The sequence below is a fragment of the Polaribacter sp. Asnod1-A03 genome (assembly GCF_045063585.1).
Classification (GTDB): domain Bacteria; phylum Bacteroidota; class Bacteroidia; order Flavobacteriales; family Flavobacteriaceae; genus Polaribacter.
Genome location: NZ_JBEFOE010000009.1, coordinates 3,102,129 through 3,159,799, shown reverse-complemented (window position 1 = coordinate 3,159,799; position 57,671 = coordinate 3,102,129). Strand labels below are relative to the sequence as shown.

Sequence of the window (57,671 nt, the reverse complement as noted above, 5' to 3'; positions counted from 1 at the left end):
TTGCTCAATGTGCAATGTGTAAGGCAGTTGTAGAAAATGGAGATGTTTCTATTGCAGAAGGTGTTAATAACGGAATTACTTATTTAATGGTTTTTCCTTATCTTTTAATAGGTGTTTTGTTTTATGTTATCTATCGATATAAAAAGAAAGCAAAAATTTAATTTTAATCAGTTTTATTTTGTAACATATTTTACTTTTAGTCGTCTTATTTGTGTTAATTAAAATTTTTGTATTTATTTCAACTTAAAAATAAACGCATAAACTAAAATAAAATACATTTTGAAAACTAAACTTATACTATTTGTAGCTTTTTTAACTTCTATAGCTACTTTTTCTCAAAAAAAATGGACACTTAAAGAATGTGTAGATCAAGCTTTAAATAAAAACATATCCATTCAACAAAATAAGCTAAGTTTAGAACTTGCTAAAAAAGATGTAGAAATAGCTAAAGGTAATTTTTTACCATATTTGGGCGCATCTTCTTCAGGTACTTTTAATTCTGGTCTTTCTCAAGATGAAAATGGTATCTTAAAAAATACAAACAACTTTTCTTCTAGCGTAAGTCTATCTGCAAGTGGTGTGATTTTTAATGGTTATGTAAATACAAACACTTACAAACAAGCTCAATTAGGAGTAGAGTCTGGTCTTTTAGATTTAAAGAAAATAGAAAATGATATTTCTTTATTTGTTGTAAATGGTTATTTAAATGTTTTGTTTGCTAAAGAAAACTTGAAAGCTGCACAAGTACAATTTGAGATAAGTAACAAACAAATTGATGCCGTAAAAACAAGATTCGAATCTGGTGTAATACCAAAAGGTGATTTATTAAATGCTCAATCAACTGCAGCAGCAGATCAGCAAGCAGTTATTACGCAAGAAAATGCTTTAGATTTGGCATTATTAAATTTAGCTCAGTTATTACAAGTTTCTGTCAATAATTTTGATGTAGCTTCTATAGATGTTGGTTCTCCATCATCAATGTTATTATATAAAAATTCTGATGATGTATTTGAGAAGTCTTTAGAAGTAATGCCAGAAATACAAAATGCTAAATTGGCAATAGAAAATGCAGATTTAAATATTGCTATTTCTAAAGGTTCTTTTTTACCAACGCTATCTTATTCTGTAAGTACTGGTAGTTCTTATTATCATCAATTTAATAATTTGGTATTTGATCAAACCAATGCTTCTTATTTTAGTCAATTTGAAGATAGACTACAATATGGAGCAGGTCTATCTTTAAGTATACCTATTTTTAATAGATTTCAAACTAAAAACAGTGTTGCTAAATCTAAAATTAATAAAGAAATTTCTGAAACTCAATTAGAAAGTGAAAAACTAAATTTAAAACAGACTATAGAACAAGCTTTTTTAGATGTTAAATCTGCTTTAAAAACATATGAAGCTTCTACAATTTCTTTAGAAGCGCAAGAAGAAGCTTTTAAAAATGCACAAGAGAGTTATAATTACGGGGCAATGACTTTATTTGATTTTGATCTTGTAAGAACTCGTTTAGTAAATGCTCAAGCATCTTTAATCAGTTCTAAATATGATTACGTTTTTAAAACAAAAGTTTTAGAGTTTTATTCTGGCGAATTAGTTTTAGATTAATAATACAACAATTTTAAATAGTTACTTAAACCTCGCATATTGGCGAGGTTTTTTTTGTTTATTAAAGGATAAAATTGATTATCTCTTATATTTGTATTAAAATTTAGAATTTGGCAATTATCCTTAATATTGAAACTGCAACAAAAAATTGTTCTGTAAGTATTGCAAATAACGGAGAGATTATTTCTATTAAAGAACTTAATAACGGTAATTATTCTCATGCAGAAGTTTTACATCCGTATATTTTAGATGTTTTAAAAGAAGCAGAAATTTCTACAGTAGAAATAGACGCTGTAGCTGTAAGTAAAGGCCCTGGGTCTTATACTGGTTTAAGAATTGGAGTTTCTGCTGCTAAAGGGCTTTGTTTTGCATTTGATAAGCCTTTAATCTCTATAGAAACATTAGAATCTTTAACTCATTCTATTTCTATAGAATCTGGTTTTATTGTTGCTATGTTAGATGCCAGAAGAATGGAAGTATATTCTACTATTTATAATGATAGTTATGAAAAGGTAAGAGAAATAAAAGCAGAAGTTATAGATGAAACCTCCTTTTCAGAATATTTAGAAAAAGGAAAAGTTTATTTTTTAGGTGATGGTGCTAATAAATGTAAAGGTATTATTAAACATATTAATGCCTTTTTTATTGATGATAAATTTCCTTCGGCTGAAGAAATGGCAAGTTTATCTTATAATAAGTACAAAAAAAACGACATCGAAGATGTCGCTTATTTTGAACCTTTTTATTTAAAAGACTTTGTTGTGATTCCAGAAAAGAAGAAAAAAACTATTTTTTAATTTCAACTTGGTGAGGATAAGGGATTTCTATACCAGCTTCATCTAGAGCCAACTTTATATTTTCTATAACTTCACAATGAACTGTCCAATAATCTGCTGTTATACACCATGGTCTAACTGCAAAATTAACAGAGCTATCAGCCAATTCTAATACAACAACGGTTGGTGCTGGTGTTTCTAAAACTTTAGGGTTGGCAGTTAAAACATTCATTAAAACTTCTTTTGTTTGTTTAATATCAGCATCATAAGAAACACCAATTGTAAAATCTACACGTCTTGTACCTAATGTAGTATAATTAACAATAGTTCCGTTAGATAAATTACCATTAGGTATAATAATTTCTTTGTTAGATAAACCTATAAGTTTAGTAGTGAAAATTGATATTTCTTTTACACCACCTATTTGTCCTTGTGCTTCAATTAAATCACCAAGTTTAAAAGGTTTAAATATCATTATTAAAACTCCACCAGCAAAGTTACCTAGAGATCCTTGTAATGCCAAACCAACAGCTAAACCAGCTGCTGCAATTATTGCTGCAAAAGAAGCTGTTTCTATTCCTAATTTAGCAATAACAGTAATAAAAAGTAATATTTTTAAAGCCCAACCTAATAAGTCTCCCAGAAATTTTTGTAAGGTTTCATCCAGACCAGCTTTTTTCATCATTTTTCTTGAAGTCCTTACCACAATTTTTATAACAAATAAACCAACTAATAAAATAGCTAATGCTATTAATATTTTAGGAGTATATTCAATAACTAAATTGGTTAAACGTTCAATGTATTCTTTCATATTTATTATTTTAATTTAAGAGTTTAAATGTAGAAAAAGTAATACTAAATCTTCCTCTTTTTTCCTGTTTAATTTTTTTGATTTTAAATACTTTTTTACTTCTTCTTGTTTATTACCAAAAAGGTCAAAAAAAGCTTTCTTATTACTTGGTATTTTTATTAGCTCATTATTATTAATAGAAATAAAGGTTTTATCTTTTTGTTTGAAGAACCTAGATTCTGTTTTAATTTCAAAATTATTTTTTGGAAGTCTCCCTTCCATAAATTCTACTTTAGGCTTAGTATAGATAGAGTAGTTGCCTTTAACTAATATTTGAAAATAACTTAGTTTCCCTTCATGTTTTAAAATGATAAACTTTTTATCAATTTTAAAGAAATTAATTATCTGGTCTTCTTTCTTATAGGTATAATATGTTTGATTGTTTTGTACAAACTCCATTTCATCTTTATATATATTATACCTAAGCTCATATTTGTTTTCAATATCATTATCAATACGTGCTTCTGCATAATTAGGTGTTAAGTATTTTACATGAGCTGTTTTTTGTAAAGCATCCCAATCTTGCGATAAAGCTTTATCTACATCTGGTGGTTTGACTTCTACCATTACACCGTTTATAAACATGGTTAAGTTATCTATTTGAGAGTAACCAAAAGTTGTGCTTAAAAATAATAGTAGAAAAATTGTTTTTTGAATTTTCATAAGACCTAATTTGCCTAAAAATAATAAAAACCTAACTATAATAATCATGTATTGTGTTAAAAATCTATTAGGTATGTAATAGTATCATTTTTCAATGTTAATTTAATGTTATCAAAATGTTGTCTAAATGTAATTAAATATTTATATTTGTAATTATAATGTTAAATTAAAATTAAAGAATCATGAAAAACATACTAGCACTTATTGCTATTTGTATAGCTACAATAGGATATTCACAAGATATAAAACCAACTTTTACAGTAGAAGGAGATTTAGTAAAAGCAATATATTATAATGAAGACGGATCAATTAATACACAGGGTTATTTTAAAAATAAAAAATTAACTGGAGAGTGGATTAAATTTGATAAAGAAGGAAACAAAACTCAAATAGCCAAATATGAAAATGGAAAAAAAGTTGGTAAATGGTTTTTTTGGGATAAAGAATCTTTAAAAGAAGTAAATTATGATAACAATGTAATTGTTAATGTAAGTTTATGGAAACAAGAATCTTATTATGCTGCTAATGAATAATAAATAAGAATTTTATTTAAAATTTAAAAACTCCAAGATAGATTCTTGGAGTTTTTTTATGTATAAGGTTTTTAAGAGTAAAGTTATGGGTTTACAATTTAAGGGTTCTACTTAAAAAAGATAAAGTAAATCTTATTTATAGTGTAAAAATGCTGTTATTTTCTTTTCTGAAATAACTTTTCTATATACTAGATAGACTATTTAGATATCTAATAGATAGGATAATAATTTGGAGTTATATAGATTATTGACCCGTTCTATTTAGTTAGAATAAAACATAAGTTATTGAATGCTTAATTCTAAATTGATGATCTATCAATCAATTATTACTTTTTTAGCTTTAAAATTTAAAGAAAATCTGATGTAGTTTATTGAGTAATAAATCTAATTAATAAATAAGTACATAAAAAAACCGTTTAGATTTTAATCTAAACGGTTTTTAAACTATAATAATATTTTAAATTCTTATTACTCCACAATTAAAGTAAAAGGGATACTATATTTTACACCTACTGGCTTACCTCTTTGCTTACCTGGTTTCATTGTAGGTAATTGTTTCATTACCTTAATAACCTCACTTTTAATTTTTGGGTGTGGAGCTCTTGCATTTACATCTACAATTTTACCACTTTTATCAATTTTAAAACCGATAAAAACTCTTTTTCTTCCAGAAGACAAACCTAACTCATTTGGTAAATCTGCATCAAACTTTCTAGAGAAGTGTTTTTGTACCATTTTACTAAAACAAGCTTTTAACTCATTTTTAGTTCCTTTACATCCAGGAAAAACTGGTACATCTTCAATAATCATAAAACTTACATCTTCTACAACTTCTTCAACTTCTTCAATCTCTACAATTTCTTCTACTTCAATAGCTTCAGTTTCATCTGTTTCAGTAGATTCAATTACAGTTTCTTCAACTTCTTTTTCATCTTCTACAATTTCTATTTTTTCTGGTGTTGGTGGTGGTGGAGTTTTTGGTTTTACTGGCTCTACTCTTTCAGTAATCACCGTTTCTTCTTCCATTTCAGCATTCATAGTTACTGTACCTAAGTCACTAATAACTTTATCGTAAGTTTTCTTTTCTATTGCTGCATAAGTAATAAAAAGAGCTAAAGCTAGTCCTATTTGCATAAAAATCTTACTATAATTTTCTAAGTTAGATTTTGGGTTTTTCTTAATTTCCATTGTAAAGAGTTTTTAATAGTTCGCTAATTTAATTAAATTATTGGTTTATATACAAGTCTTAGTGCTAATTAAGTTTAATTTTTTTAATAATTTGATTAAAAATTAATAAACCTAAGACAATTCCTAAAGTATTTGCAAGAATATCTTTATAATCTCCTGTTCTATACTCAGTTAGTTCACTTTGAAGCACCTCAATAATTATGCCATAAATTATACAAGAAATAATTATTTGTAATTTTATTGATTTTTTTTTGTAAAACGAGATAAGCCAACTAAACGATAAAGAAAAATAAGCAATTAAGTGATAAACTTTATCAGAATTATCACCAAAATCTATTACTTCTGTTTTGGGCATTCTTATTAAACTTAAATAGGCAATAGTAATTGTTATTAAAATTGCTATTATAAAAAGATTATCCGTTAATAAGCTCTTTATACGCGTCTGCATCTAATAAATCTGATATTTGAGAACTATCTGATATTTCAATTTTTATCATCCAACCTTTACCATAAGGATCAGAATTTACCAATTCTGGTTCATCTTCTAATTCTTCATTAAATTCTATTACTTCACCAGATAATGGCATAAATAAATCAGAAACTGTTTTTACAGCTTCTACAGATCCAAAAACTTCTCCTTCTTCTACAGTATCATCTAGAGTATCTACATCTACATAAACGATGTCACCTAATTCTCCTTGAGCAAAATCTGTAATACCTACTGTTGCAACAGATCCTTCAATTTTAATCCACTCGTGGTCTTTTGTGTATTTTAATTCTGATGGTAAATTCATTATTTTATTATTATTTTAAGTTTTTAATTTCCTCCTAAGTTATAGATAATATTAAATCCACCATTAATTGATTGTCTTGGGTATGTGGTAGAAATTGCATATCTAGATGTTTGATGGTTGTAATAGAATGATGCTGTTAAACTACTACTTAATCTATAATCTGCTGTAAATTTAATAGAAAAAAGTTTTTGACCACCACTTATTTGATTATTATCTTCATCAACAGACCTAATTTGTGTTAAATTATCTCTTAAAGATACATCTGCTCTTAAATTTACATCTCCTTTTAAGGTTTGTTTTTTACCTGTAAAACGAGTATCAAACTTAACATCTTTTATAATATAGCCTAAACCAAAAATATATTCTGTTCCTTTAATGTCTGTTAACGTACTATTATTAAAGTTCATGGTTAAAGTTCTATCACTTTTAATTTCACCTCTAAAAGAAAAAGAATTTCTCATTTTCATATCTACTTTAATTAATGGCGAAAATTCATCTACTAAAGTAACCGCAGAAACTAATAAATCTGCTTCGTAGTTATTTGCTGAATTAAGGTTTGCAAAAGGGTTCTCTTTATCATACTGTAAATTATTTGTAAAGCTTGATAGAGTATAAGAAGAATTATAACCATGTGTGACTACAAAATTGCTAAAATTTTTCTTAAAAAACTTAAGCTTCATTAAACCAGTATATCTTAATGCCCAATTAGGAATAGGAATATCTCTAAACAAACCTGTATTTATTTTATTAGGATCTTTACCAGAATAAGCAGCCATAAATGCTGGTAACAGTACTTGTTGACTATTTGTTCCGAATCCGCTACCTGGTACAGTATTTTCGCTGGCTAATCTATCTGAAATAATGGTTCTGTAATCTTTAAGTTTCTGAAACAAATCATCTCCATCAGAAAAAACTGTAGAAATCATAGAATAACTTGTACTAAAGTTACCTGTTTCATAAAGAGGAGTATCTTCAAACTGAGAACTTCCACCAATTAGGTCTAATTGTTGTGTAACATTTCTTGTTTGTATTTTGTTACCTCTAACATCAATATTTAAATCTGTTACAGGTTTAAGTGTAAATGTATAATCTAATTTATTGTAATGTGTTTTACTAAAAGATTTACTGTAATAATCATCACCTTGGTTTCTGGTTACAAACCAACCATTCTCTAATGCTTTGTTTCTAATGTCTACTTGACTACCAAAAGCAAAAGAAGTTGGTGCACCACCTAAAAAACCAATGTCTTCTGTATAACCTGGTAAATATTGTCCGTTATTTTCTGAATAACTAATTTTAGCTTGTTTTACAGAAGTAACAACATCATAAGTAGCTTTTAATATTTTTTTACCTAAAGATAGCTTTTTATTTTGTGGTGTTCTACTAGGTGTTCTTGGTAAACTTGGCCCTTGTAATCCTCCTTTTTTAGATTCTTTTTTTGATTCTCTTAAGTTTTTACGTTGGTTTTTAGTTAGTAATAATTTTTCAAAACCTAAACCCTTATAAAATTTCTCTAAGCTAAATGTTGTATTTAAATTGTGCGTATTAGAGTTTTGTATTACGTTACCAGTAATGTATAAAGAGGGTACTTCTACACCATCTATAGTTACCGTAGTTTGTGGTGCTGCTTGCCAATCAAAATCTGCAGTGTATGCGTAATCTGCTTTTACAAAATTTAAAAAAGGAATTTTATCAATCGGTAAATTATAGATTCCGTTTAATTTTTGATGATAATGATCTGCTCTACCTGTGTTAAAGAAGTCGTCAAAAACCTGAATTTCATCCTCACTATTAAAAGTATCGTAAATGTAACTGTTTGTTGCATTAAAATTTAACTGCAGAGACTTTGTTAAATCAAAACCGATTGTATAATCCCAATCAAATAAATAGTTTCGTTGTTTTAACTCTGGTTGTGGTGTTAATCCGTCTACTAAATTTCTAGATTGTTGTTCATTATAATATCTATTAAAACTAGAGTTTATTGCAAAAGTTTTTGGAATAGGATTAAAGTTAAAATCTTTAAGAAGTTTAAAGTATTTGCTCTCAAAAGCTTTTGAATCTTTAAAAGGTTCAAAAGGTTTAGAATCGAAACTAAAGTTATAAGAAGCAGAAGCTCTAACACTTTCGTTTATACGTTTTTCTATACTATAATTTCTTTGAAATTCTTTATTGTGCGCATAAGAAACGGATACATTTTCTATATCGTAAAATTTCGGTTTTTTTGTAGAATTTGGGTTTCTGTTCTTTTTAACATTTGTAAAGCTAATACTTGTTCTTTTAGTGTAATCTCTAGAAAACTCACTATTATCATTAAAGTCTAAAGCATCAGATAATTCTACATCTTGATATTCAGGATCGTATTTTGGGTCGATAATAATTTTACTAATACTGTAACTCATTGGTAATTGAATTCCCCATTTTTCTGGAGTTAAAACTTTACCTAAATTGATACTTGTTGCAATATCATATTGTTTTGTTTCTTCTAAACTACGTTGGCTTACTCTGTCTTCTACATTACCAAAACCAACGGTAGACATACTACCTGATAAAGATACGTTTGCAACATCTGCAAAATTAGCATCAGCATTTACAACTGCTGCCCAACCACCATCATTATCAAAATCTGCAGAACGTAACTCATTAAACCAAATTTCTCCACTTATTGGTGATGTTGTTGTGTTTTTTATCCCTAACATTATTGTACTCAATTCAGCTAAAGTTGGGTTTCCTTTTACAGAAAGTGTGTAAGGGATATCTTCATCTTGTTCTGTAGATGTGTATAACTCTGTTAATAATACACCGAGTTTATCTCTTTCTAATTTAACCAATCCAAAAGTTTCTAAAAATGCGTCTAAATTATTTTCTTCTGGCCAAATATCTAAAGCTGTAATTCCGCTAGTACTTACTTTTAAAGGCAATTCTATCTGATAATAATTATCATCTAAATCTGTACCTAATCTAATAATTGCAGAAAAATCATCATCATTAATACTTAAAGCATCTTCGTTTTTTTGAAGGTGCATAAACATTTTTAAGTTTTTATATCGCCTTAAATCGATGCTGATGTTTTTATAAATAGCTCTTGTACTATTTGCAGCTAAATTAGTAACCTTTAAAGTGGCAGCTTGTTCATTTTGTAATTGTACAGTAGTACTACCTTGTAAACTTTCTCTTTCTATGCCAGGTGGCTCTATATAACTACCTTCATTTTGCTCAATACTAACAACACCAACTTCAAAATCTTTAAGCTCATTATCGTCTAGATCTATTGGGTCACTTAAGGAGTCATCTAAAGTTTTTGTGTAACGTCTCCAATCTCCTCTAACTAAATCTAGTTCTCCAAAACGTAAAACAACCGGTATTTTAAAGTTTGTTAAAAACATTCTAATAAAACGAATGCTGTTAAAATCTGTAATACCATTAACGGCTTCTCCACTATTAATTGGTACTCTAAATTGATACCAAGTTGTTTGTCTTGAAGCTCCGTTTTCTAAAGTAACTTGAGTGGTTTTTTCATCAACAATAAAATTTTGCCCAACAACTAAATCATTCTTATTCATAGAAATTCTATACTCATAATAGCTTTCTACAGTATTCATTGTTTGATCTTTGTTGATGTCTTCTACGTCTGGATATGATGTAGATGATGTTGGATAAGATTCTGTAGATTGATTTAGAGTAGGTGAGTTTCCTTCTGTATTGTTATAGTTCTTATATCTAGTAATTATAGATGCATTGATATTATCTAACTCACTTCCTCTAAAATATTGAAAGTTATCTGAAGCAATATCATTTTGATCTAACTTAGTAAAATCTAAAGTAGGATAGTTTGTTTGATAATAACTTAATTCTTCATCATTTTTTAAACCATCAAAACCAACATCTTGGTTTGTTCTAGCATCATCTTCTTCGTTAAAAGCATAAATTATTGATGAGCTCGTTGGTATTTTACCCCAAATTGTTGGATCTGTAGTTAAATCGCCACCAGTTTCTGGTAGTCCATTTTCGTACATTTTTCTACTATCTCTTAAAATATCTTCAGAAACATTACCTAAGTTTATAAATAAATCTCCAACTTGATTCGCTACATTATCCGGATTTACACCTTGCGGTAAACCTTCTTCATTTGTAATGGAATAGTTTTCATAAGGGTCCATAACCCAAAATTGAATGTACTCTACATTTGCTTGATCAAAATTATTGGTGGTTAAAGATCTCATAACTCCACCCCATCTGTTTTCTGGATCAGAAAAAGTTCCGTCAAGATTTACAGTAGATCCGGTATCAAAGTTATAAGAACCTCTTTCTGATGGAAAAAAAGTTAAATCTAAAGTGTTTATTAAAGAAGTTTGCGTAATATCTAATTCTACATTAGGGAACAACTCATTATAACTAATCTGTCTTGTTTCTGCTCTAGAAAGCTCATCAGCATCTATGTTAGAAGGAGTGTCACCAACACCATAAAATATTTGATCAACACTATACCAAGCTAATTTTGCTCTTTTATAATTGTAAGAAATGTTTTCTTGTTCTCCATTAAAATTAGGAAAATATCTAGGTGTACTTGCTTCGTACCAATCTAAAGGAGATAATATACTAATTGGTATTTGCGAAGCTTCAAAATCATCTATATAAGTAGTTGCTGCTCCAGTAACATCAATACCACTTGGAGTACCAGGTACTAAGTAAGCCATATCTGCTCTAATAGATAAATTAGAGGGTACATCTGTATCTACAAAAGGTAACTTATTGGCTAATTTTGTAAAATAAGGCACTTCTGTAGAGTAATCTAAATTAAGACCAAACATAGTGTTGTTGATTGGATCTGAACCATAATTTACCTTTTCAGTAATCGGTCTTTCATTTACATTTAAAACAGTAGCACCAAGAATAAAGTTTTCAGAAAAAGTATGCTCTACGTCTACACCCATAAAAGTTTTACGTTGCTGATTAAATACAGCATTATTTTCGGTAGAAACACTAATTGGGGTATCTGAAGCTTGTAACCCTGGATCTATAATTTGTACTTTACCTAAAGAGTAATCTACTACATAATCTACACCTTCTACTAATTGTCTACCACCAGCAGTTACATTTACAGAACCTCTTGGTACATTATAAGCTCCAATAGAAATTCCTCCAGAATTTTCTGATTTAAAATATCCTTTTAAAGAATATTTGTCTTTGTTTTGATAGTTGTTTTGCGCGTTAACCTTTGTATTTAAATAAAGTTCTTTAAAAATATAAGTCTCATCTAAAGTTTCATCTAAACCAACATCTGTAGTGCTTTGTTTTACTAAGTCGTTACCAAAAGGTTCTGGTTCTGGAAAAAAGATAAACCCCTTATCAGAATTTACAGTAATATCTTCTACATAATCAAAATAACCATCTGGTTCTTTATATTGACTTTGGTCTAATTGATCTAATTTAAAAACTTGAATTAAAGGTAGATTTGTAATACCTGCAGTATTTGCATTTTGTAAAACATTAGAAGAAATACCTGTTTGGTCATCTCTATATTGTATTTCGAAAATAAAACCATCTTCAGATAGAGGATATGCACCTAGCGCATAAACGTTTTTCATCATTAAACGCCATGTTGGAAAAGCTTCTTTTTCACCTGTGGTTATATTGGTTCTGCTTGTTGTTAAAATCTCGCTGCGTAATAACTTTACAGCTAAATTTTCTGGAGCTAAAATTCCATCATTAGAAAACTCACCCACTTTAAAAGAGGTTTCTGTACTGCCAGAAACTCCACCTGCAACGGTATATTCATAAGCAACAGCTAAGACTTCTCCGTCATTTAATCTGCTGTTTAAAGAAATAAAACCTAATTGAGAGTTTAATGTATATTCGCTTTCGCTTAATTTTCTTGCGTTTTCTAATACAGAATAATCCACACCTTCACTCATGTTGTAAGGTTGTAAAGTACTATTAACTGTAGAAATACTTCTAATTCCGCTATTTGTTGTTAATAAGCTAGATAGGTTATTAGATTCATTGGTAGGTAAGTTTCCTCCACTTGTAGTTGGCGGATTTGTAGCTGAAATAGCACCTGTTTGATTTACTAAAACATCAGTATCAGATTCACCAATATCCGCTAAAGCCACAATACTTCTATAATCTTCTGTGCTAGAAGTTCTATTTGTAATCCAAACTTCTATTCTTGTAATATTTATTTGGCTATTAATTAATGGGTAGTTTTTAAGAGAATTTGCGTAATTATCTATAAAATATTGCGATAAGAAAAAGTGTCTGTCATTATCATAATCCGTTGCTTGTAAATCAAACTCTTGTATAGATGCACCTCCTTCTGAAACTACAGATGTACTTTCTGAGTTTTGTTGAGAAAAAACAGCAGTTACATTGGTATTACCAAATTTTAATTGTGTTTTTACTCCAAATAAACTTTGTGCTCCATTAATTAAAGAGTTTTTAATCGGCATAGAAATATTACCAGCTTCTATACCTTGTATAATTCCGTCTTCGTTATATTTTACATCAGAAAGAGATGGTGGTATAAATTCTACTCTTACTAAATTTTGAAAATCAAAGGTAGATTGTGTGTCGTAATTTGCTGTAAAAGATAATCGATTACCAACTTTTGCCTGTATACTTGCGTTTATCTGCTGATCGAAATCGAAAGTTAAACTACTTCTATTTTCTTCTGATAATTGTGGGTTTTCTGTATTTTGATAAATTAAGCCTAGTTTTAGGTTTAGACTTCCCGTAGGATTCACTTCAATCGTATTTCCTCCAAAAATTGTTTCAAAAAATTTAGAATTCACATAATAAGATGGAAGTAAGTTTTTTTGGGTATCAGCAGATCCCTTTTTCTTAGGATTTGTAGCACTTACCTTTTCTTTAAAATACTCTTTTATGTCTCTCTTAAGACGGTACTTAGCGTATTCTTCTGGTGTAAGATATATAGGTGTTCTAGTATAATAATCACCTATTTTTTCAATGATTAAGTATTTGTTTAAAGCTTTATCAAAAATAATTTCTTTTTCTGCTAAATAGTCTAAAAATAAACCACCTGTTTGCTCTTTTTTAAATTTATATCTTAAGTCTAAAGAGTCTTTAGGTTCTGTTAAGGTATCTTTTTTAGTATCTGTTTGGCTGTATACAGTAACTTTAGCTGTTAAAGTAAAGACAAGAATTAAAAATATATTTTTTAAAAATTTATTCAACTTATTATAAATTTTTTAAGGCTAATTTTATTAATTTTTCTACAGTAGCTTCTGGATTTTCTTTTAAAATATTAGAAATAACTTTTTCAGATTGTTTTTTATTAAACCCTAAAACTTCTAAAGCAGATAACGCTTCTTCTTTGTTGGTATTGCTTGTAGATACAGAAACTTCATCAAGATCAATAGTTTTTAGAATTTTATCTTTTAAATCTACAATAACTCTTTGTGCGGTTTTTACACCAATACCTTTTACAGATTGTATCAATTTTACATTTTCTGATGCAATTGCATGTTGTATTTCTTCTGATGTCATAGAAGAAAGCATTGTTCTTGCAATACTTGGCCCTACACCAGAAACAGAAATTAATAATTTAAAAACTTCTCTTTCTATTTTGGTTGCAAAACCAAAAAGAGTGTGTGCATCTTCTCTTATAGATAAATGGGTATATAAAACAACGAGCTCGTCATCTGGTAAACTCGAAAAAGTATTTAAAGAAATATGAAGCAAATAACCAACACCACCACAATCTACAACAGCTTCTGTTGGATTTTTTTCTACAAGTTTTCCTCTAATTTGTGTAATCATATAATACTTTTTCGAGTTTCTAAGATAATTATTTTAGATATTGTTTCTTTTCTCCTTTTCTTGAGCATCTACAGCAGCTAAAGCCGCCATATTAACCATTTCATCTACACTTGCACCTAATTGTAAAATATGTACTGGTTTGCTTAATCCTAAAATTATAGGACCAATAGATTCTGCCTTATTTACCTCTTTTAATAATTTATAAGTGATGTTTGCAGACTCTAAATTAGGGAAAATTAAAACATTTACTTTTTTACCATTTAATTTAGAAAAAGGAAATTCTTTTGCTAACATCTCTGGATTTAAAGCAAAATCTGCTTGAATTTCACCATCTACAATAGTTTCTGGGAAATGACGGTGTAAATAAGAAACGGCTTCACTAATTTTTTTAGAAGTTTCTGAATTTGTTGATGCAAAATTAGAAAAAGATAACATTGCTATATTTGGTTTCATACCAAACATTTTTACAAAGTTAGCTGTCATTTGAGAAATCTTAACCAAATCTTTTGCAGAAGGATTTATATTAATCGTTGTATCGGATAAAAATAAAGGCCCTTGTTTTGTAAGCATTAAGTTTGTTGCAGCAATTTTAGTAATTCCTTTGTCTTTTTCTACAAGTTCTAAAATAGGCTTTACAACAGTTGGGTAAGGTCTAGAGTAACCAGTTATTAAAGCATCTGCTTCTCCTTCATTTACCAACATTGCAGCAAAATAATTACGCTCTCGCATTAATTTTTTAGCTTCGGATAAAGTACGTCCTTTACGTTGTCTGTTTTTCCAATAAATAGCAGCAAAACGATCTTTACGTTCTGTTTCTTCATCGGTTTTGGGATCTATAATTGTTACTTCATCCGTAAAACCTATTTCTTCCTTTAATGCAATAATAACATCTTTTCTTCCTAATAAAATAGGAATTCCTATTTTTTCATCATGTACTCTTTGTGCAGCTTTTAATACATCTAAACAATCTGCTTCTGCAAAAACAATACGTTTTTTGTTTCTTCTTGCTCTGTTGTGTAAAAGTCTAACTTCTTTACTACCAGAACCAGAACGCTCCATTAACTCTTCTCTATATCTATCCCAATCTTCTATTGGTTCTAGAGCAACACCAGAATCTATTGCAGCTTTTGCAATTGCTGGTGGAATTTCGTAAATTAATCTTGGGTCAAATGGTTTTGGTATAATATACTCTCTTCCATAAGTTAAACTAACTTCGTCATACACAATATTTACTTGTTCTGGTACAGATTTTTTAGCTAAATCTGCCAAAGCATGTACTGCAGCCATCTTCATTTCTTCATTAATTTTGGTAGCTCTAACATCTAAAGCACCTCTAAAAATAAATGGAAATCCAAGTACATTATTTACCTGATTAGGATGATCTGATCTACCTGTTGCCATAATAATGTCTTTTCTTGTGGCAATAGCTAAATCATAATCTATTTCTGGAACCGGATTTGCCATTGCAAAAACAATAGGGTCATTTGCCATGGTTAATAACATTTCTGGTGTAACAACATTACCCATAGACAAGCCAATAAAAATATCAGTATTTATCATGGCTTCTTCTAAAGTATTCAGATCTTTATCTGTTGCAAATTCTGCTTTTTGAGAAGTAAGATTATCTCTATCTTTTCTAATAACACCTTTACTGTCGCACATTACAACATTTTCTCTTTTTACACCTAATTTTAGGTATAATCGAGTACAAGAAATTGCGGCAGCTCCGGCACCATTTACAACAATTTGTACTTTTGTAATGTCTTTTTCTGTAATATCGATGGCATTTTTTAAGGCAGCTGCAGAAATAATTGCAGTTCCGTGTTGGTCATCATGCATTACAGGGATGTCTAATTCTTCTTTTAGACGTCTTTCTATTTCAAAAGCCTCTGGTGCTTTTATATCTTCTAAATTAATACCACCAAAAGTTGGGGCAATTGCTTTTACTGTTTGTATAAATTTTTCTACATCGGTTTCATCAACTTCAATATCAAAAACATCAATATCTGCAAATATTTTAAAAAGTAAACCTTTACCTTCCATTACGGGTTTAGAGGCTTCTGCACCAATATCACCCAAACCTAAAACGGCTGTCCCGTTAGAAATTACGGCAACTAAATTTCCTTTAGCAGTATATTTGTAAGCATTGTTTTTATCTTTGGCAATTTCCAAACAAGGTTCTGCAACACCAGGAGAATATGCTAATGCTAAATCGTGTTGAGTAGCATATTTTTTTGTAGGAATAACCTCAATTTTTCCTGGTTTTGGTTTTGCATGATATAGTAAAGCTTCGTGTCTTTTTCTAGAATCGCTCATAAAATTAAATCTTTGCTTGTTTAAGCAACAAATATATGGTTTTAAGCGAAAGCGTTAATACATTTCTCATTCTTTTAAGTTCCGTTTTTTATGTAAATAAGGAGTGGTTTATGTGTTTAAATATCTTTAAATTAATAGCTTATTGCAAGTTGTTTTCTAAAAAATAAGATTTAACTGTAACCAAAGTAGTATGTTTACGTCTATAAAACGAAAGCTAAACTATGCAAAAAATTACTTTTTTATTATTACTTTTTATTTCATCATCAATTTTAGCTCAAATAAAAGGGAGAATTACAGATAAAAACGGTGTTCCTCTTTCTTTTGTAAGTGTTTATTTAGATAAAACAATTACCGGTACTACTTCTAATGAAAATGGCGATTATGTTTTAAATTTCACTAAAAAAGGGAATCATATTATAATTTTTCAGATTTTGGGGTATCAAACCTTAAAGAAGAAAATTAATATTAAGTCTTTTCCTTTTCAATTAAATGTTAGTTTGGCAGAAGAAAGTGTTGCGTTAAAAGGAATTTCTATTTCTTCTAAAGACAATCCTGCTAACAAAATTATTAGAAATACTATTGCTAATAAAAGTAAAAACACAGACAAATATGCTAATTACACAGCTAAGTTTTATTCTAGAGGTTTAACAAGAATAAAAGATGCACCAGAAAGTTTTTTCGGACAAAAAACTGGCGATTTTGGTGGAGGTTTAGATTCTACAAGAAGCGGAATTATTTACCTTTCTGAAACGGTTTCTCAAATTAAATTTCAAAAAAAGCCTAAAAAATTTCAAGAAAATATAATAGCTTCTAAAGTTTCTGGTGAAGATAATGGGGTTAGTTTTAATAGAGCAGAAAGTTCTAACGTTAATTTGTACGATAATAGTATTGCTGTTTTTAATGATTTAGTTTCTCCTATTTCATCAAATGCATTTAGTTATTATAAATACAAGTTAATAGGTGCTTTTTACGATAAAAACGGTAAATTAATAAATAAGATAAAATTAATTCCTAAAAGAAAAAACGACCGTGTTTTTAATGGTTTTATTTATATTGTAGAAGATGATTGGGCTTTGTATGGTGCAGATATTTCTACCACCGGTAAGCAAATAGATTTACCTATTGTAAATTCATTAAAATTAAAACAGAGTTATAATTATTCCGAAGAAATAAAGGGTTGGGTTTTAATTAGCCAAAGTATTGATTTTGATCTCTCTATTTTTGGTTTTAAACCTAGCGGTAAATTTTCTTATGTATATTCTGATTATAATTTTAAGCCAGAATTCACTAAAAAAACATTTACGAATGAAGTTTTAACATTTCAGAAAGAAGCAACAAAAAAAGACACTACTTATTGGAATCGATTAAGACCAGTTCCTTTAACTTTAGAAGAGGTAAAAGATTATAAAAATAAAGACAGTATAAAAGTATTGCGTAAATCTAAAAAGTATTTAGACTCAGTAAATAAAAAACAAAATAAATTTGAAGTTTTATCGCCAATAACGGGTTATACATATAAAAATTCATTCAAAAAATGGTCTTTTAACTATAGTGGTTTAATAAGCGATTTGGGTTTTAATACTGTGCAGGGTTTTAATACATCATTAGGGTTTAGTTATTTTAAAGAGCAAAATGAAAACGGTAAATGGTGGAGCGCAGGTGTAAAAGCAAATTATGGTTTTTCTGATGATAGAGTAAGGCCAACGTTCTTTTTTAGTAAAAAATGGAACAACCTTACAAGGCCAAGAATGTATATTTCTGGTGGAGTTACAACAGCTCAATTTAATGATAGAGAGCCAATAATGAAGATAAATAATACCATTAGTTCTTTAATTTATAGGCATAATTATATAAAAATTTACGAGAAGAGTTTTGCTAAAATTAGTTATACTGAAGAAGTTAAAAACGGAATCTATCTTTTATCTTCTCTAGAATACGCAAAAAGAAAACCGTTATTTAATACTACAAATTATGCTTTTATCAAAGAAGAAGGTAACGATCAATACAAGTCTAATAATCCATTAGATATTGCAGATTTTGAAAATGCTCCTTTTACAGAACACAATATTGCAACTTTAAAAGTTGGAGGAACTTTTGTTTTCGGACAAAAATATTTATCTTATCCAGACAGTAAATTTAATATTGGTAATGAAAAATTACCATTGTTAAATGTTACTTACACAAAAAGGTTTGGAGCTTCTAATAAAGAGTTAAATTCTGATGTTTTTACAACTAATATAAGACAAAACATAAATGCCGGTAATTTGGGTAAGTTATCTTATAACTTAAGAGGAGGGATGTTTCTAAAGAAGAAGAATATTGCTTTTATGGATAATTTACAAACCAATGGAAACTTGTTAACTTTCCCTTTTGATAATGAATTAAACAGCTTTAATATTTTAGAATATTATAAGTTTTTTACAAATGATAAATATGCAGAAGCACATATAGAACATAATTTTAAAGGAGCTGTTTTGGGTAAAATTCCGTTGATAAATAAACTAAATTTTCATTTAATTGGTGGTGCTAAAACGTTGTTAATGGCAGAGAGAAATCCGTATACAGAATATTCTATTGGTTTAGATAATATTGGTTTTGGCAAATGGCGTTTTTTACGAGTAGATTATATAAAATCTTTTTACGGAGGTGTAGAAAATAATGGTTTATTGTTTAGAGTAAGTTTGTTTTAATTATTTTTGAAAACATGAAAATTAAAGTATTATTTTTTGGAATTACAACAGATTTGGTAGCAACCTCTAATTTAGATTTAGAAGTTGCAGAAGCTATAACAATTGTTGATTTTAAAAATTTATTGATAAAAAAATATCCAAAATTAGAAAACCTTAATTCTTGTGCAATTGCTGTAAATGAAGCCTATGCAGAGGATGATTTGTTGTTAAAAGAAAATGACGTAGTTGCTGTAATTCCGCCAGTTAGTGGTGGTTAAAATATGTTTTTTATCCTTTTGTAAGAATAGAAAATATTATCTTAAATATTTTTTATCAACATAAAAAGTACCAAAAGGAATTACAGAAGCAATTAAGATAACTACAAAATTCTTAGTATCCCATTTCATTTCTTTCTTAAGAACAATAGCTAAAACAACATAAAGCATAAATAGAATTCCGTGAGGCATTCCTAACATTTTCACATATTCTGGGTTGTCTTGTAAGTATTTAATTGGTGTAGCGATAAATAATAATAGTAAGTAAGAAACTCCTTCTAATAAACTTACAATTCTAAAGATGCTTTTCATTTTTAAATGTTTTGTTGATTATCTAATTTTGCTTTAAAAATATAAACAAAGATACATTTTGAATTATTATTTTTGTTGATGTATGCAAAGAACTTCAATTAAAATCACCAAAGAAAAATTAGATTTACAAGAATGTTATCAATTTGTAGAAGATGATGCTTGTGGTGGAATATCGGCTTTTGTTGGTACTGTTAGAAACGATACAAAAGGAAAAGAGGTAAAGAAGTTAGAGTTCTCTACCTACAAACCAATGGCAATTAAAGAAATGCAAAAAATTGCAGATTTGATTTTAGAAAAGTTTGATGTTAAAAAAATTGCCATTCATCATGCAGAGGGAATGTTGCAAATTCGTGATGTTCCTGTAATAATTACGGTTTCATCAAAACACAGAAAAGCAGCTTTTTTAGCTTGTGAGTTTGCTATTGACACTTTAAAAGAAACGGTGCCAATCTGGAAAAAAGAATACTTTTCTGACGGACAAGTTTGGGTAAATGCACATCCGTAGTTTTTTACCGATTAAGAAGTCAAAAAAAAGATTTTTATTTATTCTTTTGATATAGAAACAGTTTTTCTACTCTGTATCCATAAATAAAATTGCAATCCAAATAAAATGGCACCAGATAATAAGTGTATTGCTTGTGTGCCTAAAGGAAATTCTGCGTAATACATTAAAATACCTGTAATGGTTTCTAAAAAGATTAAGAAAACAATCCAATTGACTAATTTGTAACCCAAGTTTTTAATTTGATTGATGTAAAATAATCCAAAGTTTACTAAAACAATGGCAATAGTAAAAGATCGATGGAAATAGAATTTAAAACTAGGGTTCATTAAACTAAAATTCTTATTTTCGAAACCAAATTCTTTTACTTGTTCATCAATAAATTGTCTTACTTGCGTTCCCATTGCAATTTGAATCAAAGAAAAAATAACTGAAAAAATTAATAATTTATTAAAAACCGAATTATAATTGTGTTTTGTTTTTTTATCAGAAACTATAAATTTTAGTTGTAATAACAGCGCAATAATTATCAAGCCAATTACCATGTGTATGGTAATCATACCAGGTTTTAAATTAGTGTCTACAACCATTTTACCTAAAACAGCTTCTACCATCATTAAAAAAAATGCGCCAAAAGCTAATAGCGGAATTGTTTTGTTTTCTTTCCAAAACTTGGTAGATGCATAAATTAATACTAAAAAAACAAAACCAGCTAAAACAGAAGAAAGTCGGTTGATGTATTCTGTCCAAGAATGATATTTGTTGAACTTAGCATAATCATGTTTAACGTATTTTTGCCAGTTTTCTATTTTAAATTCAGATGCCGTTTGTATATCTTTATCGGCAACATACAAAGCTTCATCTTTAATGATGATCATTCCTTTTTTAAAATCGGTATTTGGTTTCCAAGTAATCTGCTCTTCAGAAGTTGGCGGAATGTAATATCCAAAACACTTTGGCCAATCGGGGCAACCCATTCCAGAACCGGTCATTCTAACAACAGAACCTGCTAAAAAAATTAAATAAACAGATACAATAGAAAATTGTACAATTTTAGGAAACTTGCTTTTCATCAAAAAAATGTTTTTACAAAAATACGGCAAAAAAAAATCGTCTAAAATATTTTAGACGATCTTTTGTTTTGTAAAAAAAAATTATGGAATATAATTAGATAACTCTAACGTCTACTGCATTTAAACCTTTTCTTCCTTCTTTTAAGTCAAATTCTACTGCATCACCTTCTCTAATTTCGTCAATTAGACCTGATACATGTACAAAATACTCTGTTTTTGAATCGTCTTCAACAACAAATCCAAATCCTTTAGATTCGTTGAAAAATTTTACTGTTCCGTTTTTCACTTTGATAAATAATAATTGTTAATAATACCACAAATATAAGATTATAATTACTTGGTTTTACAAAACCTTTTATTTTAATAGCTTTTATTTAAAACCCTTGGTTTTAGTTAGGTTTAAATTGGTGAATAAGTACATTAAAAACGATTACTTTTTTAAAAATAAAGTGTGGTTTAAGAATGTCAATGATATTAAAGGTTGTAGCGTTTTTTGGTTTTTAAAGTGTTGATATCCAATATTTTGATGATTTTGTTTTTTTGTTGTTAAAACGGTAAAAAAGGTGGTTTTGTTAAAAACTTCAAGGGTTTTGTGAATAAGTATGGCTTTTTTTTTTTAGTAAAAAAAGCAACCTTTGTAAACCGCCTTAATTAACATTTAAATAACATTACGCTACTGTGGAAATTACGCATATTATAAAAAGAGACTCTGAAAGTACCACTTTTGAGTTAGAGAAGATTGTTAACGCTATAGAAAAAGCCATGAATACTGTAAATAATGGTACAAGACAAGATGCTATTGCAATTTCTAATATTGTAAATGGTACATTGTTAGAGCGTAAATTAAATGAACCAGATTATGTACCTACGGTAGAACAGGTGCAAGATATTGTAGAGTATAAGTTAATGGATAGTCCTTTTCATGATGTAGCAAAGGCTTATATTCTATATAGAGATGAGCAAACTAGAAATAGAAAAACTAATATTTTCGAAAAAAGGTTAAACTTAAAGCCTTACGATTATCCTGCTTTATATGAATATGTAGATGCAATTAGACATTCTTATTGGATTCATACAGAATTTAATTATACGAGTGATATTCAGGACTTTAAAGCACACCTTTCTGAGCCAGAAAAAAATGCTATAAAAAATACAATGCTTGCTATTTCTCAAATAGAAGTAGCTGTAAAAACTTTTTGGGGAGATATTTATAAGAGAATGCCAAAGCCAGAAATTGGTTCTGTAGGGGCAACATTTTCCGAGAGTGAAGTACGCCATCATGATGCATACTCTCACTTATTAGAAGTTTTAGGGTTAAACAATGAGTTTAAAAACTTAAAGAAAAACCCAATAATTATGAGACGTGTTAATTACTTAGAAGGTGCTTTAGTAAACGCTAAAAGTGAAGATAATAAAGAATACGCAGAGTCTATGATTTTGTTTTCTCTGTTTATAGAACATGTTTCTTTATTTTCTCAGTTTTTAATTATAATGGCTTTCAATAAACATAAAAATGTACTAAAAGGAATCTCTAATGTAGTAGAAGCTACTTCTAAAGAAGAGCAAATTCATGGAGATTTTGGTATTGATGTTATTAAGATAATTAAAGAAGAAAATCCAGATTGGTTTGATGATAATTATAATTTAATGATTCAAGAAACTTGTAAAGAGGCTTTTGAATCAGAAAGTAAAATAATCGATTGGATTTTTGAAAAAGGAGAATTAGATTTCTTACCAAAAAATATTATAAAAGAGTTTATTAAAAATAGATTTAATAACTCTTTAGAAAGTATAGGTATATCAAAAATATTTGATGTAGATCAAAACTTATTAGCAGAAACAGATTGGTTTGATGATGAAATTATCGGAACCAAACACGGAGATTTCTTCGTAAAAAGATCTGTTAATTACAGCAAAAGAACCAAAAGTATAACCAGCGACGACTTATTTTAAACTATGATCCAGAAAGAACAAAAAACCTCAGAACAACAACTTACCAAAGAAGAACAACTAATCCAAGCAAGAGAAATTGCTAGGAAAAAAAAGCAGGCAGAAACAAAAGAGCCAGAAATTAATTGGTTAACAGAAAATAGTCGTAAATTTTTACAATCTGGTTATTTAACAGGAGATACAACTCCAGAAGAAAGAATACGTGAAATAGCTGACAATGCAGAAAGAATTTTAAAAATTAAAGGTTTTTCTGATAAGTTTTATGGCTACATGGCAGAAGGATTCTATTCTTTAGCATCTCCAATTTGGTCTAATTTTGGTAAAAGAAGAGGTTTACCAATTAGTTGTTTTGGGTCTCATATAGCAGATGATATGGGAGATATTTTGTTCTCTCAATCAGAAGTTGGTATGATGTCTAAATTAGGTGGAGGTACTTCTGGTTATTTTGGTAAGTTACGTGCAAGAGGAGCCGATGTAAAAAATAATGGTTCATCATCTGGTTCTGTGCATATTATGCAGTTGTTCGAAAAAATGGTAGATGTTGTAAGTCAAGGTTCTGTAAGAAGAGGTCGTTTTTCTCCTTATTTACCAATAGATCATCCAGATATTAAAGAGTTTTTAGAAATTGGTACAGAGGGTAACCCAATACAAGAACTTACACATGGTGTTACTGTTGGTAACCAATGGATGGAAGAAATGATTGCTGGTGATGTAGAAAAAAGAAGTCTTTGGGCAAAAATATTACAAAGAAGAGGAGAAATAGGATATCCTTATATACTTTTTAGAGATAATGCAAATAACGGAACGGTAGATGTTTACAAAGACAAAAACCACGAAATTTATGCAAGTAATTTATGTACAGAAATAATGTTGCCCTCTAATGATGATTGGTCTTTTGTTTGCTGTTTATCTTCTATGAATTTATTACATTTTGATAAATGGAAAGATACAGATGCAGTAGAAACACTAACTTACTTCTTAGATGCGGTAATGGAAGAGTTTATCACAAAGTTAGATGTGTATAAAGATTCACCAAATAGAGACGATCAGTTTACTTTCCGTTTTATGGAAAAAGCCTATAATTTTGCAAAAGATAATAGAGCTTTAGGATTAGGAGCTTTAGGTTGGCATACATTATTACAATCTAAAATGCTAGCATTTGACAGTGCAGAAGCTTATGCGTTAAATAGCGAGATTTTTAAGGTGATAAAAGAAAAGTCTTATAAAGCATCAGAAGAAATGGCTAAATTATTTGGAGAGCCAGCAGTTTTAAAAGGTTACGGAAGACGTAATACAACTTTAAACGCAATTGCACCAACAACTTCTTCTGCATTTATTTTAGGACAAGTATCGCAAGGTATCGAGCCAATTTGGTCTAATATTTATGTAAAAGATATTGCTAAAATAAAAACAACGATAAAAAACCCAATTTTAGAACAATTGTTAGAAGAAAAAGGGCAAAATACATCAGAAGTTTGGAAAAGCATAAGAGATAATGATGGTTCTGTTTTACATTTAGACATTTTAACAGACGAAGAAAAAGAGGTTTTTAGAACCTATTCAGAAATCGATCAAAATGTAATTGTTTATCAGGCTGCAAATAGACAAAATCATATAGATCAAGGGCAATCTATAAATGTTATGGTACACCCAGATATGCCAATTAAAGATGTAAACGCTATTTATATTAATGCATGGAAATTAGGTGTAAAATCTATGTATTACCAACACAGTATGAATGCTGCACAGAAATTTAAACAAAAGAAAGAATGTGCTTCTTGTGAAGGATAAACTAGTGAGAAAATAAAAAAAGAGAAGTCGAAAGGCTTCTCTTTTTTGTATATTAGAATCATGAAAAAGTGTTTATTTTTAATCTTACTGTTTATTTTTATTACAAATTGTAATAAAAATAAGACTGTCAATAAAGTAGAGCATAAAATTACCGCGGAAAAAATTAATTTTCAGAAATATAATTTTAATACAACTTCTAAAATAAAAGAAAAAATTGTTTTAACACAAGGTGTAACTTATGTTCTAGATTTTTGGTATTTAGAATGTCCTCCTTGTGTAAAGGATCATTTTTTAATTAAAAAAAGTATAGCCTCTTTAGACAAAGAAAATGTTAAAGTTATAGGGATTTCTATCGACAGAAATACTAATAATTGGATAGAATATTTATTAGAACATAATTATAATTGGCAAAACTACAATCAATTTAAAGGAGATTTTAATCTTAAAGAGGATTTAGGTATAAAACTATTTCCAATCTACATAGTTGTAAATGATAAAGGAAAGATTCAAGAGAAATTTCATTCCTTTAAATATGTTCTTAAGTATCTTAGTAAGATTTAAAAATATTAAATGACAGTTTAATTTTTATTATAATTATTGCATATATACAGCTTCAAACACAGCTAAAGGTGCTCTTTTACCAACATTTAAAGATAAAACATCATCTTTTATAGTATAATTATCTACAGAATTTAAGGCTTTTAAAAACTCAGATTCATCAGTATTAGGGCAAAACATTTTTGTAGAAAACATTTTTTTAAATTCAATTTTGTTTCCTTCTTTTAATGTGTATTCTCCATTAATTGTATTACAACCTCCAAAACCAGTAATTCTATTATCTTCGTTTTTTAAAAGGATAAATATTTCGCGTTTTTGATTTTCAGCCATCTTAATCTCTTTGCCAGATAAAGTTTTTAGTTTCCAATACTTTTCGGTAACCGAAATGTTAAAATCTTTATTGTTGACTGATTTACAGCTAATCATCATTATAGAAAATAGTGCAAATAATAAAATTTTAGTTTTCATAGTTAATAATTTTTCTGTTAATTTTTTATGATAAATATAAAAGGATTAAGTAAGACTATGAATAAAAAATTATTAAATTCCTCTTAATATTTTATCCAAAATAATAGTTTGTATTTTTACAAAACAATTTTATAATTAATATATAAATGAACTGGGAACAACTCCTTTCTTTAAAACGATTTGGCGATACACAAAAACGACCAAGAGCAACACAAGATGAAACTCGTTTGGGTTTTGATGTAGATTTTGATAGAATTATATTTTCATCTGCGTTTAGAAGTTTACAAGACAAAACACAAGTAATTCCTTTATCAGAAACCGATTTTATACACACACGGTTAACACATAGTTTAGAAGTTTCTGTGGTTGGGAGAACTTTGGGTAGAAGAGTAGGTAAAGTCTTGTTAGAACGTCATCCTCATTTAAAAGAACAAGGTTATACTTTTAATGATTTTGGTTCTATTGTAGCAACGGCATCTGTTATGCATGATATAGGAAATCCGCCTTTTGGTCATTCTGGAGAAAAAGCAATTGGAGAGTATTTTAAAACAGGAAAAGGTGCAAAGTATAAAGAAGGTTTAACGGCAAAAGAATATCAAGATTTAATAGATTTTGAAGGAAATGCTAACGGATTTAAAATATTAACAGAAACTAGAGAAGGTATTTCTGGCGGATTACGTTTAAGCTATGCAACTTTGGGTGCATTTCTAAAATACCCGAAAGAAAGTTTGCCTAAAAAACCAACAAATCATATTGTAGATAAAAAATACGGCTTTTTTCAATCAGAAAAAACAGCATTTTTAGAGGTCGTAGAAGATTTGGGGATGAAACAAAAATCAGAAAAAGATATTTCATTTTATAGACATCCGCTTGCATATTTGGTTGAAGCTGCAGATGATATTTGCTATACAATTATAGATTTTGAAGACGGGATTAATCTTGGTTTAATAGAAGAAGAATTTGCTTTAGAATACATGATAAAATTGGTAAAAGATACCATTGATATTAAAAAATATCATTCATTAAAACACAAAACAGATAGAGTAAGTTATTTACGAGCTTTAGCAATTGGTGTGTTAATTAATGAAGCGGTAGCTATCTTTTTAGAAAATGAAGAAGCTATTTTAGATGGTAGCTTCGAAAAATCTTTATTAGATAAATGTAAGTACGAGGCACAGATTAACGACATTATTAAAATAAGTGTGGCAAAAATCTATAAAAGTACAGAAGTTGTAGAAAAAGAAGTTGCTGGTTATAAGATAATTGCCGATTTGTTAGATGTTTTTGTTACCGCTTTAAATAATAAGTTCAACGGAAATCAATCTAATTTTGATAGCCTAGTATTAAACTTATTGCCAGAAGAATATCAATTAGAAAAAGAAAACCTGTACGATAGAATACTACAAATCTGTAGTTATGTTTCTAGAATGTCAGATAGCTATGCTATTAGAATGTATAAAAAATTAACAGGAAATATTATTTAAATAAACTTAAATATTGCTATGTCTAAAAAAACAGAATTATTTTTTATTGCTATTTTTTCTATTTTTATTTTCTCTTGTAAAACAAATGATGTGCACAACCAGGGCAAAAAGAATAATGAGAAAATAATTTTAGAAAACAACGAAAAGGAGGTTGAGATCTCTAATGAAGAGAAATCTAAAATATTAATTTTAAGATATACGGTTAATAAAAGTCCTGTAATAACTTTTAATTATCAAGTAATTGACGCAAAAACAAAAGAAGAGCTTAAAAAAGGTGTTTTTGTTGGTACTAAGTTAGAGTGGTTAGACAATACTACTTTAAAAGCGACACCTCATATAGGAATTATTCAAAAAGAAAATGATGAAATTTTGGATGATAGTAAAGCTAAGAATAAACAAAATCAATATATTATCATAAAAATTAAATAATTAAAAGCTTAAACCTTTAAAAATGAAAAAAAAATACTTTTCGATTATAACACTCTTAACTTTGTTTTTATTTATTGTTGGTTGTCAACAAGAGAAAAAAACTAATAAAAGTGAAGAGAAAATAGTTACATATGAATCATCTAAGTTAGAGAGAAATAAGAAAAACAAAATTAAAAACGAGGTTCATAAAAAAGGTATCGAGCATATTGCTGATTACCAAGAACAAATTAGAAAAGGTATTGATGAAGAAAAAGCGTCTTATCAAAAGGGATATCTTATAGAAGAGTTTAATAAGGCAAAACAAAAATCATCAGCAAAAAGTGTATCTACATCTATAACTACAGTCTTTACAGAAAGAGGACCAAATAATGTACCAGGAAGATCTAGAGGAATTGCAGTAGACCCTAATAATTCTGATAAGTGGTTTGTTGGTACTGTTGGTGGAGGTGTTTGGCTTACAGAAAATGCGGGCACAACTTGGTCTGCTTTAACAGATTTTAAAATACCTAATTTAGCAACTTCTACAGTTGTAATTAGTGAAACGAATTCGAATATTATTTATGCTGGTACAGGAGAGCCTTTTGGTAATTTAGGTGCTATTGGTGGTTCCGGTGTTTTTAAATCAATTGATGGAGGTTCTACATGGCAGCATTTATCAGCAACAGCTTCTTTAGGAGATGTTGGTAGAATTATTATAAACCCAACAGATGATAACAATGTAATTATTGCCACAGATTCTGGTATTTACAGAACAACAGACGGTGGTGTTGTTTGGAGTAAAACATATACAACATCTAATAGAGTACAAGATTTAGATGAAGATCCTTCTGATTTTAATATTCAATATGGTTCTGTAAATGGGTTAGGACTAGTAAAAAGTACTGATGCAGGTATCACTTGGTCTGTTGTTTTTGATAAAGACGCTACAGACGTAGATGGTAATCTTATATATAATAGTAACCACAGTAGATTTGAAACATCTATATCTCCTGCAGATCCTAATACTATTTTTTTAAGTGTTTATAGTGGTTCTGGCGCAACAGTGGGTACAAATACAGATTTTTATGTATCTAGAGATAAGGGAGCAACTTTTACAATTTTAACAACAACAGATAGTAATGCAAACTTATTAACAGGACAAGGTTGGTATGATAATGTTATTATGGCACACCCTTATAATCCTAATGTTTTTTATGTTGGTGGTGTTGCTGTATTTAAAGTAACTGTTGCTTTAAACACCTTTACTTCTACATCAATTGCTTCTGGTTATGATTCTAGTCAAATTAACTCAGATGTACACGTAGATCAACATGGTATTTTTACTGTGTTAGGAGAATCTAATGAGTTTAAAATATTACTTGCTAATGACGGTGGTGTTTATAGTACAACTATGAGCCAAGATCCAGGGGTAGTAGAAGGTGATTTTTCTGGTAACGCGGTTGGTAAAAATAGTACACAGTTTTATGCAGCAGCAAAACAAAATGGAGAAGATAATTATTTAGCAGGTGCACAAGATAACGGAACGTGGATTTCTACAGGATCTAATGCTTCTACATCAAAAAATTACTCTAGTATTTGGGGTGGTGATGGTTTTGAACCAATTTGGCATTATGATAGACCTGGAGATTATCTTGCAGTATCTCAATATAATTATGTGGTAAGATATGTTAATAATGCAGGTCCGTATTATGGTACTTTTACAGAGTCTAATGATGATTCAGTTTCTCCATTTTATTCTAAATTATCTAATGCAGATAACAATCCGGATGTTGTTTTTTCAATTACAAGTAGTGGTGTATGGCGTTCTACAGATTTTGCTGCAAATTGGAGCTTAACATCAATAACAGCTAATTTTACACCAGGTGTGTCTAGTTCTTTAAATGTAAAAGTTTCTTCTGCAAATCCTAACATTGTTTGGGCAGGAGCAGCTATGACAGAAAGTGGTTCTTATGTATTACATGTTTCTGAAGATAACGGACAAACTTTTACAAATACAGGTGTTTATGATAATCCAAATAACACTCATAATCTATATATTTCTGGTATTGCAACATCTTATACAGAAAAAGATAGAGCTTACGCGATTTTTTCTTCTCAGGGAAGACCAAAAATTTTAAAGACAGAAGATTTAGGAGCTTCTTGGTCAGACATAACAGGTTTTGAAAACAGTATTGATACTGGTTTTCCTGATGTAGCAGTACATAGTGTTTTAGAGATGCCTTTTGATAGTGATATTATTTGGGCAGGTACAGATATTGGCCTTTTTCAAACAGAAAATGGTGGTGCAAATTGGACTATGCTTACAGATTTACCAGCAGTTGCTGTTTACGATATGAAAATTGTTAATGATCAAGTGGTAATTGCAACTTACGGTAGAGGTATTTGGTCTGCAACTATTTCTGAATTGAATGATTATGAATTGCCAGAGTACTTAGGTTTTGCAGAAGCTTCTGCTCAACAAAAAGGTATAGAAAGTACAAGTGCTGTTGTTAGTTATACGGTTCCTTCAGATGAAATAACTAGAGTTAAACTATTTATTGATGATGTAGAACAAGCAGAAATTACTGAAGATTTTAATAAAGGAGTAATATATACTTATGAAACAGCAGACGTTATAGAAGGATATCATGAAATAGGGATACAAGCATTTGATGATACGAATAACGTAGAAACTCCGATTAAAAATGAAGAGTTTTTTGTGATAGATTTTGATGACGCAAGTACATCAATACAAATTACACAATTTGAAGAATCAGATGTTTTTACATACAATTCTGAGTTTATAATTGATAATTTAGATGGTAGTATTATAGGCACAGCATTAAATAACTCAGATCATCCATATAATAATGCAGAAACATATTCTGTAGCTTTAAAAAAGCCATTAATAATATCAGAATCTAATAAAACATTTACTTATGAAGATGCAGCAATTGTAGAGCCTTATACAGATGATTTAACAGATTTAAATTCTTTTTATGATTATGTTATTATAGAAGCTTCTTCAGATTTTAATACATGGACAACCTTAGACAAATATGATGCAAGAAGATTTGATGAATGGTTAACAGAATATAATAAAGGAACAAGTGCTTCTGTTAATGATGCTTTATTTAAAGAGCAAAGCATTGTTTTAACAGATAAAGGATTTAATATTGGAGATACTGTTGTATTTAGATTTAGTTTAGTTTCAGACCCAGGTACAAGTTCATATGGTTGGGCTATTAAATCTATTAATGAAACTGCTACAGCTTCTATAGATGAGGTTATTGCAGGTAGTAGAGCGTTTACAGTTTTTCCTACTATTTCTAATGGAGATTTTACTTTGTATGCTAAAAATTCATTAGGTAAAAGTAATGTAAGTATTTACAGTCTTACAGGTAAAAAGGTATTTGCAAGTGAAGTAGATTTTACTTTAAACGAAAAACAGAAAGTTTCGGTTAATTTAAATACCGGAGTTTATCTTGTAGATGTTATAGATGAGAATAATAAAAAATCATCTACAAAAATAATAATAGAGTAATTATAATGCTTTATATCATAAAAAAAGACGCTATTTAGCGTCTTTTTTTATGATAATAATTTAAAAGTATTTGATAAATTATTCACATCTAAACCAAGTTTAAGTTGCAACTTAGTAACACTTCCGTGTTCAATAAAGTTATCAGGAATACCTAAGGTTTTTACTTTTTGTTTATAATTGTTTTGAGATGCAAATTCTAAAATAGCAGAACCGAATCCGCCTTTTATGGTTCCATCTTCAATAGTAATTATAGTTTGATATTTGGTAAAAATGGTGTGTAATAAATTATCATCCAAAGGTTTTACAAAACGTAAATCATAATGAGAGAAATTTTCTGCATTCTCCATCAATTGTAATGCTTCAGAAACGTTTTTAGCAACCGTTCCGATGGATAAAATAGCTGTTTTATTTCCTTCTTTTAAACAAACACCTGTACCAATCTCAATTCTCCGAAAAGGCTTTTGCCAATCAACAATATTACCTAAACCTCTTGGGTAGCGAATGGCAATCGGACTTTCTAATCCTAATTGAGCCGTATATAAAATATTGCGCAATTCGATTTCATTTCTTGGAGCAAAAACAATCAAATTCGGAATTAAACGTAAATAAGCCAAATCAAAAACCCCATGGTGTGTTGCGCCATCTTCACCAACCAAACCAGCTCTGTCTAAGCAAAAAATAACAGGTAAGTTTTGTAAGGCAACATCATGTATAACTTGGTCGTACGCACGTTGTAAAAAGGTAGAATAAATATTGCAAAAAGGCATTAAGCCTTGTGTTGCTATACCTGCAGCTAAGGTAACTGCATGTTGTTCTGCAATACCAACATCAAAAGTTCTTTTAGGGTGTTTTTCTAACATTAATTTTAAAGAACTACCTGTTAACATTGCAGGTGTAATTGCTACAATTTTATCGTTTTTATCGGCTAACTCTACAATTGTTTTTCCAAAGACATCTTGATATTTTGTAAACAAACTAGCCTCTTTCTTTAAACGCTTTCCAGAAATTTTATCAAATTTACCTGGTGCATGATAAGTTACTTGATCTTCTTCTGCCAATTGCAAGCCTTTACCTTTAGTCGTGATAACATGCAAAAATTTAGGGCCTTTTACAGTTTTTAATCGCTCTAATTCCGATAAGATTTTTGGCAAATCATGTCCGTCAATCGGGCCAGAATAATCAAAATTTAAAGCTTTTATAATGTTATTTTGTGCAGCTAATCTTTTATCCGTTTTTACCTTTGTTAAATACTCTTTTAAAGCACCAACAGCAGGATCAATACCAATGGCGTTGTCGTTTAAAATAATTAGTAAATTAGCTTTAGAAACACCTGCGTGATTTAAAGCTTCAAAAGCCATTCCGCTTGCAATAGAAGAATCTCCAATAACTGCTATATGATGTTTTTGGGTTTCTCCTTTTAAGTTTGATGCAATTGCCATTCCTAAAGCAGCAGAAATAGAAGTAGAAGAATGCCCAACACCAAATGCGTCAAATTTACTTTCATTTCTTGTAGGAAAACCAGCAATTCCACCAAACTGTCTGTTGGTATGAAAAACGTTTTTTCTACCTGTTAAAATCTTATGTCCGTAAGCTTGATGCCCAACATCCCAAACTAATAGATCATTAGGTGTATCAAACAAATAATGCAAGGCAATTGTTAATTCTACAACTCCTAAACTTGCACCTAAATGACCTTCTTTTGTTGAGACAATGTCTATAATAAACGCTCTCAACTCTTTTGCAAGTTGAGGTAATTGAGCTGGATTTAATTTTCTTAAATCTGCTGGATTTGATATGTTTTCTAACAAATTTTTCATTCAACGACAAAAATACAATTTAACTTTTTGTAATATTGATTTTTATATTCCTAAAAAATGATACAACCTTTCGACGATAATCATTTTATGAAAAAAGCTCTACAAGAAGCAGAATTTGCTTTTAGTAAAGGAGAGGTTCCAGTAGGTGCAGTTATTGTTTTTAAAGATCAAATTATAGCAAGAGCACACAATTTAACAGAAACTTTAAATGATGTTACTGCACATGCAGAAATGCAAGCGTTTACAGCTGCAGCAGATTTTTTAGGAGGAAAATATTTAAAAGATTGTGTTCTGTACGTTACTTTAGAGCCTTGCCAAATGTGTGCTGGTGCAAGTTATTGGGCGCAAATTGGTAAAATTGTGTATGGTGCAACAGAACCAGAAAGAGGTTTTGTAAATTTAAAAACTAAGATACATCCAAAAACTAAAGTGGTTTCTGGTGTTTTAGAAAGCGAATGTGCCTTACTTTTAAAGCGATTTTTTATTGAAAAACGAAATTTAAATTAATTGATGATTTGTTAAATATTTTATAAAAAAATCTTAAAAATTTGTGAGATAGTTTGTTTTAGAGAACTTTACGTTAATTAATTCAAATTATTCTACTAGATGAAAAAAGTACTACTTCTTTTTTATGCTGTTTTTGCTGTTTTAGCAATTTCTGCACAAGAAACTCCAACACCCAATTACAGAGCAGCAGCTAAATACTCGCCAAAGAACTTAGCAAAAATGGTGCATTCAACAGATGTGAGTCCGCATTGGTTAAAAAAAGGAAATCGTTTTTGGTATTCTTATAAAACATCCGAAGGTTCTAATTATTATTTAGTTGATATTGATAAAAAGACAAAAAAACCTTTGTTTGATAATGTAAAAATGGCAAAGTGGTTAACAGAAATCACTAAAGATCCTTACGATGCAAAACATTTACCTCGTTTCAGTTTTAAATTTAACGAAGCAGAAAACGCTATCCGTTTTTACGTAACAGCAACAGAAGAAGTTGAAGCTGTAGATGATAAAAAGAAAGACGTTAAAAAAGATTCTATATCAACCAAGAAAGGTAAAAAAGCAAAGCCTAAAAAGCCTAAGATGGAAAAGAAAGTTTACCATTTAGAATATAAATTAGGTGGTAATGGTTTAACAATTATTGATAATAAAAAGAAAGAAAAAGAATCTTGGAAACGTTGGGCAAACATTGCACCAGACAGTTCTATAGTTTTGTATTCTAAGAATTACAATTTGTATTGGATGGATAAAGTAAACTTTAAAAAGTTTATTAAAGACGAAAAAGATAGTACAGTTGTAGAAAACCAATGGACCAAAGATGGTGAAAAGAACTACGGTTATGGTAGAGGTGGAAGAGGACAAGATAATGAAGATGCAAAAAAGAATAAAGACAAAAGAAACGGAGTTGGAGGAATGTGGTCTCATGATTCTAAAAAGTTTGTTTTTCAAAAATCAGACTCTAGACATATTAAAGATTTGTGGGTAATTAATTCTACTGGTAAAAAAAGACCAACCTTAGAAACTTATAAATACCATATGCCAGGTGAACAAGAATATTATAAATCAGAATTATTAATTTTTGATATTCCTACAAAAACACATGTAAAAGTTCCTTTAGATACTATTAAACAACAAAGTATTTCTGTTTTTAGAGCGCCAAGAAAACAGTCTGAAAGAGATGATGATTTTAGACCTTCTTTACTTTTATCTAAAAAAGGGAAAGTATATTTTAGTGTAATTTCTAGAGATCGTAAAAAGTATGATATTAATGTTGCTGATATTAATACAGGAGAATATAAAACCTTAATTGAAGAGCGTTTTAATACCTACATAGAATCTCGTCCGTTAATTTTATTAAACAATGAAAAAGAAATGTTGCACTGGGCAGAACGCGATGGTTGGGCACATTTTTATTTATATGATACAGAAGGAAACTTAAAAAATCAAGTTACAGAAGGCGATTATCATGTGGCTAATTTTGAAGGTTTAAATGAAAGTACAAGAACTTTGTATTTTTCTGCAAACGGAGTTAATAAAGAGCAAGATCCTTATTATGCACATACTTATAAAATTAATTTAAATGGTACAGGATTAAAAACGTTAAATCCTGGAGATTATACTGCAAGCACAAGTATGGCAGATTCTAATCAGTATTTTGTAAGTAACTTTTCTAAAGTAAATACAGTTCCAAAATCGGAAGTTAGAGATGCTAACGGACGTAAAGTTATGGATTTAGAAACAGCAGATTTATCACAATTATTTGCATCAGGATATAAATTTCCAGAACCTTTTAAAGTAAAAGCAGATGATGGAATTACAGATATTTACGGAGTTATGTACAAACCTTTTGATATGGATTCTACCAAAGTTTATCCGTTGTTAGAATATGTTTACCCTGGTCCGCAAACGGAAGCTGTAAACAAATCTTTTTCTTATAGAATGGATAGAGTTGATAGAATGGCGCAAGTTGGTTTTATTGTAATTACGTTAGGAAATAGAGGAGGACATCCAGACAGATCTAAATGGTATCATAATTATGGTTACGGAAATTTACGTGATTATGGTTTGGCTGATAAAAAATATGTAGCACAACAATTGGCAAATAAACATAAGTTTATCGACATTGAAAAAGTGGGAATTTACGGTCATTCAGGAGGTGGATTTATGTCTACAGCTGCAATGTTAGTATATCCAGATTTTTTTAAAGCCGCAGTTTCATCTGCAGGAAATCATGATAACAATGTGTACAATTCTTGGTGGAGTGAAACGCATCATGGTGTAAAAGAAGAAATTGATGAGAAAGGAAAAAGTTCTTATCAATATAAAATTGATGTAAATCAATCTTTAGCAAAAAACTTAAAAGGACATTTAATGTTGATTCATGGAGATATGGATAATAACGTAAATCCTGCAGGAACGATAAGAATGGCAAACGAATTAATTAAAGCGAATAAACGTTTTAAATATATGATTATGCCAGGACAAAGACATGGTTTTGGTAATATGACAGAATATTCTTTCTGGTTAAGAGCAGATCATTTTAGTAAATATTTGTTAGGTAAAGAGGCTACAGATGTAGATTTTATGTATATGAATTTAGACAAACCAATGAATAGGTAAAACTGTTTATAGGTTTTATAAAAAAAACTCCGAATGAAAATTCGGAGTTTTTTTTATGTTTAATTTTTAATTAATCTTCTACATATTCTAAAATATCCGCAGGTTGGCAATCTAAAGCTTTGCAAATAGCTTCTAATGTAGAAAAACGTACTGCTTTTGCTTTACCAGATTTTAAGATGGATAAGTTTGCAGTGGTAATGCCAATAATTTCTGCTAATTCTTTGCTTCGCATTTTTCGTTTGGCGAGCATTACATCAAGATTTACAATGATTGGCATATTATATTGTTAGATCGTTTTCTTGTTTTAATTCTTTTGCAGAGAGCATTGCTTTACTTTGAATTATTAAAAATAAACCGATAGTAGTGATAAATAAACAAATGATTAAATCGCTATCAAAAGTTAGTTGAAAGGTTTTATCAATTAATCTTCTAAAGAAACTTATTACAACAACAGAAAAAGAAAAAATGCCAGAATAGACGAATGCTTTTCCACTTTTTTTCAAACTATTGATAATTAAAGCTGTAAAATAATTCTTTTTTAGTAAATGCTTTGCTATTTTTCTAAGTTGAAATAAAGCAATTATAAAGAAGATATAAGATATAATACTAAAGAAGAATATTAACCAATAAATTAATTCCCATGCCTCAACAGGGGAATTATGCATATTAATTTTTAATACGCCATTTGGTATATTGAAAAAGATACCGAGAATAAAAATAAGTTGTGATACGAATAATCCATCAATTAAGATTTTAAAAAATTTATTAGTTTTCATAATTATATTGTTAAATCGTTTTCAGATTGAATTTCAATTCCTCTTTTTACAATCTGTGCAAAAATGAAGATAACACCTGCTAAAAAGAGAAAATCACTTGAGAATAAATCCATAGAGAAATCATACTTTTTTCCTGTGTATTGAATATGAGTATTGTGTAGCATTGCAAGAATCCACAAATTAAAAATACTATAACTAATATTTTGCATCAATTTTTGAACTTCAATGTTAAATGGTTTTTCTAGGTTTAAGGCTTTTAATAATTTAGTAACCAGTAAAGCAATGTAGGCTTCTGTAGCAAACAAAGCAATTTTGTAGCTCACAATAAAAGTGTATTGTGTAAAACTAAGATTGTAATATTCAGATAAATTTAAACCAGCATATAAGTTTTTTGCTGCTTCAGGATTTCCAATACTTATAAAATAAGATATTAAAATAGCGCCTGTTTTTATACACAATCCTATAAAGACAATCCAAGAAAGAATGTGCATCACTTTTAAAATACTTGCTGTTTTCATCAAAAATTATTTTTAGTATTTAAAATGTAAATATATAAAAATTATTGATAAACAATAATAAAATACTAAAAAAAGATAATTTATACTTTTTTGATAACACTAGTTACAATTCCCCAGATCATAAAATCATTCTCTTCTGTAATGTTTATAATTGGGTAATTAGGGTTTTCTGGTTGTAACCAAACTTCATTTTTTTCTACACGAAGTCTTTTTACTGTAAACTCTCCATCTAAAAAACAAACAGCAATTTTATTGTTGGTAGGTTCTAAACTTCTATCAATAACTAACAAATCGTTATCATCTAAACCTGCATTAATCATAGATTGTCCTTTTACTTTGGCAAAAAAAGTAGCGTCTTTGTTTTGTATCAATTCATCATCTAAAGAAATTCTAGTTTCTCTAAAATCATCTGCAGGCGAAGGAAAACCAGCAGAAATGCCAACATCAACCAAAACGGCTCCATCTCCAGAAGAAGCCTTTGGTGTAAAAAAAGTAAGATTTTTAGTTCCAATCATAAGTAGTTGCAAATTATAACTTTTCTTGAAATGTTTTAGATATTATTTTAGAATTAAAAAATGTTGTGAATTTTAAGTTATTAAATTGTTCTCGATACAATTTTTCGTGCCTCAAAACCACTCGAACTGACATATTAGAATTAAGAAAGGTAAAAATAAAACAGGTAATTAAAATACTGTTTTACAATTATTACAGATGTGTTTTGTTTTTTCAAAAAAAGGAAATAACATAAAAAATATATTTTTCCTTTTAAGAGGAGCAATTAAAATTTTAGTAGAATTACAGTTAGGACAAAAAATATCGTTTCCATTTTTATCTTTTTGATATGTTCTAATTTCATTGTAAATAGTAGCAGCTTTATCAAAATCATTTTTATGAACCAACAATTTTACGCCACCAATTGCATTGCTAACCAAAGGATCAGTATCTATCGTTTTTTCGTCCATTAGTAAGGTTTTTAAACCTTCTGAATCTAATTTAGATTTGGTAACATGTGCTTCTGTAGAATAATCAAAAACGGCTAAAATTTTATAATTATCATTCATAAAAAAAACTTATTTAGTGGCTTTTACAATTAAAATATCATTCATATTTGTTGTAAATCTAGGAGATAATCTTTCTTGACGCATTTTCCAAGTGCGTTTTAAATCTTGATTTCCTAACTTAATTTTGTCTGCTTTAAATTTACGATTTAATTTGTCAATTGCAGACATTAACGGCTTGTGTTTTGGATTTTCGTGCGAAAATAAATTGAGTTGAAAATTATCATTAGGTACTAAACCAGTAACAATTACACCAGCTCTTTTGTATTTAATTCCGGATTTAAAAATCATTTTTACAGCTTCTACAGCAGCTTTAGAAATAGTTAATGTAGAATCTGTTGGGTACGAAAAAACCACTGTTTTACTTTCTCTATGTTGTGGTGCGTTTTTTTGATGACGATCGCTAGACAGTTGTACAATTACCATGTGACAACTCGATGCTTGGTTGCGTAATTTTTCTGCACAACTTGCTGCAAAAGTAGAAATACGTTCTTTTATATTGTCGATATCAGAATAGGTATATTCAAAACTTCTTGTCGTTGCAATCATTTTTTTGGATGAAATTTCTTCTAACGGAATTTTAGAAATGCCTTGTAAATCTTTTTGCAAACGCCATTCTACAATAGAAAATTCTTTTAAAATCCAATCGCTAGACAGTTGTGTAAAATGGTAAGCATTTGTACAACCTTTGGCTTCTAATCGGGTTTTTAAACGACGACCAATTCCCCAAACGTTGCCAATTTCTGTCCATTTTAAGGCTTTAATTCTGTTTTCTTCACAATCAATAATACAAATTCCTTTAGATTGCTTTATGTTAGAACGCGCAATTTTATTGGCAACTTTACTAAGTGCTTTGGTTGGCGCAATTCCTACACAAGTAGGTATTCCGGTCCATTTTAAAATTCTACTTCTAATTTTTGTAGCATATTCTTCTAAGTCATAATTTTCAAAACCTTTTAATTGTAAAAAAGATTCGTCAATAGAATACACTTCTACATCCGGAGAAAAATCAGCTAAAATATTCATTATTCTAGCACTCATATCTCCATATAAAGGATAATTAGAAGATAAAACCGTAATATTTTTTTCTTTGCAAAATTGTTCCCATTTAAAAATTGGCGCACCAAATGGGAGTTCTAATTTCTTAGCTTCGTCGCTCATAGAAATTACACAACCATCGTTATTACTTAAAATAGCAACTGGTTTTCCTTGCAAGTTCGGATTAAAAACCCGCTCGCAAGAAGTATAAAAATTATTACAATCTATTAGTGCAAACATGCTATAAAAGTACCTAAAAATAGAATGTAAAATAACGTTGTTAATATCTTAATCGGTAAAAGTGAGGAAGTAGTTATCAATCTAACTTAAAACCAATTTATTATAAGCATTTTTAAGTTTTTCAATTACAATTACCATTTCTTCGTTTTCTAAATGACCAAAACCAAAACGAATGGCGCAGGTATTTTTGTCTTGATATAAAATGGTTTTTGGTAGAAATAAATTGTTTTTTTCTGCTTCTTCAGCTAGTTTTACTAAAGATATTTGTTGTGAGAATTGTAACCAAATAGCCAATCCGCCAGAAGGAATTTTCCAATGTGCAATTTCGGAAAAATGTTGCGTTAAAAGTTGGCACAAACAATCTCGTCTTTGTTTATAAATAACAATATTTTTTTTTATGAGACGATAAATTTCACCTTCATTAATTAATTCAGATAACATTTGTTGTTGAATTAAATCGCCTTGTTCGTCTAATAATTGTAAATAATTTTTTGCTTCAGAAATTAAATTTTCTGGTGCAATTACAAACCCTGTTTGAAAACTAGGGAATAAAGATTGTCCTAATTTCCCTAAATAAATGACCATTCCGTTTGCATCAGAACTCGCCATTGGTAGCATTGCAGAACCTTCAAACTGAAAATCGTAATCGTAATCATCTTCAATAATTGCAAAACCATATTCTTTTGCCAATTGTAACAAGGCCAAACGACGATCTGCACTCAATTTTACAGTTGTTGGGTAATCTCTATGTGCACAGATATAAATACATCGAATGCTGTTTTTTATAAAATGTTTTTTAATATAATCTACCTTTAAACCATCGGCATCTACTGGAATCGTTTTAATACTTGCGCCTGTTTGTTGAAAAATCATATTGGCAGCATAATTACTTAAATTACCCACTAAAACAATGTCGTTTTGTTTTATCAATAATTGAGAAACAATGTACAAACTCATTTCTGTACTACGTGTACTTATTAAATTATTTGGGTTGATGTGGAAACCTCTTGTGGCATTTAAGTGATTAGAAAGATGTGTTTGAAACAACGAAAAAGAAGATTCGTTGGGTCTGTTCCATTTTTTAATCAATGTTTTTCGTTTCATTGCGGCGCTGTACCATCTAGAAAATTGATGCACAGGATGCAAACGTAAATCTGGTTTACCGTCGTTAATGGTATATTTAGCTTCCGTTACTTGAACTGTTGATGTTAAATGAAATGATTTTTGAAATGGAAATCCGGTTGTTTTTGCAGTGTTATACGCTTCATTTATTTTTTGCGAAGATGCTTTTATTTTTGCTGTTTTTAGTGCTGGTTCTAAAATAAAAGTACCTTTATTAGGAATGATTTCTACCCAATCTTGCGACGCTAATTCTTCGTAAATAGCAACTGCGGTATTTCGGTGTATTTTTAAAGATTGACTTAAAACTCGTGTTCCGGGTAAAAGAGTTCCTTTAGTTATATAGCCACGTTGTATGGCATTTATTATTTGCTGAGCAATTTGTATATAAACAGGTTGAGGTATCGATTTATCAAAATGTATTAATTGCTTAAAAAGAGTATTAACCGGACTATCTGTCATTTTATAACTGGACTATTTTAATCGTCCGGAAAGTTACGAGTTTTGCATCGTTTTTAAATCACTATTTATGAAAATTAAAATTACCTTAATAATTACTTTATTGTTTGTTGCTTTTCAAGTAAAAGCACAAACTAATACCGTAAAAAGAGATACCTTAAAAGAAGTTATAATTACTTCTACTAGAATCGATTTGCCTTTTAAAGAAAACTCTAGAACTATAAACGTTATTACACCTGAAGTTATAAAAAATAGTGCAGCTACCAATGTTGCCGATTTGTTACAACAAGTTGCTGGTGTAGATATTAGAAGAAGAGGAACTGCAGGAAGTCAAGCAGATTTGTATATTAGAGGTGGCGGTTTCGATCAAACTTTATTATTGATTGATGGCATTAAAATGGATGATTCTCAAACCGGACATCATACATTAAATGCTGCTTTACCAATTGAAGTTATCGAAAGAATAGAAATTATTAAAGGTCCTGCAGCAAGAGTTTTCGGTCAGAATGCATTTACAGGAGCTATTAATATTGTAACCAAAAAGAGATTAGCAAATACAGCATCTGTAAATGTAGAAGCAGGTTCTTTTGGTCAGTTAAATGGTTCTGTTACGGTTGGTAAAGAGTTTAAAAATTCATCAATAATTGCACATGTTGGCGCATTAACATCAGACGGATATCGTAATAATTCTGATTATAATAATTACAATTATTTCTTAAAAGGAGTTTTTAATAAACAACAACAACCAATAGAAGTTCTAGCTACTTTTTTTGATAAAAAATATGGAGCAGAAAATTTTTACACTACAAACGAAACTTTTCATGAATATGAAGAAACTCAGAATAGTGTAATTGGAGTTTCTACTACTTTTAAAACAGAAAACTTAAAAATAACACCAAGGGTTTATTGGAGAAGAGGACAAGATATTTTTTTATTAAGAAGAGACGACCCTAGTTTTTATAGAAACTTACATATTACTAATAAAGTAGGTGTAGAAACCAATGCTTCTTACACGTCTAATTTAGGTGTTACAGGTTTTGGTATTGATGTTTCTAAAGTTTCTATTAGTAGTACTAATTTAGGTGATAGAAATAGAACGATGGCAAACTTATTTTTAGAGCATCGTTTTAAATTGGCAAATGATAAATTAGATATAACTCCAGGAGTTGCGGTTACTTATTTTTCTGATTTTAAATTTCATGCCTTTCCTGGTTTAGATTTAGGATTTAAAATAACAGACAATTTAAAAGCCTACGGAAACATTGGTTATACGTATAGAATACCAACTTATACAGATTTGTTTTACAGCGATCCTGCAACTGTTGGTAATGAAAACTTAGACCCAGAAGAAGCTTTTGCGCAAGAAATTGGTTTTAAATTTGATGATACTCAATTTTCTGCATCGGTAGCTTTTTTTAACAGAGATTCAGATAATTTAATTGATTATGTAAGAGAAAATACTGATGATGGTATATTTACAGCTACAAATATTGCAGAAGTAAATACGCAAGGTTTTGAATTTAATGCATCTTATAATTTTAAGGTAGGCGCTTATAATCAAACGTTAGCAACTGGTTATACTTTTTTAGAAGACGATATTTTAGACCAAAATAAAGATTTATCTCGTTATTCTTTAAACACGTTAAAACATCAATTTACAACACGTTTTTCATCAAAATTATTTAAAAATGTAAGTCAGAATATTATTTACAAACACGCAGAACGTACCATTGGTACAAGTTATAATGTTTGGGATGCTTCTATAATTGTTGATGTAAATAAAGTTAGTTTTACAATTACTGCAAATAATATTTTTAATGCAGATTATATAGAATCTGGTTTTGTACCAATGCCACCAAGCAACGTTTTATTTGGATTGAGATATAATTTTTAAAAAGAATTAATTTCCCGTTTTTTCTAAGGCCTTGGTATATTTATGCCAAGGATTTTAAAGTTATTTTTATATTCTTTATCTGTTAAAAAATGAGTAATATAAAACATAAAATTGTTTAAATTATTAGATTTAAATCCTCAAAACTATTTATTAGAAAGAAAGAATCACAAATTGTAGAATCAAAAGATTCTGAGTTTGAGGCTTTGGGAGAAAAACCAAAAAGAACACGTTTAAAAATTAAAATTAAACAAAATGAAATTGCTAAAGGAAAAGTATAATTATAGAATAATGACTATTTTAGCGAAAACCATTCATGCTGTCTTTGGATAGAAACTCATTCTGATTTATAAAATAAAAATGCAACATAAATTTCAATATTTACTTTTTTTAATACTAATACTTACACAAGTTACTTTATCTCACGGACAAAAGAATAAACCAACTACTGGCCCTGTTTTTGATACTATTGGAGCTGTATTCTCTATTGATAATTTAGATTTTATTCCAGATCCTTCTCAAGAATTAAAAGCTATTTTTGATGTTGATAGAAAACAAACAAACCCAAGTAAAATAAACTCTATTATTTCTAGTTTACACCGTTATTACAATATGCATGTTCGCTACGGAACCCCAAAAAATAAAATTCGCTTAGCTCTTGTTTTACATGGAAGTTCTACAAAAGATGCCCTGTCATCATCTGTTTACAAAGAAAAATTTAAAGTAGATAATCCAAATAAGCAATTAATAAAATCTCTTTCAGATGTAGGTGTCGAAGTGTTTTTATGTGGACAATCGATGTCATATAGTGGATACAATAAAGCAGATTTGTTACCCGAAGTTAAAGTTGCTTTATCGGCTATGAGTGTGTTGACAGTATATCAAATGAAAAATTATTCGCTTATTAAATTCTAAAAATAGTATTTAATAATGATTACTGTGCTCGATAAACTTTACAGTATATATTTTACCTAATATTTCAGCTAAATTTAGATTTAATTTTTTTTGAAAATTGGTCTAAAATGATATATTTTTATCTCTTGTTTTCTTAATCAATAGCTTCTTTAAAAAAAGATAAGGAAATCAATTTTGTATGTGTTTATTAAAAAAAGGATAGAATACTCTCTTAAATTTCAAAATATCTTAAGATTAAATCATAGGAAAGAAATATAAACGAACTAATCTTGAGTATAAAGTTGCTAAACAAAAATAGTTTTTAAACTTTTTTCGAAGTAATTTAGATTAAATGTAACAAAACTTATTTTTTAACTACTAATAGTAGAAACTCATCCAAAACTTTAATACTTCAGTATTATTACTTCTAGAATTGATAAAAAATTATTAAAGCTAAAAATCAGCAAAAAGAGTGCTCTTTGAAAGTTGGTTTTAAGAGTAATGAGTATCTCTTTACTTTGACAAAATAAATCACTTTATTCAGTCAAAAAATCTTTATATTTAATTATTTTAAAACTAATTGTTATGATGGAATGGTATTTAGAATTATCCTCTTTTGAAAAGACTTATTGGATAATAACCGCAATTTCTACCTTATTCTTTTTATTTGTTTTGATAAGTACTTTTATTGGAGCAGATACAGATGATATTGGTGATGTAGATGTGGAAATAGAAGCAGATACAGGTGTTGGTTTTCAGTTTTTTACATTTAAAAATTTAGTTGCATTTTTTGCTATTTTCGGTTGGAGTGGACTTGCAAGTTTAGACGCGGGTAATTCTAAAACGATAACTGTTATAATTTCTATTTTTTGTGGTTTATTAATGATGTTTATAATGGCAGCAATGTTTTATTACATTAGTAAATTAACATCTAGCGGAACCTTAAAAATGCAAAATGCTTTAAATGCAATTGGCGAAGTATATTTAACTGTTGGTGCTAAAAGGTCTAAAATTGGTAAAGTACAAATAAAAATACAAGGAGCTTTAAGAGAGTTAGAAGCCCTAACAGATTATAAAGAAGATTTAAAGCAAGGAAATGTTATAAAAGTGATTGAAGTAACAAATAACGGAATTTTAATAATAGAACCTCAAAAATAAAACAATGCTAAATTTAATGATTTTACAAAGTAACCCTTTTACGGGTTTAATTGGAATAGGAGTTGCAATTCTATTCGTTTTTATATTATTAGTTGCAATGATAAAACGCTACAAAAGATGTCCTTCGGATAGAATTTTAGTAGTGTATGGTAAAGTTAGTGGTGGCGAATCTGCCAAATGTATTCATGGTGGAGCCGCATTTATTTTACCTGTAATTCAAGATTATGAGTTTTTAGATTTAACACCAATGTCTATAGAAGTTAATTTGGTAAATGCTTTATCAAAACAAAATATTCGTGTAAATGTACCTTCTAGATTTACAATAGGTGTTTCTACAGAACCAGGTATTATGCAAAATGCAGCAGAACGATTATTAGGTTTAGGTCTGCCAGATATTCAAGAATTGGCAAAAGAAATTATTTTTGGTCAATTACGTTTGGTAGTTGCCTCTATGGATATTGAAGAAATTAATAATGATAGAGATAAATTCTTAACCAATATTTCGCAAAGTGTAGAAACAGAGTTAAAGAAAGTTGGTTTAAAATTAATCAACGTAAATATTACGGATATTGTTGATGAGTCTGGTTATATAGAAGCTTTAGGGAAAGAAGCAGCAGCACATGCAATTAATGCAGCACGTAAATCTGTTGCAGAAAAAAATAGAGATGGTTCTATTGGTGAGGCTAATGCTGTACAAGACCAAAGAACACAAGTTGCAGCTGCAAATGCACAAGCTGTTGAAGGAGAAAATACAGCAAAAATTGCAGTAGCTAATTCAGACTCTTTACGTAGACAAAGAGAAGCAGAAGCAGAACGTACGGCAATTGCATCAGAAAAAGTACAAACAGCAAACGCTCTAAGAGAATCTTATGCAGCAGAGCAAGAAGCAGAGGTTGCAAGAGCAGAAAGAGAGCGTTCTTCTCAATTAGCAGATGTTATTGTACCTGCAGAAATAGATAAGCGTAAAGTAGAAATTGATGCGGAAGCACAAGCAGAAAATATTAGAAGAATAGCAAAAGGTGAAGCAGATGCTATTTTATTTAAAGCACAAGCAGAAGCACAAGGATTGTATGAAGTTTTAACAAAACAAGCAGCAGGTTTAGATGAAATAGTGAAAGCAGCTGGTAATGATTCTCAAAATGCAGCATTATTGTTAATTGCTGATAAGTTACCAGAACTGGTAAAAACTCAAGCAGAAGCTATTAAAAATATTAAAATTGATAAAGTTACTGTTTGGGAAAACGGAGGAGGAAAAGACGGAAAAACATCAACTTCTAATTTTATTTCTGGTATGTATAAAGCAGTGCCACCTTTACAAGAAATGTTTAATATGGCAGGTATGCAATTACCAGATTATTTAAAAGGAAAAGAACTGTCAGAAGCATCTACAATAGATATTGATGAAACCAAAAGTAGTAATTTACCTTCTTAAAAGTAATTTTTTTTATAATATGATTTAATCTTAGAATTAAGAAGATTGATAGATTTTTTAAAATGGGTATTTATACTTGTTTTTGTAATTTATGGTTTTATTACCTTTCGATTGTTTAAAGTTATTGTTTACATATACAAAATTTTGTATGTATAAGTATGAAAAAAATTAATATAAGTACTTAAATATACTCTTGTTCTCTACCATTAAGAAACTCTCTTATAATTATAAAATACAAACAGTTTTTTACTTTAAGTAAAAAACTGTTTGTTGTTTTTTAAAAGAAGAAAGAATGAGTTAGTAAGTAATTAGAAACATTACTTTAAGAACAGAAAAAGTCCTTTTAAGAACAAAAAGCAAAAATAAAACTATAAATTTTTGATTTTTAGTAAATTAGCGATGGGAATAAAAATATCTAAATTATGAAAGCTTGTCCAAAATGTAAATCTCCTTCGAGAGATAGAATAAGAAGAAAGCCTATTTTAAAACTAATTCCAGGAACAAAAGCTTATTCTTGTAATGTATGTGATACAAGGTATACATATTTTTATTTTGTAAATCAATCATTTAGGGTTTGAATTATAAAAGCCTTCGAATCTTATTGTTTCGAAGGTTTTTATAATCCTGACAAGGTTATTGTGTTATTTAAACAACCTAAAAATATCATTACCGTTTGCAAAAAGTAATAAGGCTACTAAAATTATAAAACCAGTTACTTGTGCGTATTCTAAAAACTTGTCTCCAGGTTTCTTACCTGTAATCATTTCCCAAAGGGTAAAAACTACGTGTCCACCATCTAAAGCAGGTATTGGTAAAAGATTCATAAAACCTAACATTATAGATAAAAATGCTGTAATGTTCCAGAAAGATTCTGCACTCCATTCCGATGGAAAAATACTCCCAATAGAAATAAAACCACCTAAACCTTTATAGGCTCCTGTACTAGGGTTAAAAATCTTTTTTAGTTGTTTAATATAGTCTGTAAGTGTTTTTACAGATTTGTTCCAACCTGCAGGTATTGCTTCTGCAAAAGAATATTCTATTTCAGCTAAATTATAATAACCTAATTTTTCTAAGTCTTTAAAAGAAAGTTGACCTAATCCAACGCCTAATTTACCTTCATTAGTAACTTTTACAGGAATAGCTTTAGTTTCTGTGCCTCTTTTAACTGTAACTGTTATGTCTTGGTTTTTAAATTTATCTAATTCAGTTTGGGCTTCATCAAAATATTTAATGGCGTTTCCGTTAATAGAAACTACAATATCTTTTGCTTTTAAATCTGAGTTTATATTTGGTGAATCCTCTGAAACAGCTGCAATTACAAAAGGATATCTTGGTAATAAAATTGCACCAGCATCTTTACCTCTGTCAACTAATTGAGAAATAAAATTTTCCGGAATTTCTTTTTCTACAACTTCCCCGTTTCTTTCTATTTGAAAATCATTTCCGTTTACGAAACCTAAGGTAAGTTCAGAGAATTTTTTAATTTTTTCACCATCAATCGTTAAAATTTTATCTCCAGTTTCTAAGCCTAAATTCATGGCTAAAGAATCTTGTACCCAAACACCGTCTTTTACATTGTCGTTTGGTAAAAACTTTTCACCATAAGTATACATTAACATTATGTAGATAAAAATACCTAATACAAAGTTTACAAAAACTCCTCCTAACATAATAATTAAACGTTGCCATGCAGGTTTAGATCTAAACTCCCAAGGTTGTGGTGGTAAAGCCATTTGTTCGGTATCCATGCTTTCATCAATCATACCAGATATTTTTACATATCCACCTAAAGGAATCCAACCAATACCATAAACGGTTTCTCCTATTTTTTTCTTAAAAATTGAAAACTTATAATCAAAAAAAAGATAAAATTTTTCTACTCTTGTTTTAAACAATTTTGCAGGCACAAAGTGTCCTAACTCGTGCAAAACAATCAATAAAGATAAACTTAAAATAAATTGCGATGCTTTTATTAATATTTCCATTCAGCGTTAAATCATAATTATAATGGTCGCAAATGTACGTTTTTAAAGAGAGTATAAAAAGTGTTAATAGAATGTCATTTTTAATTTAACAAAGATTTTACAAAGTATTTGTTTTTGTTTGTTTTTCTATGGTGGTTTTAAGTCGTAAATTTGTATTTATAAATTTATTTTATGGATTTTAAATTCTTTAAAAAATCGTTACCAACACTTATTTTTTTTATAGTTTTTTCTGCTGTTTCACTACCTGTTTTTTATCATTTATTAAAAGTAGATAATCGTCTTAAAATTTACAATCCAGCAGATGTAAACCCTAGATTGGTAGACGATAGTATGTTGCATATTCAAAAAAATCATACTGTTGCAGATTTTGAATTGATCAATCAAAAAGGAGAATTTATCACTAATAATAATTACAAGAATAAAATTTATGTAGCAGATTTTTTCTTTACACGTTGTCAAACTATTTGCATTGCAATGGCTTATAATATGAGTGAGTTGCAAGAGTTTTATAAAAACGATGCTGATATTATGTTTCTTTCTCATTCTGTTACGCCAGTGATAGACAGTGTTTCTGTTTTAAAAGAATATGCAGAAAGAAAAGGTGTTATTGATGGAAAATGGAATGTAACTACCGGAAGTAAAAAGCATATTTACGAATTGGCAAGAAAAAGTTATTTTGCTGTTTTAGATGAAGGAAACGGAGATGAAAATGATTTTATTCATACAGAACAATTTGTTTTGGTAGATAAAGAAAGACGTATCCGTGGGTATTACGATGGAACAGAAAAAAAGGATATGCAAAAATTAAAAGAAGATATTGTTTTGTTAAAAGAAGAATATGCTTCTAAATAAGCTGTTTAGAATCATTCTAAATTCTTATATTTGCCTTCCAAATAAAATTCATTGAGCACAATAGCTACGTTACAAAAAGGAGAAATTGGTTATATTTCTGAAGAATCGTTAGATTTTATTCCTTTAAAATTATTAGAAATGGGTTGTTTACCCGGTGCAGAAGTGCAATTGGTTCAAGTTGCACCTTTAAAAGATCCGCTTTACATCTGTGTAAATGGTAGTCATTTAGCAATTAGAAAAGAAACTGCATCTCAAATTCAAATACTTAAAGTAAGTTTATAATATGTCTAAAAATGATATAAAAGTTGCTTTAATAGGTAACCCTAATACTGGTAAAACTTCGTTATTTAATCAACTTACAGGTTTAAATCAAAAAGTTGGTAATTATCCAGGGATTACAGTAGATAAAAAGGAAGGTAAAAGTAAATTATCTGCAACACAAAATGCAGTTATTACAGATTTACCAGGAACTTATAGTATAAACCCTACCTCTTTAGATGAAAGTATTGTTTTAAAAACGTTATTAAAAAAAGATATAAAAGAATCTCCAGATGTAATTTTAGTAGTCGCTGATGTAGAGAATTTAAAAAGAAATTTACTGCTGTTTTCTCAAATTAAAGACTTAGAAATCCCTACAGTTCTGGCAATCAATATGGTTGATCAAATGGAAAGAAAAGGTATTTCTATAGATTTATCATTATTAAAAGAAGAGTTAAGTACAGAAGTTGTTTTAATAAGTGCAAGAAAAAAGGAAGGTATAAATGACGTAAAAGAAGCAATTATTCGTTGTCATGTTGCGGCAAAAGCATCACCTTTATGCGGAATTAATCATCAAATTGATCCTGATTATTTTGATAAATTAAAAGAAATTAGCCCCAATTATTCTATGTATGAGTTGTGGTTGATGGTTACTCAAAATAATTATCCAGAAACAATTTCATCCGAAGAAAAACAAAAGTTACTAGATTTTAAAAAAGACATTTCTAAGTTAAAAAAATATCAACATAAAGAAACTATTTATCGTTATCAAGAGATTAATAAAATTCTTAAGAAAACCTACATTGTTGATAAAAGTAAAGCAACCGATTTACGTAGTAAATTAGATAGAGTTTTTACACATAAAGTTTTTGGTTATGTGTTTTTTGTAGTCTTATTATTAGTGATTTTTCAATCTATTTTTGATTGGGCTTCTATTCCAATGGATTTTATTGACGGTACATTTGCTGAAATTGCAGATTTTACAAAAGATAATTTACCAACCGGAGTTCTTACGGATTTATTAACAGAAGGAATTATACCAGGTATTGGAGGAGTAATTATATTTATTCCACAAATTGCCATTTTATTTTTATTTGTGGCAATATTAGAAGAAACTGGTTATATGAGTCGTGTGGTTTTTCTAATGGATAAAATTATGCGTCGTTTTGGTATGAATGGTAAAAGTGTAATTCCGTTAATTTCGGGTACAGCTTGTGCAATACCAGCAATTATGGCAACCAGAACCATTTCTAGTTGGAAAGAAAGATTGATTACTATTTTGGTAACGCCATTTACCACTTGTTCTGCACGTTTGCCAGTTTATGCAATTCTAATTGCATTGGTTATTCCTGATAAAAAAGTATTTGGTTTTTTAAATCTACAGGGTTTAGTATTACTGGCTTTATATGCTTTAGGTTTTGCATCTGCAGTTATAGCAGCATATATTTTACATAAAACATTAAATGTAAAAACAAAGTCATTTTTTGTTGTAGAAATGCCAAATTATAAATTACCATCTATAAAAAATGTGTTTTATGAAGTAGTAGAGAAAACAAAAGCATTTGTTTTGGGAGCAGGTAAAATAATTTTAGCGCTATCCATTGTTTTGTGGTTTTTAGCATCTAATGGAGGAGAAAAGTATAATAATGCAGAAAAATACGTTACAGAAAATGTTGATAATAAGAATTTAAGTGATGATGAAATTCAACAAAAAATAGCTTCTGTAAAATTAGAAAATTCATACATAGGTGTTCTTGGAAAATCCATAGAACCAGCTATAAAACCTTTGGGTTACGATTGGAAAATAGGAATTGCATTGATAACATCATTTGCAGCAAGAGAAGTTTTTGTAGGTACATTGGCAACAATCTACAGTGTAGAAGCAGATGACGAAGATACAACTACCATTAAGCAAAAAATGGCATCAGAAATAAATCCTGATACGGGCGAAAAGCGTTTTAATTTCCCTGTTGGTATGTCTTTAATGGTTTTTTACGCATTTGCAATGCAATGTATGGCAACTTTAGCGATTGTAAAGAGAGAAACAAAAAGTTGGAAATGGCCATTAATTCAATTATTTGGTTTGGCTTTATTGGCTTATGTTTCGTCATTTTTAACCTATCAAATTTTAAGTTAATGCAAGAAATTATTATTTACATTCTTCTTTTTTTAGCAATTGTTTATTTGGTAAAAAAATATTTTTTTAGATCTAAGAAAAAAAGTAATTGTGGCACGGATTGTGGTTGTCATTAAACATATTCTTAAAGAGAAAATAATATATTAAAAATGTAAGGTTCTTTATTTTTAAAGACCTAATAGACTTAGAATAATAATTTAATTATAAAAAAATGAAAAAATCAATTTTATCTCTTGCAATTATTGCAATTACATTAGTGTTTAGTTCAGAATCTTTTGCTCAAAAATTTTCAAAATTAGATGTAAGTCCTATGGATGTAGCTTCTTACCCTACAAGTTATAAAGAATCTAATAAACTTGTAAAAGTAATTTATAGTAGACCTCAATTAAAAGGAAGAGATTTAGCTAAATTGGCACCAAAAGATAATGTTTGGAGAACAGGAGCTAACGAAGCAACAGAAATTTATTTTTATAAAGACGCAACTTTTGGAGGTAAAAAAGTAAAAGCAGGAAGATATACTTTGTTTTCTATACCATCGGATAACGGATGGACAATTATTTTAAGTACAGCAAAGAATGTTTGGGGTTCTTATTTTTATAAAGAAGCAGAAGATGTTGTTAGAGTTAATGCAGAAGTTACCAAATCAGAAGATAATATTGAAGCTTTTTCTATTTCTTTAGAAGGAGAAGATAATGAAATTAAGTTATTTATGGGTTGGGGACACACTGTAGTTTCTTTACCAATTGTATTTTAAAAATATTAGAGAGTAGTTTTTACTAAACTTTAAAAAAAAGCGTAAACAATGTTTACGCTTTTTTTATGCCTAAAAAGACCAATTTAAGCAAGTTGATTTTTACTTTAATCTTCTAAAGAATAAACGTAAATTTGCAGCTTAAATAAAGAAATTAGAATGCAATATAATCACCTAGAGATAGAAAAGAAATGGCAAAAATTTTGGGCAGAAAACCAAACTTTTAAAGCCAGTAATGAATCTGAAAAGCCTAAATATTATGTATTAGATATGTTTCCTTATCCATCAGGAGCGGGTCTACATGTTGGGCATCCTTTAGGGTATATTGCAAGTGATATTTATGCACGTTACAAACGTCATAAAGGTTTTAATGTGTTGCATCCGCAAGGGTATGATTCTTTTGGTTTACCAGCAGAACAATATGCCATTCAAACAGGGCAACATCCAGCAAAAACTACAGAAGAAAATGTTGCAACGTATAGAAGACAATTAGATAATATTGGTTTTTCTTTTGATTGGAGTAGAGAAGTAAGAACTTCTAGTCCGGAATATTATAAATGGACACAATGGATTTTTATCCAACTATTTAATTCTTGGTATAATATTGATACAGATAAAGCAGAAGATGTTGCTACTTTAATTTCGATTTTTGAAAAAGAAGGAAATGCAACAGTAAATGCGGTTTGCGATGAAGAAATTATTTCTTTTACAGCTGATGAATGGAATGTTTTTTCATCAACCAAAAAAGAAGAAATATTATTACAATACAGATTAACATTCTTATCTGATACAGAAGTAAACTGGTGTCCGGCTTTAGGAACTGTTTTAGCAAATGATGAAATTGTAAATGGAGTTTCAGAACGTGGAAGTCATCCTGTTGTGCGTAAAAAAATGACACAATGGTCTATGAGAATTTCTGCATATGCGCAACGTTTGTTAGATGGGTTAGAAAAAATCGATTGGCCACAACCTTTAAAAGATTCTCAAACCAATTGGATTGGACGTTCACAAGGAGCAATGGTTTCTTTTGAAGTAGAAGGAGTTGCAGAAAACACAAGTTCTGAAGTTAAATTATCTTATAAAGAATTAGAAGCTTTAAAAGAGTTACGTTTAAATTTATCAAAAGCCGAAACAGTGCTTTGGGATGAATTAAAAAATAAAAAAGGAGCAGCTAAATTTAGAAAAAAGTATACAATTGGTACTTTTATTGTTGATTATGTTTGTATTGCTAAAAATTTAATTGTTGAGTTTTCTGGTAAAGAAGATGAAGCAGTAAGAACGGAATTTTTTAACAACGAAGGTTTTAATGTAATACGTTTTACAAACGAAGAAGTAATTGAAAATGTACTTCAAGTAGTTTCTAAAATTAATACAGCAATTCAGTTTACAAAACCAATTGAAAAAGCCGAAAAAGTAGCTGTTTCAAAAGACGAGAATAAATATAAAATTGATGTTTTTACAACAAGACCAGATACTATTTTTGGAGTTTCGTTTTTAACATTAGCTCCAGAACACGAGTTGGTTGCTAAAATAACAACAAAAGCTCAAAAAGCGGAAGTAGAAGCTTATATTACAGCTACAGCAAAACGAAGTGAGCGTGATAGAATGGCAGATGTAAAAACCATTTCTGGTGCTTTTACAGGTGCGTATGCAATTCATCCTTTTTCTGGTAAAAAAGTACAAATTTGGATTGGAGATTACGTGTTAGCAAGTTACGGAACAGGTGCTGTAATGGCGGTTCCTTGTGGTGATCAACGTGATTACGATTTCGCAAAACATTTCGGAATCGAAATTCCTAATATTTTTGAAGGAGTTGATATTTCTGAAGCAGCGCATGCTGATAAAGACGGAACCGTAATTGCAAATTCAGATTTTTTATCAGGATTAAAATATAAGAAAGCATTAAAATTGTCCATTTTTGAAATGGAAAAACGTGGCTTTGGTTACGGAAAAATAAATTACCGTTTGCGTGACGCTGTTTTTAGTAGACAACGTTATTGGGGAGAACCATTTCCTGTATATTATAAAGACGGAATGCCACAAATGATTGACGCAAAACACTTGCCAATTGTGTTGCCAGAAGTAGAAAAATATTTGCCAACTGAAGATGGAAAGCCACCTTTAGGAAATGCAGAAGTTTGGGCTTGGAACACAGAAACTAATAAAGTTGTTAATAATGATTTAATTGATAATGAAACTGTTTTTCCTTTAGAGCTAAACACAATGCCAGGTTGGGCAGGTAGTTCTTGGTATTTTAACAGATATATGGATGCTACAAATCCAACTGAATTTGCGAGCAAAGAAGCCTTAGATTATTGGAAAGAAATAGATTTATATATTGGTGGTTCTGAGCACGCAACAGGGCATTTATTGTATGCGCGTTTTTGGCAAAAATTCTTGTTTGATAAAAACATTGTTCCTGTAGATGAGTTTGCTAAAAAGTTAATTAATCAAGGAATGATTTTAGGAACTTCTGCTTTTGTTTACAAAGCAACAGCTTTTGTAAAAAGTGGTTGTGGTTGTTCTGATGAAAAATCTAATGATGATATTTTAGAGAAAATACCAACAGTTTTTGTTTCTAAAAACTTATTTAACTCTGATGATGAGTTTGAAACTGTTGTTAAAAACTATTTGTTAGATCACAAGTTTTTAAACCCTAATTTTGCAGATTTAGTGATGATTACTAAATCTCCTGTTCATTCGGATGTTTCTTTGGTAAATTCTTCTGATGAATTAGATGTTGATGGATTTAAAAACCATCCTTTAAATAATGATTATAAAAATGCTGAATTTATTTTAGAAGAAGGAGTTTATAAAGTAGGACGTGAAGTAGAAAAAATGTCTAAATCTAAATACAATGTGGTAAATCCGGATGCTATTTGTACAGAATATGGGGCAGATAGTTTACGTTTATTCGAAATGTTTTTAGGACCTTTAGAGCAAGCAAAACCTTGGAAAACTTCAGGTATTTCTGGAGTTTCATCATTCTTAAAAAAACTATGGAAACTGTATTTTAGCGGAGAAAATTTTGATGTTTCTGATGCAGAATCAACAAAAGATGAATTGAAAACTTTACACAAAACCATTAAAAAAGTAGAAGCAGATATAGAGAATTTCTCTTTTAACACATCGGTTTCTACATTTATGATTGCTGTAAACGAATTAACATCTTTAAAATGTAACAAACGTGCAATTTTAGAACCTTTAGCAATTTTAGTTTCTCCTTATGCACCGCATATTGCAGAAGAATTGTGGAGTTTGTTAGGGCATATAGAATCTATTTCTACAGCAGAATTTCCAGTGTTTGAGCCAAAACATTTGGTAGAAAATGCTAAAAATTATCCAATTTCTTTTAACGGAAAAATGCGTTTTACGTTAGAACTTCCTTTGGATATGTCTAAAGAAGAAATAGAAAAAACAGTAATGGCACACGAAAAAACAATTGCACAATTAGATGGTAGAACACCTAAAAAAGTAATTGTTGTTCCTGGTAAAATTATAAATATTGTAGGATAAAAAACATAGAAATCTTTTAGGTTTTCTTGTTTGTGAAAATAAACTTAAAAGTCATTACACTAGTTGTAATGACTTTTTTATTTGATTATCTTGTGAGTTTAAAAGTCTGTAATTATGAAATTGAAAACATTTTTGTTAATAGCGTTTGTTGGAACGCTTTTTGTTAGTTGTAAAAAAGAACTTTCTATACAAGATTATATGGTTGATACTTGGCAGACAACCTATTTGAAATTAGAAATGCAAACGTTTAAAAAGTCAGACTCTATAAGTATTTATGAAGATCATTTTGAAAAAGGATCAGAACAAATAGCACAGTCTAAATATAATGATGATGGTACTTTTTCTGCGTGGTTTGTTAATAAAGAAGGAGAGCATTTTTTAAATTCTGATGGAACATGGAGAGTAGAAAAAGACTCGTTATTTGTAGAATTTTTTTATGCAGGTAGAGACATGAAAGTTTCTTACCATATAACAAAAACAGACGAAGGTTTTATAGGTAAGAGTAAGTACGATTGGGATGAAGATGGAGATTTTGACGATCTTTTAACAATGAAAACAAAAAGAATAAAACAAGATTAAATTTGATCAATTTTAACAAGATTTCTTTAAGAATTCGTATTTTTTTATCAATGATAGTATTGGTGTTATTAGCATCAATATTAATATTGGTGGTAACAGTTTATCAATATGATGAGCAGACAAAAGATTATAATATTCAACGTTTTGAGCGTAAAGAAGCAACAGCAAAAGAAACAATTGAATTAGAGCTAAAAAACAAGACAACTTACCCAGTAAATACAGAAAATTTAGCTAAAATATTTAAGGAGCGTATTTATGAAATTTCCTCTATTAATAAATTAAATATAGTTCTGTATGACTTAGAAGGTAAATTGCTAAAATCATCTAAAGCAAATGCCTTTGAAAAAATAGAGAACAAGCCTTTAGAAGAAGTTTTGTTAAAAGAATTAGCAGAAAATTCTAATCATAAAATATTAAAATCTGTAGAAGATAATAAAACAGGGTTTCAGACTTCATATTCATATATACATGACCCAAAATATAAGAGAATCGGTATTTTAGAATTGCAGTTTACGCAAGATAATTCAGA

At 29.2% G+C, this 57,671-nt stretch carries 48 protein-coding genes (2 of these 48 cut by a window edge); 27 read left to right on the top strand and 21 right to left on the bottom strand.

Annotated features, from left to right (window positions below; genetic code table 11):
- The 3 genes from ACJJVY_RS14035 to tsaB form a co-directional block, all read left to right on the top strand.
- On the top strand, positions 1-161 hold the 3' portion of the coding sequence (locus tag ACJJVY_RS14035; protein ID WP_405610024.1) for a hypothetical protein. The gene continues 61 nt to the left of window position 1, outside the view; 161 of the gene's 222 nt are visible here — the last part of the coding sequence; its start codon lies off the left edge, out of view; the stop codon is at positions 159-161.
- A gap of 118 nt (positions 162-279) precedes the next feature.
- Positions 280-1,611: a TolC family protein gene (locus tag ACJJVY_RS14030; protein ID WP_405610021.1), complete on the top strand. Its 1,332-nt coding sequence runs from the start codon at positions 280-282 to the stop codon at positions 1,609-1,611.
- 110 nt (positions 1,612-1,721) lie between these two features.
- Positions 1,722-2,408 carry a tRNA (adenosine(37)-N6)-threonylcarbamoyltransferase complex dimerization subunit type 1 TsaB gene (tsaB, locus tag ACJJVY_RS14025; RefSeq protein WP_405610018.1) on the top strand — a complete coding sequence of 229 codons (687 nt, stop codon included), beginning with the start codon at positions 1,722-1,724 and terminating at the stop codon, positions 2,406-2,408.
- On the opposite strand, the gene ACJJVY_RS14020 is transcribed toward tsaB, so the two are convergent.
- Positions 2,398-3,198 carry a mechanosensitive ion channel family protein gene (locus tag ACJJVY_RS14020; RefSeq protein ID WP_405610015.1) on the bottom strand — a complete coding sequence of 267 codons (801 nt, stop codon included), beginning with the start codon at positions 3,196-3,198 and terminating at the stop codon, positions 2,398-2,400. The genes tsaB and ACJJVY_RS14020 overlap by 11 nt on opposite strands.
- A gap of 15 nt (positions 3,199-3,213) precedes the next feature.
- Positions 3,214-3,900, bottom strand: coding sequence for a hypothetical protein (locus ACJJVY_RS14015; RefSeq protein ID WP_405610012.1), 687 nt, complete (start codon positions 3,898-3,900; stop codon positions 3,214-3,216).
- Positions 3,901-4,082: 182 nt separating this feature from the next.
- Here ACJJVY_RS14015 and ACJJVY_RS14010 point away from each other — a divergent pair, with 182 nt between their 5' ends.
- A complete protein-coding gene (locus ACJJVY_RS14010) occupies positions 4,083-4,433 on the top strand; it encodes a nicotinic acid mononucleotide adenyltransferase (RefSeq protein ID WP_405610009.1) in 351 nt (116 codons plus the stop codon).
- A 468-nt stretch (positions 4,434-4,901) separates the two neighbouring features.
- Here the strand turns inward: ACJJVY_RS14010 and ACJJVY_RS14005 are convergent, their stop codons facing one another.
- The 6 genes from ACJJVY_RS14005 to ACJJVY_RS13980 form a co-directional block, all read right to left on the bottom strand.
- Positions 4,902-5,621 carry an energy transducer TonB gene (locus tag ACJJVY_RS14005; protein WP_405610006.1) on the bottom strand — a complete coding sequence of 240 codons (720 nt, stop codon included), beginning with the start codon at positions 5,619-5,621 and terminating at the stop codon, positions 4,902-4,904.
- Between the two features lie 64 nt (positions 5,622-5,685).
- Positions 5,686-5,976, bottom strand: a complete 291-nt coding sequence (locus ACJJVY_RS14000; RefSeq protein WP_405610003.1) for a VanZ family protein — start codon at positions 5,974-5,976, stop codon at positions 5,686-5,688.
- A 58-nt stretch (positions 5,977-6,034) separates the two neighbouring features.
- Complete coding sequence (gene gcvH, locus ACJJVY_RS13995; RefSeq protein ID WP_405610000.1) at positions 6,035-6,415, bottom strand: glycine cleavage system protein GcvH; 381 nt, start codon at positions 6,413-6,415, stop codon at positions 6,035-6,037.
- Between the two features lie 23 nt (positions 6,416-6,438).
- On the bottom strand, positions 6,439-13,605 hold the full coding sequence (gene sprA, locus ACJJVY_RS13990) for a cell surface protein SprA (RefSeq protein ID WP_405609997.1): 7,167 nt from the start codon (positions 13,603-13,605) through the stop codon (positions 6,439-6,441).
- A 4-nt stretch (positions 13,606-13,609) separates the two neighbouring features.
- Positions 13,610-14,191 carry a Holliday junction branch migration protein RuvA gene (gene ruvA, locus ACJJVY_RS13985; RefSeq protein ID WP_405609994.1) on the bottom strand — a complete coding sequence of 194 codons (582 nt, stop codon included), beginning with the start codon at positions 14,189-14,191 and terminating at the stop codon, positions 13,610-13,612.
- Positions 14,192-14,224: 33 nt separating this feature from the next.
- Positions 14,225-16,507: an NADP-dependent malic enzyme gene (locus ACJJVY_RS13980; RefSeq protein WP_405609991.1), complete on the bottom strand. Its 2,283-nt coding sequence runs from the start codon at positions 16,505-16,507 to the stop codon at positions 14,225-14,227.
- Positions 16,508-16,728: 221 nt separating this feature from the next.
- On the opposite strand from ACJJVY_RS13980, the gene ACJJVY_RS13975 reads away from it, so the two are divergent.
- Together ACJJVY_RS13975 and ACJJVY_RS13970 are read left to right on the top strand one after the other, a co-directional pair.
- A complete protein-coding gene (locus ACJJVY_RS13975; RefSeq protein WP_405609988.1) occupies positions 16,729-19,197 on the top strand; it encodes a DUF5686 and carboxypeptidase regulatory-like domain-containing protein in 2,469 nt (822 codons plus the stop codon).
- A gap of 14 nt (positions 19,198-19,211) precedes the next feature.
- On the top strand, positions 19,212-19,454 hold the full coding sequence (locus tag ACJJVY_RS13970) for a MoaD/ThiS family protein (RefSeq protein ID WP_405609985.1): 243 nt from the start codon (positions 19,212-19,214) through the stop codon (positions 19,452-19,454).
- Positions 19,455-19,490: 36 nt separating this feature from the next.
- On the opposite strand, the gene ACJJVY_RS13965 is transcribed toward ACJJVY_RS13970, so the two are convergent.
- Complete coding sequence (locus tag ACJJVY_RS13965) at positions 19,491-19,763, bottom strand: DUF3817 domain-containing protein (protein WP_405609982.1); 273 nt, start codon at positions 19,761-19,763, stop codon at positions 19,491-19,493.
- A gap of 82 nt (positions 19,764-19,845) precedes the next feature.
- Here ACJJVY_RS13965 and ACJJVY_RS13960 point away from each other — a divergent pair, with 82 nt between their 5' ends.
- Complete coding sequence (locus tag ACJJVY_RS13960) at positions 19,846-20,268, top strand: molybdenum cofactor biosynthesis protein MoaE (protein WP_405609979.1); 423 nt, start codon at positions 19,846-19,848, stop codon at positions 20,266-20,268.
- A 38-nt stretch (positions 20,269-20,306) separates the two neighbouring features.
- Here ACJJVY_RS13960 and ACJJVY_RS13955 read toward each other — a convergent pair whose 3' ends face one another.
- Together ACJJVY_RS13955 and ACJJVY_RS13950 are read right to left on the bottom strand one after the other, a co-directional pair.
- On the bottom strand, positions 20,307-21,338 hold the full coding sequence (locus ACJJVY_RS13955; protein ID WP_405609976.1) for a COX15/CtaA family protein: 1,032 nt from the start codon (positions 21,336-21,338) through the stop codon (positions 20,307-20,309).
- A gap of 94 nt (positions 21,339-21,432) precedes the next feature.
- Positions 21,433-21,624 (bottom strand): cold-shock protein, encoded by a 192-nt coding sequence (locus ACJJVY_RS13950; protein ID WP_249980345.1) that lies wholly within the window; start codon positions 21,622-21,624, stop codon positions 21,433-21,435.
- A 392-nt stretch (positions 21,625-22,016) separates the two neighbouring features.
- Here ACJJVY_RS13950 and ACJJVY_RS13945 point away from each other — a divergent pair, with 392 nt between their 5' ends.
- From ACJJVY_RS13945 to ACJJVY_RS13935, 3 genes are read left to right on the top strand one after another with little or no spacing between them, the layout of a single operon-like run.
- The gene (locus ACJJVY_RS13945; protein WP_405609972.1) at positions 22,017-23,291 is read left to right on the top strand and encodes a ribonucleotide-diphosphate reductase subunit beta; all 1,275 of its coding nucleotides are present in this window, start codon (positions 22,017-22,019) and stop codon (positions 23,289-23,291) included.
- A gap of 3 nt (positions 23,292-23,294) precedes the next feature.
- Positions 23,295-25,079: a ribonucleoside-diphosphate reductase subunit alpha gene (locus tag ACJJVY_RS13940; RefSeq protein ID WP_405609969.1), complete on the top strand. Its 1,785-nt coding sequence runs from the start codon at positions 23,295-23,297 to the stop codon at positions 25,077-25,079.
- Positions 25,080-25,139: 60 nt separating this feature from the next.
- Positions 25,140-25,640, top strand: a complete 501-nt coding sequence (locus ACJJVY_RS13935; protein ID WP_405609966.1) for a TlpA family protein disulfide reductase — start codon at positions 25,140-25,142, stop codon at positions 25,638-25,640.
- Between the two features lie 33 nt (positions 25,641-25,673).
- Here ACJJVY_RS13935 and ACJJVY_RS13930 read toward each other — a convergent pair whose 3' ends face one another.
- On the bottom strand, positions 25,674-26,105 hold the full coding sequence (locus ACJJVY_RS13930) for an META domain-containing protein (protein WP_405609963.1): 432 nt from the start codon (positions 26,103-26,105) through the stop codon (positions 25,674-25,676).
- Positions 26,106-26,251: 146 nt separating this feature from the next.
- Here ACJJVY_RS13930 and ACJJVY_RS13925 point away from each other — a divergent pair, with 146 nt between their 5' ends.
- Genes ACJJVY_RS13925 through ACJJVY_RS13915 form a run of 3 tightly spaced genes read left to right on the top strand, consistent with a single transcriptional unit; the run spans position 26,252 to position 31,541 of the window.
- Positions 26,252-27,589: a deoxyguanosinetriphosphate triphosphohydrolase gene (locus ACJJVY_RS13925; protein WP_405609960.1), complete on the top strand. Its 1,338-nt coding sequence runs from the start codon at positions 26,252-26,254 to the stop codon at positions 27,587-27,589.
- 18 nt (positions 27,590-27,607) lie between these two features.
- On the top strand, positions 27,608-28,018 hold the full coding sequence (locus tag ACJJVY_RS13920; RefSeq protein WP_405609957.1) for a hypothetical protein: 411 nt from the start codon (positions 27,608-27,610) through the stop codon (positions 28,016-28,018).
- A 22-nt stretch (positions 28,019-28,040) separates the two neighbouring features.
- Positions 28,041-31,541 carry a T9SS type A sorting domain-containing protein gene (locus tag ACJJVY_RS13915; protein WP_405609954.1) on the top strand — a complete coding sequence of 1,167 codons (3,501 nt, stop codon included), beginning with the start codon at positions 28,041-28,043 and terminating at the stop codon, positions 31,539-31,541.
- A 47-nt stretch (positions 31,542-31,588) separates the two neighbouring features.
- On the opposite strand, the gene dxs is transcribed toward ACJJVY_RS13915, so the two are convergent.
- On the bottom strand, positions 31,589-33,358 hold the full coding sequence (gene dxs, locus ACJJVY_RS13910) for a 1-deoxy-D-xylulose-5-phosphate synthase (protein ID WP_405609951.1): 1,770 nt from the start codon (positions 33,356-33,358) through the stop codon (positions 31,589-31,591).
- 57 nt (positions 33,359-33,415) lie between these two features.
- Here dxs and ACJJVY_RS13905 point away from each other — a divergent pair, with 57 nt between their 5' ends.
- Both ACJJVY_RS13905 and ACJJVY_RS13900 read left to right on the top strand, forming a co-directional pair.
- Positions 33,416-33,865: a nucleoside deaminase gene (locus ACJJVY_RS13905; RefSeq protein WP_405609948.1), complete on the top strand. Its 450-nt coding sequence runs from the start codon at positions 33,416-33,418 to the stop codon at positions 33,863-33,865.
- Between the two features lie 99 nt (positions 33,866-33,964).
- Positions 33,965-36,478, top strand: a complete 2,514-nt coding sequence (locus ACJJVY_RS13900; protein WP_405609945.1) for a prolyl oligopeptidase family serine peptidase — start codon at positions 33,965-33,967, stop codon at positions 36,476-36,478.
- Positions 36,479-36,548: 70 nt separating this feature from the next.
- On the opposite strand, the gene ACJJVY_RS13895 is transcribed toward ACJJVY_RS13900, so the two are convergent.
- From ACJJVY_RS13895 to ACJJVY_RS13865, 7 genes are all read right to left on the bottom strand, one after another.
- A complete protein-coding gene (locus tag ACJJVY_RS13895; protein ID WP_405609942.1) occupies positions 36,549-36,755 on the bottom strand; it encodes a helix-turn-helix domain-containing protein in 207 nt (68 codons plus the stop codon).
- Between the two features lies 1 nt (position 36,756).
- Complete coding sequence (locus ACJJVY_RS13890) at positions 36,757-37,254, bottom strand: DUF2975 domain-containing protein (RefSeq protein ID WP_405609939.1); 498 nt, start codon at positions 37,252-37,254, stop codon at positions 36,757-36,759.
- Positions 37,255-37,256: 2 nt separating this feature from the next.
- Positions 37,257-37,772: a DUF2975 domain-containing protein gene (locus tag ACJJVY_RS13885; RefSeq protein WP_405609936.1), complete on the bottom strand. Its 516-nt coding sequence runs from the start codon at positions 37,770-37,772 to the stop codon at positions 37,257-37,259.
- Positions 37,773-37,852: 80 nt separating this feature from the next.
- Positions 37,853-38,287, bottom strand: a complete 435-nt coding sequence (locus ACJJVY_RS13880; RefSeq protein WP_091895148.1) for a LexA family transcriptional regulator — start codon at positions 38,285-38,287, stop codon at positions 37,853-37,855.
- 168 nt (positions 38,288-38,455) lie between these two features.
- Positions 38,456-38,833 (bottom strand): DUF2007 domain-containing protein, encoded by a 378-nt coding sequence (locus tag ACJJVY_RS13875; protein WP_405609932.1) that lies wholly within the window; start codon positions 38,831-38,833, stop codon positions 38,456-38,458.
- A 9-nt stretch (positions 38,834-38,842) separates the two neighbouring features.
- The gene (locus tag ACJJVY_RS13870; protein WP_405609929.1) at positions 38,843-40,108 is read right to left on the bottom strand and encodes a Y-family DNA polymerase; all 1,266 of its coding nucleotides are present in this window, start codon (positions 40,106-40,108) and stop codon (positions 38,843-38,845) included.
- A gap of 81 nt (positions 40,109-40,189) precedes the next feature.
- Positions 40,190-41,689, bottom strand: a complete 1,500-nt coding sequence (locus tag ACJJVY_RS13865; RefSeq protein ID WP_405609926.1) for a PLP-dependent aminotransferase family protein — start codon at positions 41,687-41,689, stop codon at positions 40,190-40,192.
- 67 nt (positions 41,690-41,756) lie between these two features.
- Here ACJJVY_RS13865 and ACJJVY_RS13860 point away from each other — a divergent pair, with 67 nt between their 5' ends.
- The 4 genes from ACJJVY_RS13860 to ACJJVY_RS13845 all read left to right on the top strand — a co-directional run bounded on the left by ACJJVY_RS13860 (position 41,757) and on the right by ACJJVY_RS13845 (position 47,061).
- The gene (locus ACJJVY_RS13860; RefSeq protein WP_405609924.1) at positions 41,757-43,580 is read left to right on the top strand and encodes a TonB-dependent receptor plug domain-containing protein; all 1,824 of its coding nucleotides are present in this window, start codon (positions 41,757-41,759) and stop codon (positions 43,578-43,580) included.
- A gap of 357 nt (positions 43,581-43,937) precedes the next feature.
- Positions 43,938-44,492, top strand: a complete 555-nt coding sequence (locus tag ACJJVY_RS13855; protein WP_405609922.1) for a DsrE family protein — start codon at positions 43,938-43,940, stop codon at positions 44,490-44,492.
- Between the two features lie 564 nt (positions 44,493-45,056).
- Positions 45,057-45,629 (top strand): hypothetical protein, encoded by a 573-nt coding sequence (locus ACJJVY_RS13850; protein ID WP_405609919.1) that lies wholly within the window; start codon positions 45,057-45,059, stop codon positions 45,627-45,629.
- Between the two features lie 16 nt (positions 45,630-45,645).
- Positions 45,646-47,061, top strand: coding sequence for a flotillin family protein (locus tag ACJJVY_RS13845; RefSeq protein WP_405609916.1), 1,416 nt, complete (start codon positions 45,646-45,648; stop codon positions 47,059-47,061).
- 641 nt (positions 47,062-47,702) lie between these two features.
- On the opposite strand, the gene rseP is transcribed toward ACJJVY_RS13845, so the two are convergent.
- Positions 47,703-49,049, bottom strand: coding sequence for an RIP metalloprotease RseP (gene rseP / locus ACJJVY_RS13840; RefSeq protein WP_405609913.1), 1,347 nt, complete (start codon positions 49,047-49,049; stop codon positions 47,703-47,705).
- Between the two features lie 171 nt (positions 49,050-49,220).
- Between rseP and ACJJVY_RS13835 the strand changes: the two genes are divergently transcribed.
- From ACJJVY_RS13835 to ACJJVY_RS13800, 8 genes are all read left to right on the top strand, one after another.
- Positions 49,221-49,901 (top strand): SCO family protein, encoded by a 681-nt coding sequence (locus ACJJVY_RS13835; protein ID WP_405609910.1) that lies wholly within the window; start codon positions 49,221-49,223, stop codon positions 49,899-49,901.
- A gap of 51 nt (positions 49,902-49,952) precedes the next feature.
- Positions 49,953-50,183: a ferrous iron transport protein A gene (locus ACJJVY_RS13830; RefSeq protein WP_405609907.1), complete on the top strand. Its 231-nt coding sequence runs from the start codon at positions 49,953-49,955 to the stop codon at positions 50,181-50,183.
- 1 nt (position 50,184) lies between these two features.
- Positions 50,185-52,296 (top strand): ferrous iron transport protein B, encoded by a 2,112-nt coding sequence (gene feoB, locus ACJJVY_RS13825; protein WP_405609904.1) that lies wholly within the window; start codon positions 50,185-50,187, stop codon positions 52,294-52,296.
- Positions 52,218-52,412, top strand: coding sequence for a FeoB-associated Cys-rich membrane protein (locus tag ACJJVY_RS13820; RefSeq protein ID WP_405609901.1), 195 nt, complete (start codon positions 52,218-52,220; stop codon positions 52,410-52,412). The genes feoB and ACJJVY_RS13820 overlap by 79 nt, the downstream gene beginning before the upstream one ends.
- A gap of 95 nt (positions 52,413-52,507) precedes the next feature.
- Positions 52,508-53,050 (top strand): DUF2911 domain-containing protein, encoded by a 543-nt coding sequence (locus ACJJVY_RS13815; protein ID WP_405609898.1) that lies wholly within the window; start codon positions 52,508-52,510, stop codon positions 53,048-53,050.
- Positions 53,051-53,206: 156 nt separating this feature from the next.
- Positions 53,207-56,563, top strand: coding sequence for a leucine--tRNA ligase (locus ACJJVY_RS13810; RefSeq protein WP_405609895.1), 3,357 nt, complete (start codon positions 53,207-53,209; stop codon positions 56,561-56,563).
- Between the two features lie 114 nt (positions 56,564-56,677).
- The gene (locus ACJJVY_RS13805) at positions 56,678-57,142 is read left to right on the top strand and encodes a hypothetical protein (protein ID WP_405609892.1); all 465 of its coding nucleotides are present in this window, start codon (positions 56,678-56,680) and stop codon (positions 57,140-57,142) included.
- Between the two features lie 50 nt (positions 57,143-57,192).
- Positions 57,193-57,671 carry the beginning of a sensor histidine kinase gene (locus tag ACJJVY_RS13800; RefSeq protein ID WP_405609889.1) on the top strand. 931 nt of this gene lie beyond the right edge of the window, so the window shows 479 of its 1,410 coding nt (coding positions 1-479); the start codon lies at positions 57,193-57,195; its stop codon lies off the right edge, out of view.

Coding starts and splice junctions, on each gene's coding strand:
- ACJJVY_RS14020 (WP_405610015.1), bottom strand. CDS start 3,198: ATGAAAGAATACATTGAACGTTTAACCAATTTAGTTATTGAATATACT.
- ACJJVY_RS14015 (WP_405610012.1), bottom strand. CDS start 3,900: ATGAAAATTCAAAAAACAATTTTTCTACTATTATTTTTAAGCACAACT.
- ACJJVY_RS14010 (WP_405610009.1), top strand. CDS start 4,083: ATGAAAAACATACTAGCACTTATTGCTATTTGTATAGCTACAATAGGA.
- ACJJVY_RS14005 (WP_405610006.1), bottom strand. CDS start 5,621: ATGGAAATTAAGAAAAACCCAAAATCTAACTTAGAAAATTATAGTAAG.
- ACJJVY_RS14000 (WP_405610003.1), bottom strand. CDS start 5,976: ATGCCCAAAACAGAAGTAATAGATTTTGGTGATAATTCTGATAAAGTT.
- gcvH (WP_405610000.1), bottom strand. CDS start 6,415: ATGAATTTACCATCAGAATTAAAATACACAAAAGACCACGAGTGGATT.
- ruvA (WP_405609994.1), bottom strand. CDS start 14,191: ATGATTACACAAATTAGAGGAAAACTTGTAGAAAAAAATCCAACAGAA.
- ACJJVY_RS13980 (WP_405609991.1), bottom strand. CDS start 16,507: ATGAGCGATTCTAGAAAAAGACACGAAGCTTTACTATATCATGCAAAA.
- ACJJVY_RS13975 (WP_405609988.1), top strand. CDS start 16,729: ATGCAAAAAATTACTTTTTTATTATTACTTTTTATTTCATCATCAATT.
- ACJJVY_RS13970 (WP_405609985.1), top strand. CDS start 19,212: ATGAAAATTAAAGTATTATTTTTTGGAATTACAACAGATTTGGTAGCA.
- ACJJVY_RS13965 (WP_405609982.1), bottom strand. CDS start 19,763: ATGAAAAGCATCTTTAGAATTGTAAGTTTATTAGAAGGAGTTTCTTAC.
- ACJJVY_RS13960 (WP_405609979.1), top strand. CDS start 19,846: ATGCAAAGAACTTCAATTAAAATCACCAAAGAAAAATTAGATTTACAA.
- ACJJVY_RS13955 (WP_405609976.1), bottom strand. CDS start 21,338: ATGAAAAGCAAGTTTCCTAAAATTGTACAATTTTCTATTGTATCTGTT.
- ACJJVY_RS13940 (WP_405609969.1), top strand. CDS start 23,295: ATGATCCAGAAAGAACAAAAAACCTCAGAACAACAACTTACCAAAGAA.
- ACJJVY_RS13935 (WP_405609966.1), top strand. CDS start 25,140: ATGAAAAAGTGTTTATTTTTAATCTTACTGTTTATTTTTATTACAAAT.
- ACJJVY_RS13930 (WP_405609963.1), bottom strand. CDS start 26,105: ATGAAAACTAAAATTTTATTATTTGCACTATTTTCTATAATGATGATT.
- ACJJVY_RS13925 (WP_405609960.1), top strand. CDS start 26,252: ATGAACTGGGAACAACTCCTTTCTTTAAAACGATTTGGCGATACACAA.
- ACJJVY_RS13920 (WP_405609957.1), top strand. CDS start 27,608: ATGTCTAAAAAAACAGAATTATTTTTTATTGCTATTTTTTCTATTTTT.
- ACJJVY_RS13915 (WP_405609954.1), top strand. CDS start 28,041: ATGAAAAAAAAATACTTTTCGATTATAACACTCTTAACTTTGTTTTTA.
- dxs (WP_405609951.1), bottom strand. CDS start 33,358: ATGAAAAATTTGTTAGAAAACATATCAAATCCAGCAGATTTAAGAAAA.
- ACJJVY_RS13905 (WP_405609948.1), top strand. CDS start 33,416: ATGATACAACCTTTCGACGATAATCATTTTATGAAAAAAGCTCTACAA.
- ACJJVY_RS13900 (WP_405609945.1), top strand. CDS start 33,965: ATGAAAAAAGTACTACTTCTTTTTTATGCTGTTTTTGCTGTTTTAGCA.
- ACJJVY_RS13895 (WP_405609942.1), bottom strand. CDS start 36,755: ATGCCAATCATTGTAAATCTTGATGTAATGCTCGCCAAACGAAAAATG.
- ACJJVY_RS13890 (WP_405609939.1), bottom strand. CDS start 37,254: ATGAAAACTAATAAATTTTTTAAAATCTTAATTGATGGATTATTCGTA.
- ACJJVY_RS13885 (WP_405609936.1), bottom strand. CDS start 37,772: ATGAAAACAGCAAGTATTTTAAAAGTGATGCACATTCTTTCTTGGATT.
- ACJJVY_RS13880 (WP_091895148.1), bottom strand. CDS start 38,287: ATGATTGGAACTAAAAATCTTACTTTTTTTACACCAAAGGCTTCTTCT.
- ACJJVY_RS13875 (WP_405609932.1), bottom strand. CDS start 38,833: ATGAATGATAATTATAAAATTTTAGCCGTTTTTGATTATTCTACAGAA.
- ACJJVY_RS13870 (WP_405609929.1), bottom strand. CDS start 40,108: ATGTTTGCACTAATAGATTGTAATAATTTTTATACTTCTTGCGAGCGG.
- ACJJVY_RS13865 (WP_405609926.1), bottom strand. CDS start 41,689: ATGACAGATAGTCCGGTTAATACTCTTTTTAAGCAATTAATACATTTT.
- ACJJVY_RS13860 (WP_405609924.1), top strand. CDS start 41,757: ATGAAAATTAAAATTACCTTAATAATTACTTTATTGTTTGTTGCTTTT.
- ACJJVY_RS13855 (WP_405609922.1), top strand. CDS start 43,938: ATGCAACATAAATTTCAATATTTACTTTTTTTAATACTAATACTTACA.
- ACJJVY_RS13850 (WP_405609919.1), top strand. CDS start 45,057: ATGATGGAATGGTATTTAGAATTATCCTCTTTTGAAAAGACTTATTGG.
- ACJJVY_RS13845 (WP_405609916.1), top strand. CDS start 45,646: ATGATTTTACAAAGTAACCCTTTTACGGGTTTAATTGGAATAGGAGTT.
- rseP (WP_405609913.1), bottom strand. CDS start 49,049: ATGGAAATATTAATAAAAGCATCGCAATTTATTTTAAGTTTATCTTTA.
- ACJJVY_RS13835 (WP_405609910.1), top strand. CDS start 49,221: ATGGATTTTAAATTCTTTAAAAAATCGTTACCAACACTTATTTTTTTT.
- feoB (WP_405609904.1), top strand. CDS start 50,185: ATGTCTAAAAATGATATAAAAGTTGCTTTAATAGGTAACCCTAATACT.
- ACJJVY_RS13820 (WP_405609901.1), top strand. CDS start 52,218: ATGGCCATTAATTCAATTATTTGGTTTGGCTTTATTGGCTTATGTTTC.
- ACJJVY_RS13815 (WP_405609898.1), top strand. CDS start 52,508: ATGAAAAAATCAATTTTATCTCTTGCAATTATTGCAATTACATTAGTG.
- ACJJVY_RS13810 (WP_405609895.1), top strand. CDS start 53,207: ATGCAATATAATCACCTAGAGATAGAAAAGAAATGGCAAAAATTTTGG.
- ACJJVY_RS13805 (WP_405609892.1), top strand. CDS start 56,678: ATGAAATTGAAAACATTTTTGTTAATAGCGTTTGTTGGAACGCTTTTT.